Origin of the sequence: Flavivirga amylovorans, from assembly GCF_030540875.1 — a bacterium.
GTDB lineage: Bacteria > Bacteroidota > Bacteroidia > Flavobacteriales > Flavobacteriaceae > Flavivirga > Flavivirga amylovorans.
This window is the reverse complement of record NZ_JAUOEM010000004.1, coordinates 552,218-607,875: the sequence shown is the minus strand read 5'-3', so window position 1 is coordinate 607,875 and position 55,658 is coordinate 552,218. Positions and strand designations below refer to the sequence as shown.

General features: G+C 33.8%; 40 protein-coding genes and 1 pseudogene (1 of these 41 cut by a window edge). 14 read left to right on the top strand and 27 right to left on the bottom strand.

The annotated features are described in order from the left end of the window. The 18 genes and pseudogenes from Q4Q39_RS14165 to Q4Q39_RS14080 form a co-directional block, all read right to left on the bottom strand. A partial coding sequence (locus Q4Q39_RS14165; RefSeq protein WP_303283166.1) for a hypothetical protein occupies positions 1-383 on the bottom strand: 383 nt, incomplete at its 3' end. A 1,035-nt stretch (positions 384-1,418) separates the two neighbouring features. Next, positions 1,419-2,912 (bottom strand): M16 family metallopeptidase, encoded by a 1,494-nt coding sequence (locus Q4Q39_RS14160; protein WP_303283165.1) that lies wholly within the window; start codon positions 2,910-2,912, stop codon positions 1,419-1,421. A 1,312-nt stretch (positions 2,913-4,224) separates the two neighbouring features. After that, the gene (locus Q4Q39_RS14155) at positions 4,225-5,382 is read right to left on the bottom strand and encodes a FecR family protein (protein ID WP_303283164.1); all 1,158 of its coding nucleotides are present in this window, start codon (positions 5,380-5,382) and stop codon (positions 4,225-4,227) included. 67 nt (positions 5,383-5,449) lie between these two features. Continuing rightward, positions 5,450-5,977 carry an RNA polymerase sigma-70 factor gene (locus Q4Q39_RS14150; protein WP_303283163.1) on the bottom strand — a complete coding sequence of 176 codons (528 nt, stop codon included), beginning with the start codon at positions 5,975-5,977 and terminating at the stop codon, positions 5,450-5,452. A gap of 723 nt (positions 5,978-6,700) precedes the next feature. Further along, positions 6,701-7,735 (bottom strand): L-rhamnose/proton symporter RhaT, encoded by a 1,035-nt coding sequence (locus Q4Q39_RS14145; protein ID WP_303283162.1) that lies wholly within the window; start codon positions 7,733-7,735, stop codon positions 6,701-6,703. Between the two features lie 46 nt (positions 7,736-7,781). Continuing rightward, the gene (locus Q4Q39_RS14140; protein ID WP_303283161.1) at positions 7,782-7,928 is read right to left on the bottom strand and encodes a hypothetical protein; all 147 of its coding nucleotides are present in this window, start codon (positions 7,926-7,928) and stop codon (positions 7,782-7,784) included. Next, a complete protein-coding gene (locus tag Q4Q39_RS14135) occupies positions 7,925-8,971 on the bottom strand; it encodes an aldose epimerase family protein (RefSeq protein ID WP_303283160.1) in 1,047 nt (348 codons plus the stop codon). Before Q4Q39_RS14135 ends, Q4Q39_RS14140 begins: the two co-directional genes overlap by 4 nt. Positions 8,972-8,992: 21 nt before the next feature. Beyond that, a complete protein-coding gene (locus tag Q4Q39_RS14130; protein WP_303283159.1) occupies positions 8,993-10,087 on the bottom strand; it encodes a mandelate racemase/muconate lactonizing enzyme family protein in 1,095 nt (364 codons plus the stop codon). A gap of 3 nt (positions 10,088-10,090) precedes the next feature. After that, positions 10,091-11,545 carry an aldehyde dehydrogenase gene (aldA, locus tag Q4Q39_RS14125; protein WP_303283158.1) on the bottom strand — a complete coding sequence of 485 codons (1,455 nt, stop codon included), beginning with the start codon at positions 11,543-11,545 and terminating at the stop codon, positions 10,091-10,093. A gap of 60 nt (positions 11,546-11,605) precedes the next feature. Further along, positions 11,606-11,725, bottom strand: a pseudogene (locus tag Q4Q39_RS14120) (2-deoxy-D-gluconate 3-dehydrogenase); the annotation flags it as partial. Positions 11,726-11,745: 20 nt separating this feature from the next. Next, positions 11,746-12,762, bottom strand: coding sequence for a zinc-dependent alcohol dehydrogenase (locus tag Q4Q39_RS14115; RefSeq protein WP_303283157.1), 1,017 nt, complete (start codon positions 12,760-12,762; stop codon positions 11,746-11,748). Between the two features lie 174 nt (positions 12,763-12,936). Beyond that, a complete protein-coding gene (locus Q4Q39_RS14110) occupies positions 12,937-13,728 on the bottom strand; it encodes an IclR family transcriptional regulator (RefSeq protein ID WP_303283156.1) in 792 nt (263 codons plus the stop codon). A 625-nt stretch (positions 13,729-14,353) separates the two neighbouring features. Beyond that, entirely contained in the window at positions 14,354-17,416 is a 3,063-nt protein-coding gene (locus Q4Q39_RS14105) for a T9SS type A sorting domain-containing protein (RefSeq protein WP_303283155.1), read from the bottom strand. A 259-nt stretch (positions 17,417-17,675) separates the two neighbouring features. Continuing rightward, positions 17,676-18,104: a helix-turn-helix transcriptional regulator gene (locus tag Q4Q39_RS14100; protein WP_303283154.1), complete on the bottom strand. Its 429-nt coding sequence runs from the start codon at positions 18,102-18,104 to the stop codon at positions 17,676-17,678. Between the two features lie 187 nt (positions 18,105-18,291). Beyond that, positions 18,292-19,761, bottom strand: a complete 1,470-nt coding sequence (locus tag Q4Q39_RS14095) for a DUF3570 domain-containing protein (RefSeq protein WP_303283153.1) — start codon at positions 19,759-19,761, stop codon at positions 18,292-18,294. A gap of 1 nt (position 19,762) precedes the next feature. Then, entirely contained in the window at positions 19,763-19,972 is a 210-nt protein-coding gene (locus Q4Q39_RS14090; protein ID WP_303283152.1) for a DUF4266 domain-containing protein, read from the bottom strand. 23 nt (positions 19,973-19,995) lie between these two features. Then, complete coding sequence (locus Q4Q39_RS14085; protein WP_303283151.1) at positions 19,996-20,967, bottom strand: FAD:protein FMN transferase; 972 nt, start codon at positions 20,965-20,967, stop codon at positions 19,996-19,998. Between the two features lie 10 nt (positions 20,968-20,977). Then, positions 20,978-21,403 carry a thioredoxin family protein gene (locus Q4Q39_RS14080; RefSeq protein ID WP_303283150.1) on the bottom strand — a complete coding sequence of 142 codons (426 nt, stop codon included), beginning with the start codon at positions 21,401-21,403 and terminating at the stop codon, positions 20,978-20,980. A gap of 129 nt (positions 21,404-21,532) precedes the next feature. Between Q4Q39_RS14080 and Q4Q39_RS14075 the strand changes: the two genes are divergently transcribed. From Q4Q39_RS14075 to Q4Q39_RS14065, 3 genes are read left to right on the top strand one after another with little or no spacing between them, the layout of a single operon-like run. Continuing rightward, the gene (locus Q4Q39_RS14075; RefSeq protein ID WP_303283149.1) at positions 21,533-22,054 is read left to right on the top strand and encodes an RNA polymerase sigma factor; all 522 of its coding nucleotides are present in this window, start codon (positions 21,533-21,535) and stop codon (positions 22,052-22,054) included. 47 nt (positions 22,055-22,101) lie between these two features. Continuing rightward, entirely contained in the window at positions 22,102-23,019 is a 918-nt protein-coding gene (locus Q4Q39_RS14070; protein ID WP_303283148.1) for a FecR family protein, read from the top strand. A gap of 3 nt (positions 23,020-23,022) precedes the next feature. Continuing rightward, positions 23,023-25,473 carry a TonB-dependent receptor plug domain-containing protein gene (locus tag Q4Q39_RS14065; RefSeq protein WP_303283147.1) on the top strand — a complete coding sequence of 817 codons (2,451 nt, stop codon included), beginning with the start codon at positions 23,023-23,025 and terminating at the stop codon, positions 25,471-25,473. Positions 25,474-25,721: 248 nt separating this feature from the next. Here the strand turns inward: Q4Q39_RS14065 and fbp are convergent, their stop codons facing one another. The 9 genes from fbp to Q4Q39_RS14020 all read right to left on the bottom strand — a co-directional run bounded on the left by fbp (position 25,722) and on the right by Q4Q39_RS14020 (position 39,822). Continuing rightward, positions 25,722-26,741 carry a class 1 fructose-bisphosphatase gene (fbp, locus tag Q4Q39_RS14060; RefSeq protein ID WP_303283146.1) on the bottom strand — a complete coding sequence of 340 codons (1,020 nt, stop codon included), beginning with the start codon at positions 26,739-26,741 and terminating at the stop codon, positions 25,722-25,724. 27 nt (positions 26,742-26,768) lie between these two features. Continuing rightward, positions 26,769-28,175: a purine-cytosine permease family protein gene (locus tag Q4Q39_RS14055; protein WP_303283145.1), complete on the bottom strand. Its 1,407-nt coding sequence runs from the start codon at positions 28,173-28,175 to the stop codon at positions 26,769-26,771. Positions 28,176-28,214: 39 nt separating this feature from the next. Next, a complete protein-coding gene (locus tag Q4Q39_RS14050; RefSeq protein WP_303283144.1) occupies positions 28,215-29,357 on the bottom strand; it encodes an alpha-hydroxy acid oxidase in 1,143 nt (380 codons plus the stop codon). A 12-nt stretch (positions 29,358-29,369) separates the two neighbouring features. Further along, complete coding sequence (locus tag Q4Q39_RS14045; protein WP_303283143.1) at positions 29,370-30,659, bottom strand: class II aldolase/adducin family protein; 1,290 nt, start codon at positions 30,657-30,659, stop codon at positions 29,370-29,372. Positions 30,660-30,705: 46 nt separating this feature from the next. Continuing rightward, entirely contained in the window at positions 30,706-32,097 is a 1,392-nt protein-coding gene (locus Q4Q39_RS14040) for an FGGY-family carbohydrate kinase (RefSeq protein ID WP_303283175.1), read from the bottom strand. Positions 32,098-32,101: 4 nt separating this feature from the next. Next, on the bottom strand, positions 32,102-33,382 hold the full coding sequence (locus Q4Q39_RS14035) for a sugar isomerase (RefSeq protein ID WP_303283142.1): 1,281 nt from the start codon (positions 33,380-33,382) through the stop codon (positions 32,102-32,104). A 115-nt stretch (positions 33,383-33,497) separates the two neighbouring features. Continuing rightward, complete coding sequence (locus Q4Q39_RS14030; protein WP_303283141.1) at positions 33,498-35,603, bottom strand: bifunctional aldolase/short-chain dehydrogenase; 2,106 nt, start codon at positions 35,601-35,603, stop codon at positions 33,498-33,500. Positions 35,604-35,870: 267 nt separating this feature from the next. Continuing rightward, positions 35,871-38,486 carry a T9SS type A sorting domain-containing protein gene (locus Q4Q39_RS14025; RefSeq protein WP_303283140.1) on the bottom strand — a complete coding sequence of 872 codons (2,616 nt, stop codon included), beginning with the start codon at positions 38,484-38,486 and terminating at the stop codon, positions 35,871-35,873. Positions 38,487-38,496: 10 nt separating this feature from the next. Then, on the bottom strand, positions 38,497-39,822 hold the full coding sequence (locus tag Q4Q39_RS14020) for a T9SS type A sorting domain-containing protein (RefSeq protein WP_303283139.1): 1,326 nt from the start codon (positions 39,820-39,822) through the stop codon (positions 38,497-38,499). 199 nt (positions 39,823-40,021) lie between these two features. On the opposite strand from Q4Q39_RS14020, the gene Q4Q39_RS14015 reads away from it, so the two are divergent. The 11 genes from Q4Q39_RS14015 to Q4Q39_RS13965 all read left to right on the top strand — a co-directional run. Continuing rightward, the gene (locus Q4Q39_RS14015) at positions 40,022-41,068 is read left to right on the top strand and encodes a GntR family transcriptional regulator (protein WP_303283138.1); all 1,047 of its coding nucleotides are present in this window, start codon (positions 40,022-40,024) and stop codon (positions 41,066-41,068) included. Positions 41,069-41,309: 241 nt separating this feature from the next. Next, positions 41,310-44,447, top strand: a complete 3,138-nt coding sequence (locus Q4Q39_RS14010; RefSeq protein ID WP_303283137.1) for a SusC/RagA family TonB-linked outer membrane protein — start codon at positions 41,310-41,312, stop codon at positions 44,445-44,447. 12 nt (positions 44,448-44,459) lie between these two features. After that, positions 44,460-45,965, top strand: coding sequence for a RagB/SusD family nutrient uptake outer membrane protein (locus tag Q4Q39_RS14005; protein ID WP_303283136.1), 1,506 nt, complete (start codon positions 44,460-44,462; stop codon positions 45,963-45,965). 102 nt (positions 45,966-46,067) lie between these two features. Next, complete coding sequence (locus tag Q4Q39_RS14000; RefSeq protein ID WP_303283135.1) at positions 46,068-47,924, top strand: beta-L-arabinofuranosidase domain-containing protein; 1,857 nt, start codon at positions 46,068-46,070, stop codon at positions 47,922-47,924. A gap of 35 nt (positions 47,925-47,959) precedes the next feature. Next, positions 47,960-49,738 carry a hypothetical protein gene (locus Q4Q39_RS13995; RefSeq protein ID WP_303283134.1) on the top strand — a complete coding sequence of 593 codons (1,779 nt, stop codon included), beginning with the start codon at positions 47,960-47,962 and terminating at the stop codon, positions 49,736-49,738. 40 nt (positions 49,739-49,778) lie between these two features. Then, positions 49,779-50,093, top strand: a complete 315-nt coding sequence (rhaM, locus tag Q4Q39_RS13990; RefSeq protein ID WP_303283133.1) for an L-rhamnose mutarotase — start codon at positions 49,779-49,781, stop codon at positions 50,091-50,093. 83 nt (positions 50,094-50,176) lie between these two features. Beyond that, positions 50,177-51,889, top strand: coding sequence for a hypothetical protein (locus tag Q4Q39_RS13985; protein ID WP_303283132.1), 1,713 nt, complete (start codon positions 50,177-50,179; stop codon positions 51,887-51,889). A 51-nt stretch (positions 51,890-51,940) separates the two neighbouring features. Next, on the top strand, positions 51,941-53,086 hold the full coding sequence (locus Q4Q39_RS13980; protein WP_303283131.1) for an alpha-L-rhamnosidase-related protein: 1,146 nt from the start codon (positions 51,941-51,943) through the stop codon (positions 53,084-53,086). Next, on the top strand, positions 53,071-53,697 hold the full coding sequence (locus tag Q4Q39_RS13975; protein WP_303283130.1) for a hypothetical protein: 627 nt from the start codon (positions 53,071-53,073) through the stop codon (positions 53,695-53,697). Before Q4Q39_RS13980 ends, Q4Q39_RS13975 begins: the two co-directional genes overlap by 16 nt. 1,081 nt (positions 53,698-54,778) lie before the next feature. Then, a complete protein-coding gene (locus Q4Q39_RS13970; RefSeq protein WP_303283129.1) occupies positions 54,779-55,495 on the top strand; it encodes an ABC transporter ATP-binding protein in 717 nt (238 codons plus the stop codon). Beyond that, a protein-coding gene (locus Q4Q39_RS13965) for an ABC transporter permease (protein WP_303283128.1) crosses the window boundary here: on the top strand, positions 55,492-55,658 show its beginning. 1,255 nt of this gene lie beyond the right edge of the window; 167 of the gene's 1,422 nt are visible here — the first part of the coding sequence; it begins with the start codon at positions 55,492-55,494; its stop codon lies off the right edge, out of view. Before Q4Q39_RS13970 ends, Q4Q39_RS13965 begins: the two co-directional genes overlap by 4 nt.

The following is a 55,658-nucleotide window of genomic DNA, read 5'->3' as shown; positions in this document are numbered from 1 at the left end:
CCGCCAGCTAGCGTTGCTTCCACTTCCAAATTATCACCACCATCCGGAGTAAACGTAAAATCTACGGTGCCCCCTGCATTACCCTCTATTGCCAGAATTGAATTGACGACTACCGGTTGGCTAAATGTAAATGTCACTGTAGTCACTGATGCAGCCGAATTAAAAATAACATCTCCTGATGACCCTCCAAAATTCCCAAAGGGTGTCAATAACCATGAAGAACCTGCTGTATCACTTGTTACGGTAGTGGTTAAACCTCCTATCTCCTCGGTTATACTCGTTCCTGTGTCAACGGCATTAGTATCCCAATCAAAAATAGTCTGACCACTAACTGAGTTTATAACCAATGTTAACACCGTAAATAAAATTGTAATTTTTTTCATAATTTAGGATTATTTAATTGTTAGTTATTTAATTTTAGTTCTTAATTGTTTAATATCTTTTTGGAAACGATCCTTTCTATTATTTGTAAACTTTAGATTTTTCACAAAACACAACGACTCAATAGTTAGTGTTTTTTTATTAAAAATCTTAAGAGCACAACCCAGTTTGAGGTTTTATAATTAAAACAATCATACCTGTTTGTCTGCAACAGCTTAGCCTTTACCTTATTGCTCCAGCAATACTTCTTCTAAGAACAACAAGGATAAAATTTGGGACGAGAGCATCATTTGTACTTCAAATATGAGAGAGGCAAGATGAGTTCTATATAGTCCATACAACTGAAAATTAAAAGTGGGTGGGTCTGATTTAAAAAAAAATATAATTATTAGTAAATTATATTCTTTTAGCTATAAAAAATCTTGAATCGCCTAAATTACATAAAAAACTGATTACCAAAATTTAAAAGCTTTTAAACGATGGTGAATTTTAATCTTTATGACATACTAAGAAGCAAAAATGAAATGTGAAAATCTGTTAAATTAAAAACTATAAATCCATTTCAAAAACAACTTTACCTTTATTATTAAGGTTTAAAACAAAAAGAGTCTCTCGACTTAAAAAAGCCTCACAATAACAATAAATTTAGTTTCTCTATTTTTATATGGAGCATCAAAATGTGATTAGAAAATCTGTTAAATTTGGGTTATCAATAATACAGATTATTACACTTCGACTGATATCATTACAAGCTAACTAACGTCAATGAAATTCTAACAATAATTTACTAAAAGAAAACAGATTGGTTTTAAACTTTAATAAGAATGATTCTTATTTCCTTTTAAAATTATACATTTTTTTATAACATCTCTGATTTGCAAATTCCGAAAAAACAGTTAGCCACTTACCTATATATAGGCAGAAAAGCACCATGATAAACAATCACATTTTGAACAAACTATAATTATTTACTAAAAAAACTGAAGGTCTTTTAGTTTTAGTCATCTGACTCTTTTTACTAAAATGATCCCAGTGGATCATTTCTTTACTTTCAAGTCTTGGCTAAAGACTATTTTATAAGATTTAGAATCTTTTATTAATGCTTCTGTAAAGGCTTCTATATCTTTAATTGTGATTGTATTTACTAAATCTTCAGAGTTTTTAGGGTCATTCATATTATAGTCTTCACGAAAGTAATTTATGAGTACTTGTATATCGTAGCTATTATAATCCTGCTCTTGTTTTCTTTCTTTTAAATAATCTGATTTGATTTCATTCAGATCAGTTCGAGTAATAGTTCCGTTTGCTATGTTTTTTATCTCCTGATTCACCATTGCTATAAGCTGGTCTATCTTATCTGGATTACAATCAAAAGCTATTTGCAAGGACGCTTGTTCAATAGGTCGTTTTTGCACACTAACTTTTACATTCCCTCTATACCCCTCTACCTGTTCCTGTAAAATTTCCGTTAATCGAAATTCTAAAATATCACCCAAAGCCCTTGCTACTAATACGTTTTTTAAGCTATAGTTCATCATGTTCTTATAGCCAATTCTAACCTCACTTTTAGGATTTTCCATAATTAAAGGAATCTTCTTATCAATCATATCTTCCAACCATGATACCGAATTGTCCTGCCATGTTTCTTTAGTATCGTTTATTGGAATACTAGCTATATATTTTTCCAATAATGACCTTAATGCTCTCTTTTGAAGATCCCCTACTATAAAGAATTCGAAATCGGCTGCATTATTAAAACGTTCCATGTACACGACCTTTATCTTATCAAAAGACACATCTTTAATAAATTCATTATTAAATAAACGTCGTTTAGGATGGTTGTTTCCATATAGGGTCGCTGTAACACTGTCTTTAATCTTTTCATTAATGTCATGACACCTTTTGGTAATATAATTATTCAAATTCTCTATCACTACTTGATAGACATCTTTGTCAAATCGTGGATTTACAAAACGTAAATGAATCATTTGCAATAAGGTTTCCACATCCTTTGTTGTTGAAAACCCATTAATGCTCTCTGTTATATTGGAAATATGGATATCTGTTTTAGCGGTATTGTCCACTAATATTTTTGATAAATCAATAGCTGAATGATTTCCTAGTCCTGATTTAATTATGAATTTAGCCAGCAATTGTGCAGAGGGAAGATCCTGATCTTTTATTAAAGACAAGCCCCCATAACTTATCGCTCTGAGTTGTACATCATTCTTGTTTTTGTCTGTAAACTTATAATGCACTTTTATTCCATTGCTTAAAGTAAAGGTTGTTGAGCCTATGGACTGTAACATACTTTCCGATATGATCTTACCTTCTTTAATAATAACACCAGACATAAGTGCTTTTCCTATATCTACATAAGGTCTTAAGGGGTAATTTCCTTTTTTAATAGTTTTATCTACATACAAAGAATCGTTAAAATTTATGGTTTGGGCATTACTACTTACCGAGAATAGTAACAATAGAAGGTTTATGATTAATAGAGATGATATTACGGAAAGTGTATTTTGCATTTTTCTGGTTGTTTTTTTGTAAAAAGATTTAAGACCGCTTTGCTGTTAGAATTAAGAATAAAGACTTGGTTGTTATTGATTAATAGACATAAAAACTAACACGTTTAACTTGTGTAAAAACCAAGGTACTTCTCTTTTGAATCTTCTATTTATGAGGCTTATTTATGGTTAGTCTTCAGAATAAGTTTTGGCTATTTAATCAGTGATGAAAGAAACGATGTTTAAAAGTGTCGTTCAAAATGAAATGTTTGATTAATAGTGTGTCCAGATTTTTCGACTGCGCTCAAAATGACAACTTACAGGCTTTTTAGGCACCTTCAAGTTTTCAATTAAAAAATATGGACAACCGAACTATGAAAACGATTGCCCGTACTTTACTTCAAAACGTTGTCTTTGGAGTGACTAATTCAAAAAACAACTATCATAAAAAGTTTAGGTTTTATATATTAATTTTTATCTTTTTATTGTAGTATGTTTTATCACATTGAGTACTTCGTCTGCGCTCAGCATAAACTAAACTTGAAATTTTTTTAAAAATTATAGTTTAATAATATCTTCGACTGCTCTCAGACTGACTTTTCTGATCCTAATTTAAAATATTGGCTTATGCCTATGTTGATACTTTTACTTTTAATGTTCTACCTTCTATTAAAAGGGAACAGATGGTTTTTAATCTTTAACTACTCTAACCTAATTAATATTAAAACCAGTCTTATTCCCCTTTTAACATTGCATTTCTTTAAACTTCATTAAAATGTAATCAACACTATGCCAATACATCAACTGGTTTGTTCATTATAATAGTCCAATGGATTATTTCTTTACATTCTACACTCTTTTTGACATTGTCTTCTTTTCAGTTTATTTAATAAAAGGGAACAGACGGTTTTGAATTCTTAACTACTCTAACCTAATTAATCTTAAAACCACCCTTATTCCCTTTTTGACATTGCATCTTCTTTAAGTTTTATTAAATATACATTAACTCTATGTCAACACGCCAGCTGGCTTGTTCATTAAAATAGCTAGACTATTTCTTTACATTGATAAAAACCAAATGACTACATATTTTAATTATTCAAATGTGATGTCTCCTATTGTCGACATGACAATGAAACTATTTTTTATTTTGGATCATGTTAATCGGAGAGAAAAACTATAAATAGACAACTATGTCTGACTATCTATCTGCAAGTTTCAACTTAACACGCACATATATATGTAAACTTTTCTAGACAAACGCCATTATGAATAATACATTAGTCCAACAATTCTAATAAAACTGCCAACTATTTATTTCTTTACGTTTAAACTATTTAATTACTAGTGTTTTATCATTTATTTCATAGCTATTAATGAAATTAGTACTTTTAATAGCTATTAATATATCTTCTATACTATTACTTTTATTAAATGTACCTATAAAACGCTCTTCCTTTTGTAGTGTATTTTCAATAATCACATCCATGTCATACCAACGTGACAGCACTTTTAAAATCTCCGTTAGTGGTTTATTTTCAAAACTAAAAATACCGTCTCTCCATGCCGTTTCGTTATAAATATCAGCAACTGTAGTAATACTTATTGTATTAGTTTCTAGATTAAGATTTGATTGTTGGTTTGGCACTAACACATGGTTTGCAACGGCTGTAGTTACCGATACCTTACCTTCTACTAATAGGGTACTAATATTGGTTTCGTCTTTATAAGCTTTTATATTGAATTCGGTACCTAACACTTCTATTTCTTGAGACCTGTTAAACACTTTAAATTTCGCACCTTTATGTTCTGTACTTGGTGACACATCAAAATAAGCTTCACCATAAACCAATTCTACTTCACGGGTTTCTCCTTTATTAAATGCCACTGGATATTTTAATTGAGACTCAGAATTCAACCATACTTTAGTACCATCAGACAATAAAATATAGAATTGTCCACCTCTGGGAATCGTTAATGTGTTATAGTTGTTTTTTGTTTGTTTCTGGTTACTGGTTTTGTATATTAACTCTTCACCGTTACTGGCCACATGGTTTGATTCATAAACTGCTCCTTTTCCAAGAACAACGTCTGATCCATCTTCAAGCGTTAAGATTGCTTTGTCAGTTCCTATTTCAATATTATTATTTACAATAATCGGTTCGGCAAAGTCTTGTTCTTGGTTTGTTTTATTAAAAACGAAACCAATAGTAATCAATAATGCCACAGTCGCTGCTGCACCATAATACCAAAACTTGGATGATTTTCCAGATCGCTGTTGTATTTTTCTTTCTAGAATTTTCCAATCTTTTTCTGTATCGATTTCTTTTAAAAGTTCTAAATGCTTACCTGATTTTATTTCTGATAACATCTGTTCTTTTGTTTTAGCATCAAAACTCTCAGACATTTCTAAATCGTTAGGTGCTTCGTTCTTTATTAACGATGCTGCTATTTTTTCTGAAAGTGACTTTATTTTATTGGAATGACCCATTGCAATATTTTAGGCTATTATAGTTAATACAAAAAAATGAAAAAGTGGGTGGTATAATGTAACAAAATTATTTAATTGTCAAAAAACTGAGAAAATCTCTTAATTTACGATAGGCTACTTTTTTGTGATCTTTGACCGTATTGACAGATATGGACAATTCATCCGCTATCTGATTATTTGTATAGTCTTCGATACTCAACCTAATAACCTGAGCCGCTTTTTCGGGTAATTTATTGATGGCTTTTTCTATAACAGCAGTGGTTTCTATAACAACAGCATCCGATATGTAGTATTCTTCAGTTTCATAAGTTTCCACATTTGCAAGCTCATAACGCTCAGTTACTTTATACTGTTTACTTTTTAAATAATTGAGACATTTATTCTTTACGGCTTTATAAAAAAAGCCTGTGGCATGGTTTTCGTTTTGGAACGTAATTTTATCTTCCCAGACTTTTACAAAGACTTCCTGAGTGATATCTTTTGAAATATCCAGATCGTTAAGATATTTATACGCGAACACACATAGTTGCGGATATAAACTATCAAAAAGCGCCTTATATGCTTTTAGTGTAAATTCGTTGTCGCCTCCCCTCATAGACTTGTTAGAGATAATATTCGCTAAAACTAAGTAATTTTCTACTAATCTTGTAAAGATATACGCAGTTATTTATTAATTCCATAAATAAGCAAAACAATTTTAGTTCTTGAAAGCTTTATGGTTTCAGTAAAAAACAACATGTATTAAACCTGTAAAGAATCCCTTGTTTTAGAGTAAACTCATTTAAATATAATCAATTATAAAACAAAAAAAAGAAATACTATTTACATTTTACAATTTCACTTAAAATTATTTTGTTCTTTTTTTTGATTATTCTAAATTTTTCATCTAAAAAGATACTTTTAGACTAAGAACTAAATCATTAGAGCATTAGTTTAAATAAAAAGTAGTCATAATCTTACTAAGATAAAAATAATGTTCTTATTTTAAGAATTAAATAAAGGAATTCCTTGAAATTAACTAAAAACTCAAAAATTATAGTATCCTTTTTTGTCTTTGCATAGTCAAAATATCAATATTGATCAAAAAAAAGAGCTTTTATAGTAGCGTAAAAAACTTAACTTTTCATGAAAATAGAAAGGTTTCTCTATATTTTGTGATGCTTTTTCATTTTATATGGTTTCATTTATAATCAAATGCTATCAAACAAAAAGGGACGCCGAAGATGTCACTTATTGATTTCTTCAACGGATGCCTCGATTCACTATAAGTTATCTATTACACCTTTGCAGATGTTAGATTAAATATTTTTAATGTTATTTACAACTTCAAACTATTACTATAAGCTACAATTAGAATTCCCAAAACCATACAAGTTAAACCGAAATACAAAAACCCTTTTGCTTTACCAGATGCTTTAACCCATTCTTTTGTAATAATTCCACTAATAATGGCTGTAACCACACACGCCGTATTAAAAATAGCATACCCTACTGTATTTCCACTTTCTCCAAGTTTAAAAGCAGCGTAAGCAAATAATGCAGATGCCGCATAATGAAATACTGCCATAATTAATATAAGTATAAAGTTTTTACTAAAAGCAGGTGTTTTAAAATCCCCCCATGCTTTTTTCTGTGATAATTGCCATAAGAAATAAGCTGTCATAACAATTCCTCCACTTAAAAATATAGGAAACATTACTGCTACTGCCGTTACCCATTCTGGGTTTCCAGCTGCCTGACAGGCTTCATGTAAGTAAGGTCTTCCCGCAGCATTAGCATAAGAAAAACCAGTTGCCAGCAAACCACCAACTACAGCAATTAATATTCCTGCTATCATAGACCCTTTACCTTCTTCTTGTTTATCGCCAGAATTTGCTTCATCTTTTTCTCTAATTAATCCTGCTTTCCCATTAGCGATAACACCAACCAAAACAATAGCTAAACCAACTAATATGGTTGTTAATATATTAGTAGCAGGTAAGTCTTCTACGAGGTAAGGCAATAAAGACCCTACTAAAAGAATAGTCCCAATAAACAAAGAAAAACCTAGAGACAAGCCTATATGATTGATAGCTTTACCCCACATCATAACACCAATACCCCAAAGGAAACTGGTTAAGCCCATTTTAATCCAGATATCGGTTGGCATGTTGCCAAAAATATCTACAAAGCCATTTATTAAAACTAACGATGCAATAATAGGTACCACAAACATGGTGAGTAAAAAGAATAAACTCCAAGTATTTTCATACTTAAAATCTTTTGTAAACTTTTCTGGAAGGGCATATAATCCCAACATTAATCCCGCAAAAATTGCTAATAATACGCCTTGAATTGATACATCTTCAATCATAATTATTTAGTTTAGTTAGTGAACTCATTTAGACTTTTTCAATTTGCTAAAAAATGGCTGTTTTCAGCTCTGTTTTTGTTTTTTTTCCTTCCGTAGCTCTGCTATGCAACTCAAAAAACTCTTCAACATAGTCAAAAACTTCTAAGTTTCGCTTAAATCCAAAAAGTCTAAATGAGTTCAGTATAAATTTCACCAGTTAAATTTAAACTGAGTGGTACTTTTAAATGTTTCACCTGCCTTGGTTATGGACTTTGGTGAGTTCTCAATATTTGGACCGTTTGGATAACGGTGTGTTTCGCAACAAAAACCTCTATATTTCCCATACTGCTCGCCATTTTCACGCTTTATAAGATCTGAAGTATATTTTCCTGTGTATAATAACATACAAGGTTCAGTAGTTGAAACCGTTAATGAACGTCCTGAATCTGGACATGTAATTTTTGCTGCTTCAATAAAAGTAGCATTTTCATTATCTAAAACATAAAAATTCTCGAAACCATCCCCCATTCCTTTATGAGCATCACCAATTTTCTTTGGTTGCTGCATATCGTCGGGAGCTCCATCAACATTTACTATAGTTCCAGTAGCAGCTCCTGTATCATCACATTGTAATTTTTTATTTGCGTGTACTTGTGCCTTATGACATTCTACATTAGACTTAAATGCATTCAAATTAAAATATGTGTGATTTGTTAATGATAAAGGGGTATCTTGATCTGGTGTCGCAACATAATCAATATTCAATTCATTATTATTGGTTAAAGTAAAAGAAACCTCAACATCTACATTCCCAGGAAAACCTTCTTCTAAATGGCTACTTTTTAAAGTCATCTTAACACCTACAGCCTCACTTGAAGCAAATTCTTCAGCTTCCCATATTTTTTTATCAAATCCTACGATACCTCCATGTAAATTATTAGGTCCGCAGTTATCAGCAATTTTATAGTCTTGTCCGTTTAAAGAAAATTTAGCATCTTTAATTTGTGAACAATAGCGACCAATAGTACCTCCAAAATAAGGTGCATTTTCTACATAATCCTTTCCAAAATAACCATCAAGAGTATCAAATCCGCAAGCAATATTTTCAATATTACCTTTGCTATCTGGCACTTTAATTGTGGTAATAGTCGCTCCGTAGTCGGTTATTTTAATCTCAACACCATTACTATTTTTTAAAGCGTACTCTTTTACAGTTGCCCCTGCTAATGATCCAAAATCTGAAATGGTTATACTCATTTTTTAAGTTTTAAAATGCTATTATTTTTCCTCGAAAGACGCTAGTTTTTTCCAATTAAAAATAACGCCAACACCTGGGTAATCGGGTGCTACTGCTCTATAATTCTCAACCACTAAAGGTCTTGTTGTATACTCATCTATAGGGAAACTATGCACTTCTAACCAACCAGAATTTGGTTGCGAAGACACTAAACTTACATGTAACTCTTGCATACCATGAGAACATGCTGGAATTCCGTGTTTCTCTGCTAATTTTGCAGCAGCTAACCATCCCGTAACACCTCCACAATTTGAAGCATCTGGTTGTACAAAGGATAATTTAGCTTGATCCATAGCATATTCGAATTCATGAATGGTATGCAAATTTTCTCCCATTGCCAAAGGAAAACCTGTTGCATCAACAATCTCCCCAAATCCTTTGTAATTATCTGGGATAATTGGCTCTTCAAACCAAGTAATATCATATTGCTTGAAACCTTCAATAGCTTTGATAGCTTTTTCAACCGTCATAGAATAATTGGCATCTACCATAAATGTAACATCTGGACCGATATATTCACGTACAGCTTTAATGCGATCTAGATCTTCTTGTAAATTTTCTCTACCTATCTTTATTTTTACGGCATTGAACCCTCTTTCTAAATAACCTTTCATATTATTTAAAAGTTTGTTAATTGGAAACATCAAATCAATACCACCACAATATGCTTTACAAGTATTTCCATGTCCACCAGCCATTTTCCATAATGGTTGACCCGCTTTTTTACATCGAATATCCCATAATGCAATATCTACTGCCGAAATAGCAAAAGATGCTATCCCACCGCGACCTACATAATGCACATGCCATTCTAAAAAATCGTAAATACCTTCGATATCCGTGCCATCTTTACCTACTAAAACGTTAGCAAAATCATGTTCTACCATTGCTTTTATAGAAAAACCACCTTTTCCTCCGGTATAAGTGTACCCTGTACCTTCGCTACCATCTTCAAGAGTGATGGTAACAGTTACCAGCTCAAAATGATAATGGTCGCCATGTTTTGCATCAGACATAACTTCTGGTAACGGCACAGTAAAAAGTCGTGTATCAACTTTTGAAATTTTTGTACTCATTTCTTATGCTTTATGCCTTATATAAAACGTTTTCTTTTCTAAATACTGCTCAAAACCATACTTTCCATCTTCACCACCAGAACCAGATAGTTTATAACCGTTATGGAATCCTTGGTGTTGCTCACCGTGACCTCTATTCACATAGATTTCACCATATTCTAATTCATCATTACACTTCATGATGGTATTCATATTACTTGTAAATACCATTGCTGCTAATCCATATTCACAATCATTAGCATATCCGATAACTTCATCAAAAGAACTAAATTTTAATACCGGTAAAATTGGGCCGAAAGATTCCTCGTGAACAATCGTCATGTCCTGTGTAACGTTAGTTAAAACTGTAGGCTCAAACCAAAACCCTTTTTCAAATACAGTTCCTTTTGGTCGTTTACCACCTGTTGCAATTGTTGCACCTTCTTTTACAGAAACCTCTACTAAATGCTCCATATGCTCCACTTCAGTTTTATTTACTTTTGGTCCCATATCTGTATCATCTAACATGGGGTCTCCAACTTTCAATGCTTTGGTTGCAGCAATAAATTTCTCCATGAATACATCATAAATAGCTTCATGTACATACATACGTTCGTTACAGGTACATACCTGTCCACAGTTATCGAAACGTGAGTGTAATGCTGATGCTACAGCAGCATCAATATCGGCATCTTCAAAGACAATAAACGGTGCTTTACCACCTAACTCAAGTTGCACGTGTGTTAAGTTTTTTGCTGCATTTCTAGCAATTTGTTGACCAACAGGTGTAGACCCCGTCATAGTCACCATTTTAGTAATTGGACTTTCGACTAAAGCATTACCCATAGCACGACCTGGACCTGTTAAAATATTAATTACTCCAGGAGGAACACCTACTTTATTAGCTAAATTCCCTAACTCTAAAGTAGCCAAAGGCGTTTCAGACGTTGGCTTAATAACAAGTGTATTTCCAGCTACTAAAGCGGGTCCTAATTTACGGCCAGCTAACGCTAATGGAAAATTCCATGCAGTAATAGCTACAACAACACCTCTGGGTACTTTTTGAATCCAAATTTGTTCGTTTGGATTGTCAGAAGGAATAATATCGCCTTCAATTCTTCTGGCACCCTCAGCCGCATATCTAATAAAAGAACCTGTTACTGCCACTTCCATTTTTGCCACTTTAAGAAGTTTTCCCTGTTCTTGTACTAATAGTTTTGATAAATAATCTGCGCTTGCATCAATCTCGTCTGCGAACGCATACAAATACTCTGCTCTAGTTCGCGCAGGTAATTTTTTCCATTCTTTTTGAGCTCTTTCTGCTGCTTCTAAAGCTTCTATAGCCTCTTCTGCTGTTCCATTTTGCACTCTAGCAACTACTTCCTCAGTGGATGGACTAATAATATCAATCGTTTTTCCAGATGCAGATGTTTTCCATTCTCCATTTATAAACAATTGATATTCTTTTATTTCTGCCATTTTACTTATTTTTTTAATTGATTATCTTCCCATCCAACCACCGTCAACAAGAACGATAGCACCATTCATATATCCAGCTGCTTCTGCTAAACCAATAGCCATAGCCTTTCCAACCCCTCTCTTACAACCCGTTACTAAGGCCGTTTTTCCTTCTAAACTAAATGTGTTTAAAATACTCATTCTTTAAGTTTTTGGGTGTTTTATAACGAACAATCCATAAGCACTTTCATACCATCAGGATTATTGTCTATATTTTCAAATACGTTTTGGATATTGCTTAATGGCTGAACATCTGTAATCATATCTTCAAATGGCAATTCGTTTGCTGTGATAAGTTGAATTGATTTTTCGTAATCTTCTTTTTCATATACACGCGCACCAATTAGTTTCAATTCTTTCCAGAAGAATTTAAATAAATTTACTGGTTTTGGTTCACCATGAATGGCTACCATCAGGATTCTACCTCTTATACCGGCTACTTCGGTCATCACATCCAATGCAGGCTGCACACCAGCAACTTCAAAAACAACATCAGCTAAACGTCCTTCAGTTTGTTCACGAACGTATTCAACTAAATCTACTCTTAAGGGGCTTACAGCATTTAATCCCATAGATTTTGCTTTAGCAATGCGTTTTTCATTCACTTCAGATATAATAACATTTGCACCTACTTCTTTAGAAACCATAGCTACTAAAAGACCAATTGGGCCTCCACCTAAAACTACAGCGGTCTCTCCTGCAACCAGTCCACTTAAACGTACATCATGTGTTGCTACTGACAAAGGCTCTATTAATGCTGCTAATTTTAAATCGGTATCTTCTTTTAATTTATGAAGTGTGAATGCTGGAACGTTCCAGTATTCCTGCATAGCTCCAGGACTATCAATTCCTATAAACTTTAGCTCTTCACAAATATGATTAAATCCTTTATCAGAAGGTTTTACTTTTCTATCATCTAACGGGCGAACCACAACTTTATCGCCTACAGCATAGCCTGAAACGCCCTTGCCAATCGCATGAATTATACCAGACATTTCATGACCAATAGTTTCAGGAATATTAACACGCTTATCCATCATACCGTGATAAATATGCACATCTGTTCCGCACACACCTACATAGGCTACTTTAATTCTAACTTCTCCATTAGCTGGTTCTGGAATCTCTTTTTCTAATACATTAAAGGTTTTATCTCCTTGGTATTGTGTTGCTCTCATTATATTTTAATGTTTTCAAATAACAAACTTGTTTCTTATTTGAATCGAATATACAAATATTTTATATTTAATTTTCAAAAAAGCTATTAATTACTTGCACTAAACGATTTGCTCATAACTTAAAATAATATATGATGTAAATTGGAAAGAATAAAACCTCCTTAAAAAAGGAGATTAAGTTTTTAAATACCCTAATTTAGATGAAATCTCTGAAGCGTATTGAGCTACTATTTTACCTTTTTTATCAAATTCACTATGCGGTAATCTACCATGGGGAGCAGTAATCCATAAAGCTGCAACAGGATAACCATATTCGTTAAAAATAGGGGCACCAATACAATGTATCCCTTGTATATCCTCACCATTATCTATTGCAAACCCTTTAGCTTTAACCTGTTTTAGTTCTTCTCTAAATTCTTTTTTTGATATTATTGTATTTGAAGTTAAGCGCTTCAAAGAAAGATTATTTAAAATAGTATTTAATTTTTCTATATCGAGATATGCCAATATAGATTTTCCGCCAACAGAGCTATGTAAATTGAAATGCGTACCCTGTTCTACATATAGCTTCACTGGGTAAGATGATGATACTTGTTCTAAAATAACTCCTTTATTATTTATAAGCACCCCAAGCATTACAGATTCTTTCAACTCATCTCTTAAAGCCCTCATAACATCTATTGAAAGCTCAACAATACTTTGCTCGTTCATTGATGAAATACCTAAAGTTAAAAGCTTTCTAGATAACGTAATTTTCTTAGTAGTTTCGTTTTTTTGAAGATAATTTTTAAAAATCAACGTACTAGTAATTCTAAATGCACTTGATTTAGAGATATCTAAAGACTCTATTATTTGAGAAAGTGTTAAGCCTTGTTTATGGTCTGCAAGCAGCTCTATAATTAAAAGAGCTCGTTCAAGATTAGGAACATTATAGTTCGATTTTAAGTCTCCGTTTTCTTTAGTCATTGGTTAGATGTTGTTAACAAAAGTAACATTATTTACTTAAGAGTAAATATTACCTCATCAAATCTAAAATATTAAGACCACTTTTCTAAAAGCCCTATATTAAATTTTAAATTAAGATTAACTAAGAGTTACCCTCATAGCAAGAATAATCTTTTTAGCAGCACTTCTTTTTATAATTGCTTTTCATGTCTGCTGTAATATATTATTAACCAAAAAATATCTTAGCACATCAATTATCTCGTTTTACCCATAACTTTGGATAAAAGGCTATTATCCTAAGTACAAATTGATAATCTCGCATACATCTAGAAGAAGCTTTACGACAAATTCATAAAGTCATATTCTATTTTTGTCTTATATAATCTAATGAAATACAGCTGTTTGTCATCGACGGAGCGAAACATGAGCCCTTCGACTGCGCTCCTTTAGTATAAACTTTCGAAACATCTCATCATGATGAGATACCTCATCGATCCTCGTCCTTTAAAACCTTTTAAGTATTTGATTATAAACGAAATATAATTAATTCTAATTTTTAGCTGATTATTTTGAAGTAAACTAGATTTTAAAAAGCCTCCTTATAAAATAAGAAGGCTTTAAAACTATAAATCTATTAATGAACACTTTATTCTTTTATAATTCGTTTCACAGCTTGATTACCTTCAGAAATTATTTGTAAAAAATAAACCCCTTTAGAAATATTAGATAAATCCATTTGATAGATAACTCCTACTTCATTCGTTGTCTTTTTAATCACACGACCGCTTATATCTACAATTTTTATTTGATCCATTATGCTTTGTTCAGATCGAATGATAATTATTTCATTAGCAGGATTAGGATATACACGAATACCTCTAGCAAATATAGAGTCTTCTAAACTTAATGAAGCCACTACATTGACTGTTCTAACCACATCTACAGCATCATTACAAGATGAGTCGCTAGCGTTATAGGTTACGCTATAACTTCCCACTTGATTTGTATTTACAGCGGCATCATTAATCACCACTATAGAACCATCATCGGTTGTTGCTCCTAATTCTACATAAGAATCTCCTTGTATGATTTCTTGAGGATTACCTCCTGTCAAGGTAATCACTGGTGCTGTAGTATCTGTGGTAGTAATCGTAACTGTTGCATTTTTCATAGACACATTACCATTAACGTCTGTTGCAGTAAGTGTTACAATATTTGCTCCTAAATGCGTGCAATCAAAATCTGTTTGAGAAGCTACTAGTGTATCTACACCACATACATCTAATATTCCTGACATAGGTACAAAAGTAACCACATCGTTGGTAGTTGACCATTGTGCAGCATTACGACCTGGAACAATAATTGCGGCAGTACCATCTATATTTTCTATTCCTTGTATTTTATCATTTCCCGAATCAAAAGTACTTGTACCGTGAATTTCTATACGATTTGTACTTTCAAATAGTTTAATCTGGGTTGTGGTTCCATCAGGAGTTGTGTCATAGTAGTGTACCTCATCAAAATCAATAATCGCAATTCGATTAGGAGCTGTTCCTATAGTAGTATATCTTATAATACCACCATCCTCAGGATTCATATCTGTCATATCAAAGGCAATTAAGTTGTTAGGGGGAGAGGTATTAGGAAGTGCGTCCCAACCACAACACCCATCATCTCCTTCATCTGAAAAAGTAATAAATCCGTTAGAAGAAATGTAAAACTCCGTATAAAAGTTACCATAGAATCCAAAACTAAACCCAATAGGTAAAGCTGCGGATACCTCATCATCTTCCAATGTTACTTCGGTTCCAGTGCTACTAATGTCAACTCTATCTATAGTTACTGTTGTATCTAAAGTATAACCACTAGCTAACGGGTCTGGACCTAAGAGATCATTAGCTATTAATGAGGCTGTACCAGCCGCATCCAAAACCAAGGTCTGATCCTGAGTGATAAAAGTAGGTCCTTCTTCATCTACCACAGTCACATCATAATTACAAGACACTGTAGCACCTGTATTGTCTAAGGTATCATAGGTAAATGTTGTTGTAGATCCTACTGGTAAAAAGGTTCCGCTTGCTGGACCAGCAGTAATATTACTTGCACAAGGATAGTTATAAGTCACACCACAGGCATCTGTTTCCGCTTGTAAAGTTAAATTTCCCGGACATAATGGTACGGTTACCGTAACTGTGGTAGTACATGTCGCTTCATTACCACCACTATCTACAGCAGTTAATGTCACTAGATTATCTCCAATATCTGCACATGTAAATACAGATTTATCTAAAGTAACACCTCCTGATGAACAGTTATCTGTAAAACTCTCTAATAGACTATTTGGATCTAACGTCACACTGCCTGTTTCATCTAATTCTACAGAAAAAGGTGCTACACATTGTATTACTGGTGGTACTGGGTCTACAAGATTAAAAAATACGCCAGCATTTGTTACATTTCCATTTACATCTGTTACAGAAATGTTTACCGTATTAAATCCAGTATCACTACAGTTAAATTCGGTTTTACTAATAGTCGTACTCACAATACCACAATCATCTGAAACCGTTGTGTTTAATGTTGCTAAGTCTAATGTTACCTCTCCATTACTGTCTAACTCTATATTGAGAAAAGGTGCTGGTGGAGGTGTATTAATTATTGGTGGAGATTCTACGATGGTTACAGTAACATCTATTGCTACACTATTATTTTGCTCATCTGTAGCTGTGAATTGTATAATATTATCTCCTACATCTGCACAGGTAAAATCTGTTTGACTTAGACTTAAGTTTATATTCGCTTCAGCACTACAATTGTCTGTAAGTGTAAACCCAAAGTCTGTTGGACTTACGCTTACATTTCCTGTGTTATCTAAAGTGGCACTTAGTGTTGGTGTTGCTGATGGAGAGAGGTCACCACGAACCCAAACACGATGAATCGTACTTTGAGTATTCACTGCATTATCGTCAACTTCCCAACGATTTCCTGTTACACCTCCTCCACGAATTCCCCAGTGAAATTGTCCGCTACGCCAAAATGGAAACTCTGTTAAGGCATTATCGCCTTGACTTGAAAATACATTTATAGCCTGAGCGGGGATATTTGCGGTATGACCTGGCAACGCCGTAAAATTAATAGCATTATTAATGCCTGCGAAGTTACCTAGACCTGTTTTAAGGTAAGTTAATATATTAGTGTAAGACGTTTTAAAGTTAATAATACGGTTGTGCCCTGTAGTTTCTCCATAAAAACGCACTTCTTCAAAATCGATTGACGCTGCAAGCGCATTACCCATATGCCCCCAATTGACAGTACCAGCTTCATTGTCTCCAACAGTTGAAGAGCCTAATAATGGGAGATCTGTGTTTCTTACTGTAAGCGCTGTGTTATCTCCAGCTAAATGTACATAGTTGAGTATCATGAGCCAACCACCACCATCAGTGTCATTGTCTAGTACTCCTTGAAAAGTGCTGCCATTAAAATTAAAATAGTAGGTACCACTAGACACACCTCCTACTGTAGATTGCAATAAGTTTTTAAATGGATTTACCATGGTTCCGTCTCCAGCGTTTCCAAATACTGGTGCTGTAGTATCTTCTCCTGGATCACATTGGGCATTGGTTTTAATTTGAAAAAATAAAAATAAGATTATAAATAGAGTAAAATGTTCAAAACTAGCTATTTTAGTTTTAGGGTAAAATTGTTTCATAATTTGGGGTTTTAAGAGATTAGGTTAATTTGAATAAGGCTGTCTTTTTAAATAGGACAGGTTTTATTATTTCAGTAATTCATCGTAAAAAAACATCGTTTCATCGATTTTTTACACTTTTTTAGGTATACAAAAAAGTATACAAAAAGTATTTTCAACTGATTACCAGTGGTTTATATATTTATTAGCTTTATGATAAAGCATTGAAGTAACTAATGTGAATTGTTGACGTAGGTGAAATTTCATGGATTGGGCCTTATTATCTTAAATTTAAATATTCAAGTATTGGGGTTCCTTTTGGGGCTTTTGTTTTTTTTCTTAATCTATATCGGCTTACAATAACACTGCGATCAGAAACACCTAATTTACCTGCAATCTCATGAGTGCTTAGATTTAAGTATTCTAGGGCTAACAGGCGTTCTTCAGATTTTGTTAATTGAATGTTTTTAAGTTTTAAGTTTATAAAAAACAGAGGATACAATTTTGTAAACTCCTTTTTGAAATTTTTCCAATCTTCTTGGGTTAAAATTCTTGCATTAATAAGAGATTCTATTCGCTGCAAGTCTGGAATGTTAGAGTTACCTTCATTAAATTCATATAATGGATTTGTAATTTGTACTTTTTCTTCTGTTTCCATTAATGAATTTGATATAAAATCTATGGCAGTCCTTATATGTTTTTTTAGCATTATGATTGTTAGAGATTAAATAAGAGATGAATTAAAACCAATAATGCATGCGTTAGAGATAAGAATATCACAATTGGCGTTAGTGTCTTACAAAATTTGTGAGACATAATTCTTTTTATGTTAGTAGGTTTCACAATTAATTTGGTTTATATGATATAAGACAGGTAACCTATAAAGCACCCTATTTTTAATCGAGTATAAATTTAAATCCAGTAGAAATAATGCCTGCCTTTAATCCATCGCTTCTGTTGTAGCTACTATATTTCAAATCAAATGACTTAAGACCAAGATTAAAAATTTTAAACTTTGTGAATATGTCAGTATATCTCAATCCTAAGCCATATTGATTACTATTAAACTTGGATAAATCATAATCTGAGGTATAAAACTCTGAAGCAGATATATGAGTTTCATACGGTGCAAAATAATCGGCTGCTGTTTGATTATAAAAACGATACGTTGGGTATAATGTAAACTTACCTTGAGATAGCTTTATAGGTAATTCCAGACTTAACGTATGCGAATTAACACCCCAATCATCAAAATAATAACGATAATAGGTTCTAAGGGAAACCACTTCGTTTATGTAATAATTAAATCGTGCGCCAATCGGTATCTTAAAACGAGAATCTGGCAATCGTTCTATATCATCAGCCAAATGAAAAACATCCTTATTATTTCGAGACGTATAGCTAGGAATACTTGAAGCATTACCTACATAATAATTAGCTCTATCTGCAAAGTAAACACGCTGCATAGGGTTCGCCAACCAGCCTTTTTGTTGCACGACATCTAAAAATATGGAAAATTGAGCATGCTTACTGAGTATCTGTGAGAATCCTAACGATAAAGTATATGAATTACGAGCTTTATCAGTGATTAACGCTGTATTAAATGGAGACCATACATTGACCCCATTCTTGTTAATGACACTTCCATTTTGATCTAAAATGTCTACACCATTAAAGAAGCCGTTATTTAAACTTTCACCTGCTTCTATATAAGAGTCTATTTCGGTTGGATATCTGGGTTGCCATGCATCTAGATATACTTGTCCTTTGATACTCAGTTCTGTGTTTTTTTCATTGAACAATTTTGTATAACCTCCACCAAAACCTGTAGAGATATAATCGTATTCTGTAGCGAATGCGGCATTAACACTCCAGATAGAATTTCTATCATCAGAACTATGGCTATAACTCACATTAACACCACCCCATATATCTTGTGCAGAAGCTCCTGAGGACGCTACCCATGGACTACCCATTGGGTTAACTGTATTATTATTACCTCCATTACCTTCATCATCGTCATCATCATAACCTCCAGCAGAAGCTCCTGAAGCATCAAAGGGGTCTAAGTTACTAGAGGAAGCTGAGGTATAGGCAGATATCCCCGCATCTACTGTTAACACATCATCGGCATTCATAGGAATCGCTACAACAATAGTTGGTGTAATGTCAGTAAGATGTTCATCTCCAATACCTCCGGTAACCGAAGCATGGTTTCCATCCTGAGTATAATAACTTACAAGAAAGTCTAATTCTGTCGATTCCAGGACACGCTTTTTATAAGTGTCCATGGAATCTTTAGACTTTACTTGTGAAAACCCAAAAACGGAAAACAAAAATGTAACTATAATAAATCCCTTTCTCATATTAGTTACATCCACAGCCTCCCCCTGTTTTACCTCCATTAGCACCAGATGCGGCTTCTCTGTATACTTGAAAGTTAGTTTCGAAACGATGTATTGTTAATGACGACAACTTCATGTCTGGATCATTGATATTAACTTTTTCATACTCCTTGACTGCTATGCAAGAAGACAAACTCATTAAAGCCAATACGATAAAAAGACCTCTGCTCATATATAATTGATTTTCTTTTTTAATTAATTCTTAATATTATTTGAATAATATATTTTCCCTTTATCATCTACTATAATGCATTCTATAGATTGCATTTGATTGATGCGGTTTAGCCCAACATCTTTCCCCATTACAAAAATTGAAGTTGCTAATGCATCTGCCAGTTCTGCACTGGGAGCTAATACACTTACACTAACAATTCCGCTACTTGGATAACCAGTACGGGGGTCTATAATATGTGTGTATGTTTTACCATTAAAAGTCACTTGCTTCTCGTAATTACCCGAAGTAACAACTGCTTTTTCGTGAATTGGTAATAATGCGAATACGTTATTTTTATTCAAGGGGTTTTTTATAGCAACCTTCCAATCGTCTCCATTTGTTTGTCTTCCCCATGAATTTAAATCTCCGGAAGCATTGATAATTCCAGCCTTAACACCTTTTTGTTTTAATAATGCCTTTGCCTTATCGGCAGCATACCCTTTACCGATGGCACCAAAACCGATTTTCATTCCTTTTAGCTTTAGAAATACGGTTTGCGCTTCATTATTTAAAATGATATGCCTGTACCCTACTTTGGCTACAGATTGCGTAATAGCCTCTTTTGTAGGCATGATTTTCATACTACCATCAAACGTCCATATTCTGTCCATAGAAGCATAGCTAATATCAAAAGCCCCATCTGTGAGTTTAGAAATCTTTATAGCACGTTGAATAAGTTCGAATAATTCCTTATCCACCTTAACAGGTTTAATTCCAGCATTGCTATTAATCAAAGAGGTTTGAGAATTTGTGTCCCAGGACGAGATTAGACGTTCTATCCTTGAAATTTCCTGTATCGCAATATCTATATACGTATTAGCCTCTTTTTTGGTATCTGCTACAACTGTAATGTCAAACCCACTGCCCATTAAAAGAACGGCTCGTTTACAGGTTACCTGGGCAGTGGTCAAATTAAAACTTAAAAATATGATTATGTAAAATCGTTTTAGCATGTGCTTTTAGTTAAAATGAATTAAGGACGTTAATGTAGTCTTCTGGTTTCATTTTATTGTATCCTACCTGACCTAATACATCGCCGTTTTTATTGAGAACAACAACTAGCGGGAAATATCCATTTTTGTTGTAGCGCTCTGCTAATTGATTGTTTTGTTTTTGAATGTCTTTATGTAATGCATTTTTTTTACGCCTTGGAAAATCAGCTTTCAGTAATACATAATGTTCTTTAGCATAATTTTTAAATACCTGGGAACTCCAAACCTCTTTTTCCAATTTTATACAAGGTGCACACCAATCGGAACCAGAAAAAACCAGAATGACGTTTTGTTCTTTTTTTTCCGCCATTTTCTTTGCATCCTCAAAATTTGTATTCCAATTTTGGCTAAAGCTAAGGGATGCTATAAATAACATCAGTATGTTTATATATTTCATGATTAAGGGGTCATTTGTGACGTAATTTTCTACGCCATTTCAATTGTAAGACAGGTAAAACTGAAGTCACCCTATTTTTTTAGGATTCTTTTTTGGAGTTTGACTATTTTTACCTCGATTTTATATAAAATGTTAGAAAAGGAACCATCTGTTTGTGAGGAGCATAATTACAATAAGCTATTTCGTAAGTTTTACGAACCTGCTACAAAATATATTTATTATAAATGTGGTAATTTTCAACAAGCAGAAGACATTGTACAAAATGTATTTATAAAATTGTGGAAACTTTGTAACACGATTACTTACTCTAAAGCCAAATCATATATTTATACTGCTTGTAATAACCTGTTTTTAAATGATGTTGCACACCAAAAAGTAAAACTTAAACATCAAAAAACGCTCACAGACACTATAGATTATGAAAGTCCGGATTTCATAATTGAAATTGATGAATTTAGGAAAAAGCTTAAAGCCGCAATTAATACATTATCTGTAAAGGAACGTGAAGTATTCTTATTAAGTAGAGTTGAAAAAAAGACTTATAAAGAAATTGCAGAAATTACTGGGTTAACGGTGAAAGCTATAGAACGTAGAATGAGTATTGCGTTAAGGGAGTTAAGAGACATCCTAGGTAAAGACATTAAAGTATAAATAGGGTAATTTGTTTTTTTACTGTCTAATAAATAAGACAAAAGCTTATGGCAAAAAATTACATTGACGACGATACTTTTTTAGGAAGATGGATTGCAGGAGCGCTTTCTAAAGATGAGCTTAAAGCATTTGAGCAATCTGAAACTTTTAAGCAATTTGAAATTATTAACAGAGAGTCCCAACTTCTAGCTGGTCCTAATATTGATACAGAAACCGCGTTACAGATAGTAAAGCAAAAACTGCAAACCGGTGCAAAAACATCAAAAGTTAAGCAATTGTGGTACGCTATAGCAGTTGCAGCTGTTTTAATACTAAGTTTAGGAACGTTCTTAACTTCAAACAAAACGTATACCACAGCTATTGGAGAAAAACAGACTATAAGATTGGCCGATGGCTCTGTAATTAACCTGAATGCTAACTCTAGCTTATCTCATAAACGCTTTTTTTGGTTACATAATAAAGTCGTTAAATTAACTGGCGAAGCCTATTTTAAAATTGTAAAGGAAGGCCCCTTTGTTGTAAACACTTCAAAAGGCGCTATTAATGTTTTAGGTACAGAATTTAATATTAAAGACAGAACCCAGTTTGAAATAAAATGTTACGAGGGTAAAATACGCTTTACAAAGCTAGATAATACAGATACCACTAAGGATTTTACACTAACTAAAGGCTCGCAAATTCTTTTAGATCATAGTATGATAAAAGAACAAACTTTTAAAGAAGATACGCCTGACTGGAAAACTGGTATTTCTAAATTTACAGATCAACCACTTTCTATCGTTCTGGAAGAATTAACGTGTCTTTACCCCATCACTTTCGATATAAATACCATAGACACTACACGTTTATTTTCGGGTAGTTTTACACATAATAATCTTGAAAATGCATTGCAAACAACTTTAATTCCTATGGGCATAACCTATCAAAAACCAGAAGGCAGTCCTATTATTATTTTATCTAAATAAAGAATGAAGTACATTTTTACCTGTATAGCATTTTTCTTTATTTTTATTATAAAGGCACAAGAAAAGCAAAATTACAACTATAACAATACACCACTTTCCACTATTATTAGAGATTTAGAGGATAGACATAAACTTATTTTTTCCTTTGCAAATGATCTTATTAAAGAGAAAACAGTTACTATTACAAATAAAGAGGCATTAAGCTTAGATGCCTTATTATTCATCTTAGAAACCGAAACAAATTTAAGTTTTAAGAAGGTCTCCAACTCACAGATAATTATTACGCAATCAAAAGCATTTATACGTAATCGTATTTTAGATGAAGTCATCATTTCCGGTTATGTAACTACCGGTATAGATAGAAATAAAGATGGCTCTATTGATGTTACAACAAAACGTTTGGGTATTTTACCCGGTTTGGTAAGTCGCGACATAGCCCAAAGCATCCAGTTAATTCCTGGTATTTCTACTTTAGACGAGTCTGCAACCGGTATCCAGATTCGAGGCGGTTCTCCAGATCAAAATTTAATTTTATATGATGGTATTAAATTATATAATACAGGATACTTCTATGGTATGTTCTCTATGTTCAATCCTTTTGCTATTCAAAAAGCTACTATTTTTAGATCTGGTACAAGCGCTGCTTATGGTGATCGTATTTCCGGAATTATTGATATTACCAGTGGAGACCAGATTCCCAAAAAAAATGAAGGTGGATTTGAAATTGATGGTGTATCAGTAAATGGATATGTTAAAACCCCTATATCTGAAAAATCAGCTTTGTATGTTTTTGCCAGACGGTCTTATTCTAATATTTGGGAAACACCAACTTATACAAGCTATGCCGATAAAATCTTCACCAACTTTGGAATTGCTAAAGATATTAATGGAAATATTCTGGAATTAGAAACCGATGATGATTATAGCCCTGAAACAAGTCATAATAGGTTTTCTTTTGCTGACATTAATGCTAAAGCAATTATAAAACCTAATTCAAAAAATAGTATTTCTATTAGTGGTTTATATACCAGAAATCGTTTAGATTTTGATTTTGATGGCGATGGAGAATTTGTTGTAGATTCACTTATAACTAAAAATAAAGGCTTAAGCGTTAATTGGAAACATCAAGCAAATGAGAAACAGCATCAAGAAATTACTGCCTATTTTTCTCAATACAAGTCCTTTTATCAAAATAATGAACTAAAAGATGAAACCGGTAATGGTATTTTAGACTTATCTGAAATTAATATTCGTAAAAATGATATTTCAGATATAGGTATAAATTTATCTTCAATAACTCAAATTAAGGAAACACATAAATTGACGTTAGGGTTTCAACTTTCATATACCGATGTAAATGTGATAATAAGTAAGGAAGAGCCTTTTGACAATGACATGGAAAGTTCAATACAGGAAGACTACAACCTTAAAAACGCAGTATTTGGAGAATTCACCTTTAACTTAAAAAACAAAGGCTTTATAAATACAGGACTTAGATTAACGCATTACAGTTCTTTAGACAAGTTTCTATTGGAACCTCGTATAAACTTCGAATACCCCTTAGGGGATCAATTAAGGTTTAAAACAGCTATTGAAAGACGAAATCAGCCCATTTCCCAATTGATAGAATTCAATCATACAGAACTCCGCTTAGAAAATGAATTATGGCGTTTGTCTGATGACGAACAATTCCCTTTATTAACCAGTAATCAAATTTCTGGTGGAGTATTATATCATCATAAACATTTAAATATTGATGTTGACACTTATTATAAAGAGCTTAGTGGTCTAACTACATTTACTAACGGCTTTAGTAATCCTTTAGAAAATTTAGAAGAAGGGAAAAGTATCATAAAAGGATTAGATCTTTTGTTAAAATACCGGTGGAACAATTATAAAATATGGGCTGGGTATACATATAATAACATTACATTTCAATTTCCTAATTTAGAAGACACGCCTTTTAAGTTCCCGGGTAATAATGATATTACACATGCTTTCAGAATATCCAATACTTTAAAACTTGATACATGGCAATTCTCATTAGGGTGGCAATATAGAACAGGAAAGCCTTTTACCCCCGTAAATAGTTATGAAATTAAAATAGATGCTGATGGTGAAAATGCCGGTGTAGTTAATTTTGGATCTGTTAATAATGATAGGTTACCTGATTTTCACAGATTAGATGCTTCTGTATTATATGACTTTAATATTGAATCTGGAAATAAAAAGCTAAAAGCACAATTAGGCTTATCTGCCTTAAATATTTATAATAGAATTAAGCCTGTAAATTTAACTTACAGAGCAGAAGTTAAACCTTTAGACGATGGCGGAATTCCCAAACCAGGAACTTCTGGGGCTACACGCGAAGAGCGTGAGTTAATATTGGAACAAGTTGTTCAAAGATTCTCTCTGGGGTTTACTCCAAATATCTCATTTAAGGTATTTTTTTAATCTTATTAAATTTTAGGTTTAAAATGGAAACTTAAATATGGACTTACAACAAAAAGTTAGACAAATTTTCTAAGACCTCATTGAAGTAAAAATTAATAATTCAAAAAAAACTGTAAGAATCCTTGAATTTATAACACAAAAAAGAGAATCTAGAAATAGATTCTCTTTGCTAGTAGAGCGTACAGCAAAAATGTCGAACCAAATTCTATTTGATTTGGAAAAATTTAACTTTATGAAAACATAAATGATTATTCGTTAGCTATAGTATTAGATGTGATGAAATCAACCAGTTTATCTATCATATTCTTGCTACCACAAAATATTGGAGCCCTTTGATGCAATTCTTTTGGCTCTAGATCTAATATTCTTTTAAATCCGTCTGTTGCTTTTCCTCCTGCTTGTTCTGCTAAAAAAGCAATAGGGTTACATTCATATAACAGCCTTAATTTTCCTTCAGGATACTTGGAACTTGTTGGATATAAATAAATACCTCCATTAATCATATTTCTATGAAAATCTGAAACCAAAGAACCTATATATCTGGATGTGTAAGGTCTATCGTCTTTTTCTTCTTGACAATATTTTATATACTTTTTTACACCATCAGGAAAATGAGAATAATACCCTTCGTTGACTGAATAAATTGAACCTTTGTATGGGATTTTTATATCTGGATGCGATAGGTAAAAAGTACCGATGGCAGGATTGAGCGTAAATCCATTCACACCCTGCCCAACACTATAAACTAGCATTGTAGAAGTGCCGTATATAATGTATCCTGCTGCAACTTGCATATCTCCCTTTTGGAGAAAATCCTCTTTTTGAACGGGAGTGCCTACTGGTGTTATTCTTCTGAAAACAGAAAAAATTGTTCCAACTGATACATTTACATCTATGTTTGATGATCCATCTAAGGGATCCATTAATACAACGTATTTGTTAGTATTGGTTTTCTTTTTTCCTTCCACAGCAATGAATTCAACCTCTTCTTCGCTTACAATACCGCACACAATTTCTCTATTTATGAGTGCCTTTTTAAAAGCATCATTTGCAAAAACATCTAATCTTTGTTGATCTTCACCTTGAATATTTGTATCCCCTACAGCTCCAATAATATCGACAAGTCCAGCTTTGTTTACTTTATGACTAACTGTTTTCGCTGCTAACCGAATGGAATTTATCAACTTTGATAATTCTCCAGACGAATATTCAAAATGCGATTGGTTCTCAATAATGTATTCTCCCAGTGTTAAACGATTTTCACTCATTGCATTCCGTTTATGAAGTTTTACGGTTTAGTTTTTTTGAGTATATCTAGAGAAAATAAGAAATAAAACACCACAAAGCAACCAAGCGGGAAGTGTTACAAAAGACAGAAAGACATCAAATTGTACAGAGATAAAGTAGAACAAGCCAAAACTTATTGCCCAAGCCCAAAAAACGGATTTGTTGAATGACAAATTAGTTTTCTCCGCATAATTTTTTACTATCCCAGCCTTTTTATGGAAAAAGTGTTCAAATACAATAACTGCACCAAATGGTGCTAAAATAAAACCGTATAAGGCAACAAAGCCTAAAAGTTTCATGGCAAATGCAGGAAACAATCCTGCTATGGTAGCTACAGTACCTGCTATAATAGTAACTTTTGCTGTTGACAATTTGGGTAAAATAGCTTGAAATGCTAAACCTGCTCTATAAATAGTTGGGTTAGCGGTTGTCCAACCTGCCAATACTACTGCAATAATTCCAAATACACCAATAGCATTATTAGCTAAAGGCCCTGGAGCAACTGGAGGCGCATCCCCATTATTTAAAAAAGCCAGTGCTTCAGGAGATTTTAAATAAACAGCATATAACAATGCAGCTGCTATCCACGCCATATAGTGCCCTACATACATACCCGCAGCACTTGCCCAACCTGCTCTTGCTCTTTTTGCAAATCTAAAAACTGATAAATCGGACATACCAACATGCATAGCACCGTTAGCAAACCAAGACCAAATTACAACATGCCAAAATGTAAATTTGGTTTGCCCTGGAAAAGGTTCAGAGCCTTCACCCCATATATTCCAAAAATCCGAAAAACTGTTTACGCCTAATTGATTTAATGCTACGATACCAGATGCTATAAAAGCTATAACGATAAACGGGGACATCCAATTTGCTGCTTTTGTTACGGTATCATAACCTTTAGCTGCAATAATTGAAATTACTGCACCTATTAAAATAACGATGATAATCCATGTTAGTCCATTAGGCATAGTATCCGTTAATTTTGGCATGGGCATATCAAAAGGAATCCCAACAGCAGTAGCGGAAACTGTTATCATTGACCCTGCCAAAAAGCAGAATAAAATACCATTAGCTAAATTATAACCTGTTACCAACTTTTTACCACATATTTTTTCTAATTGAAAATAGAGTGTCAATCTATTCTTTACAGCTATTTCAGCAGTTAAAAAACGCCAACTCAAAATAGCTAAAAGGTTGCCGATTAGCAAACCAACAATCAAATCAAAAGCACTAACCCCTGCAGTTAAAAATAATGGGCCAATCATAAATTCAGTACCAGCAGCATGCTCACCAGCATACATTCCTATAAAGCTTTTCCAACTTTTGAGTTTTGATTGTGGCACGGGAGTTCTTTCAAACTCACCTCCAGAGGCATTCTCAACCTGATGTTCTATAGTATTTTGGCTCATGTTTACCTAAATTGGTTAGTATTTTTATTTTTAAATAATTTATTTGATTAAGTGGTATGGAAAATCCTTAGTATTTTCACAGCATAGTTGCTCCATAACCTGTTGTAATTCGGTTTTGAGTAAAGATATGGTATGATTTCCTCCTTTTTTACCAAGAGCAGAAACTCCATACATAAAAGAACGTCCCATAAAAGTAAATTTGGCACCACTTGCCATTGCGCGTGCCACATCAGGACCAGAACGAATACCGCTATCCATCATGACTTCAATTTGGTCACCGTATTTTTCAGCTATTGAGATTAATGGTTTTATAGTGGATTCTCCAGCGTCTAACTGACGTCCACCATGATTTGAAACTATAATACCGTCTAAACCCAATCTTATGGCTTCCTCGGTATCATATTCTGATGCCACTCCTTTTAAAACTAGTTTCCCTTTCCACATATCGCGAATAGGCTTTATTTTTTCTTCATTTAATCTACCACTAAAAGTGTCATCCATAAATTTTCCTAGTTGCTTTAAATCCAAATCTTTTGGCATATATGGTTTTAAAACCTCAAAATTAGGTATACCATGTTTTAATGTCTCTATACCCCAATGTGGTCTTCCAAAAACCTGTAAAATATTACTTAAATTCATCTTTGGTGGCATCGCTAATCCATTCCTGATATCTCTTGGTCTAAACCCGAAAGTAGGAACATCGCAAAGAATTACTAAAACAGGACATTCAGCATCAGCCGCTCTTTTAATAATATCGTCGCGCAGCCTATTTTCCGTTGGATGGTATAATTGAAACCAAGCCTTCCCTTCTGTTAACTCACTAGCTCTTTCTATGCTTGTAGTGGTTACCGTACTGAGAACAAACGGGATATTATGTTGAAAAGCGGCTTTTGCCAAAATTTCGGGTGCATTAGGCCACATTAGCCCTTGTAAACCAACTGGAGCAATACCAAATGGGGCATCGTACTCTACTCCAAATAATTTTGTTTTCAACGATGAGCCATGATGTTTTCTTAAATAATTTGGCTTCAACTGTACCTCCCTGAGTTCTGAGGTGTTTCTAATTAAATTGACATCTTCATTACAGCCTCCATCTAGATATTCAAAAGCAAACTTTGGTATTTTCTTTTTAGCCTTTACTCTTAAATCATCAATCGAAGGATATCTTGTATCAAAACTCATAGGTTTATGTTTTTAGGTTAAGAATTTCTCTCTTAAATCTTCTACCTGATTATCATTTATAGGCACCATTTCTCCTAACGAATTCCCCAAAACAATAGATTTTGCACTAAACTCAGCTACTTCTAAATAATCAAAAGTCTGCAATAATTTATCACCAGTAATTATTACAGAATCGTTTTCAATAATTGAAGCTGTTGGACAATTATTAACTATTTCAGAATTATTATTTTTTCTGAAATGGACACCATATTTTACCGTATTTATGTCTTGAAGAAAAATCCAACTCTCAGGAATAGTTCGCACGTTTAAATAAGAACCCGTAACCCCAAACGCCATTAGATAAGGTGACTGAGTCATTATAATTGAGTTTACTTCTGGATTGCGATTGTAAATTTCCTGATGCATCCAAGTGGCTCTACTAGGTGTTTTTCCTACTTCTCTTTTACCGCCTTTAATTTGAACAATATCGTCCAACTCCATATCCCATCTGTTAACATCTGTAGGAGTAATAAGGAAGTCATTATTTCTCCACCGCATAGATACCGTTCCATAGGAACTTATCATTAAACCTTGTTGACAGGAACGCTGCACAATTTTGCATATTTCCAAACGTTTTTCAACTTCATCTGATGGATAATCCACAACTCCCACTTCCGGCAATACACCTGTTGCTTGCGCTTCAAATTCATCAATATCAGCATCAGATAAATACTTTGGGGTACCTATCTGCGAGCCATATAGAATAGTCCTTGCACAAAATTCTAAGGCCTCAAAACGTTCAAAAGCATCTGTTAAATCACTTCCACCGAGCACAGTACCGTGATTTTCCATAATTATGGCTTTATAACCTTTTTTAAATTCCTCAGCAATTACATCACCCAAATCATCACTTCCAGGTAATCTATAATTGGCATAACCAATGGGGCCACATATATGTTTTGCTTGCGAAATGATATTTGTATTTGGTATCTGGCGTACAATACTAAATGAAACTAGAGCTGGTGGATGTGCATGAATTACTGATTTTATATCTGGCCGTTCTTCATAAATTGCCTTATGGAAAGGAAATTCTGATGAAGGTTTATGTTTGCCTATTATAGTACCATCTTTCTTAACGCATACTATATCTGATGCTCGTAAAGAGCCTTTGTCTATTGCAGATGGTGTTACCCAAATATCACCTTGTTCATCAATAATAGAAATATTTCCTCCAGAGGTAGTTGTCATGCCTCTTTGGTAAATTCTATCAATAATCTTCCTGATCTGGTTTCTAGGATGTACTAATTTATTTTTTTTCGACATTTCTATCTGTGATTTAAAGAACCATTTTTAAATAAGCAATAATGCTTTATGAAATTTGGTCACGAATAATGAATGGCACATGCTTTTTTAAAGCATAGCTTTTCTTTAAAAACTTAGAATTTAATTTTGTATCAGAAATAGAGATGGCCGCTCCAAGGGCAGAGCCCAGAGAAGCATCTGTAGTTCTTAATTTTTTCTCTCTAAAATAATGAGATAGCAACTTTATATATACATCGTTATCACTAAATCCACCATCTACATAAATTTGTCTAATGTCATCATTCATTACGGCTTCCTTAATACATTTGGTTTGGAGTATTACTAACTCCACCATTAACTGGTGATATGCATGTTCAAACTTATTAAAGGGTATTTTTGTCATTTCGGGCATATCGTCAGTCACGATACTTTCCCATTTGAAATAATTTTGAAAGTCTTTTGTGATTTCAAAGAAGGTGTCATAGTCAAATTTTACCGATTTATGATGGTCCTCATCCACGTTAAAATGTTCAGTTAACTTCTTTATTTGAATCTTATACTCATTGCCCAAAAACAACCGTGTAGCCTTAACGGGCTTCCCATTAATACGCATATAATTTATTTGGTCTTTATAATTAGAATCTGTTGCAATAGGGGTTTTGGCAAAAGGATTAAATACAATGCTCCATGTTCCTGTAGAAACTAAAACAAATCTTTTCTTGATACTTCTTACATAAGGCAATAATGCAGCAGAACTGTCATGTATACCTACACCTATCTTTATGCGTTTGCCATTATAATTCATATTAGTGCTGGTCTCTGTGGAAACGATAGGCGCTAGGATTTGATTAATATTCTCTTTGTATACCCATTCATGGTAATCCCGTTTTTCATAATCCCAAAGTGCAGTATGGCAACCTATACTTGTATATTCGCTTATTGGAATGCCTGTAAAAATATAGCTTAAATATTGCGGCAGATGCAGTGTATATTTGATTTTATTGTAAATCTCTGGTTTCTTATACTTTAGCCAATACAATTGCATTCCGGAATTTAAAAAACTTAAACCTGAACACCCTGTGGTTTTAAGGAACTCATCTTCTGGCCCGTATTTTTCAAAGAATGAAGTTCTTAATTCTTTATCAATTGACTTTAAATAATTATAAAGGGGTGTTAAGGGTTCCCCTTTTTCGTCTAGATGCACAAAACTAGCGCCATAGGTAGAAAAATTTATGGCGATAACATCAAATACTTCTGATTCAATAACACGATAAAACACGTCTTTTAGCCATTTTTGCAATGCACTTAAATCTTCAGTAGGGAAACCTTCCTCGTCTTTTATTTCATCAAAGTGAATGTATTCTTTATGAACGACGTTAAAACCTTTATCAAAAAGAAAAAATTTCTTATTGGTTTTTCCAATATCAAATACAGCTGTAACTTTTTGCCTTTTCTTCATATTCTTAAAGCCCTGTAGCTGTTGTATGTTTTCCTCTTTCTTTAATAAGTTCATTTCTAACATTTAAGTATCTATAAGTATCAATTGGGCTTATTGCGCCACCTATATCAAAACGAGTTTTTTCCACTAAAGGTCTTACATCTGTTCTGTAAGCTTCTTGGAGTATTTCTTGACACTTTACAACATCGTGTTCTTGTTGTGCCACTTTAAGTGCTTTTTGGTCAACCAAAAGTGCCTTTGCGTAGGCTTGTTGTATGGCTTCTATAGATTGTATTAAATCTTCCAGAGGGTCTTTAATATTGTGACTAGCATCTATCATCCACGCTAAATCTGGATTTTGTGGATTGTTTTGCATACCATATACCAATTCGTTAAAAATCAAGAATAAAGCATAAGGTTTAATGCTTCCTACAGTTAAATCGTCATCACCATATTTACTATCATTAAAATGAAAACCACCTAATTTACCTTTTAGCATAAGCATGGAAATAATTTGCTCAATATTGCAATTTGGTAAATGATGCCCTAAATCCACTAAAGTGAATGCTTTATCCCCACATTCATTAGCTAACATAAACGATGTTCCCCAGTCTTGAATTACCGTGCTATAAAAATTGGGTTCGTAAGGTTTATACTCAATTAACAGGCTCCAATCGTTTGGCAATCCTTTGTAGATGTCTTTTAAACTATCTTGAGTATTTTGTAATGCTGTTTGAAAATTATTCTGACCAGGAAAGCAAGACCCATCGGCTAACCACACGGTTAAACTTTTTGAGCCTAATTTATCGCCTATTTTAATTACCTCTAGATTATGAGCAATAGCTTGATCTCTAACAGCTTTGCTTATATTACTAAGTGAACCATATTTATAACTCTCTTTGGCTCCTTCTTGGTCTTGAAAGGTATTAGAATTTACAGAATCGAATTTAATGTTTAACTTCTCTGCTTGCTCTTTAATAGCACTATAATCCGATGGAATATCCCAAGGGATATGTAATGATACCGAACCAGCTGTTTGAGTTAGGCTATGGATAATACCTACATCATCCAATTTTTGCTCAAGGCTAGAAGGTTCTCCGTAGAATGAAAAACGCCCAAAACGTGTGCCGCCAGCCCCTAAAGCCCAACTTGGTATAGCGACTTGAAATTTTGATAATTTTGAAATTATATTGGAAACATCATGGCCTTTTTTCGATAATTGCTCAGAAAGAAAACTAAAATTTTCATTATGAGAGTCGATTGTCTTGGTATTTGCATCCTGTATTTGGTCTTTACTTATTTTCATATTCTTTACTTAAATTGAGCAATAGTTAGTAATAATACTTCCATAAATCATTTAAATTCATGGAAGTACCTTTCAACTAAAATAAACTAAAACTACTTAAATATTTTTATTTTGACTATCGTACAAACGCATTAGCCATTCCGCCATCTACATTTATGATGTTCCCTGTGGTCTTATCCAAAACACCTACCAAAGAGAATACACCGTTAGCAATATCTTCAGGATAGATAATTTCATTTAAAAGGTTGCGTTTTGCATAGTGTGTCGGAAGCTCTTCAACACTAATACCATATGCTTTTGCACGGCCTTCGGCCCAATCGCCCTCCCATATTTTGCTACCTACAATAACGCCATCTGGATTAACAGTATTAACACGTATTTTATCTTTACCCAATTCTGCGGCCAATAATCTAACCATGTGCTGTTGAGAAGCTTTTGCTGTACCATAGGCTACATTGTTTGGTCCAGAAACCAATCCGTTTTTGCTGGCTATAGAAATAAAATCACCACCTAAACCTTGTTTTCTCATAATTTCAACGGATTGCTTTACCAGTTCAAACTGACCTTTTACTAGAATATTTTGAAGGGTATCCCAATCTTTCTCAGTCGTTTCTTCTAAAGGTTTGGAAATAGCTAATCCTGCACTATGTACTACAATATCGACTCCCCCAAATTCCACACATGCCTTTTTGTAGGCATCCGCAATAGATTTATTTTTCGTTACATCACATATAGCATAGGTAGAAATATCACGCTTATAAGTTTTGTTCGCTTCTATCAATCTATCTTCTACAATATCTGTTAATACCACATTTGCCCCTTGCAAAGCTAGTTTATCTGCAATAGCTTTACCAATGCCCCCTCCAGCTCCTGTTACCAAGGCTACTTTTCTTGATAGCGGTAATTCCTTTGGCATACGTTGTAATTTTGCTTCTTCTAAAAGCCAATACTCTATATCAAATGCTTCTTGCCTTGGCAAAGAGGTATAAGATGTTATAGCTTCTGCACCTCGCATCACATTAATAGCATTGATATAAAACTCGTTGGCTACTCTTGCAGTTTGCTTATTTTTAGCAAAACTAAACATACCAACTCCTGGATATATAATTATTACCGGGTTTGGATCGCGCATTGCTGGACTATTATCCCTTTTACAGAGATTATAATAATCTACATATTCTTGACGGTAAGCCTCAAATGCAGGTTCTAACTTATTTAGAATCTCATCAGAATTTGATAAATCTTCATCTTTATCCAATTCCAAAATCAATGGTTGTATTTTAGTTCTTAAGAAATGGTCTGGACATGAAGTTCCCATTGGTGCCAACCTTTTCAAATCATTACTATTGATATATTCCATAACCACGTCTGTATCAGAAAAGTGACCAATCATCCTATTTTCCGATGAGCATAATCCTCGTAGCAATGGCATAATTTGGGACGCTTTTTCAAAACGTTCTTTCTTTGGCAAGCTTGCTATTTTTTGCCCTCCAAACACATTACCATTTTCTTTTATTTTTTCTTCAATATATTCCGAAGCCATTTCAATAACCTCTAAACTGTTCATATAGCATTCATAAGATGTTTGCCCCCAAGTAAACAGACCATGGCTTCCCAATACGATTCCTCTTATCCCTGGGTTTTCTGCTAAACACTTTTCTAGTTGTAAACCTAAATCAAAACCTGGTCTTTGCCAAGGCACCCAACCCATAGTGTCTCCCCAAATTTCTTTAGTAACTTGTTCACTGTTTTCAGCAGCAGCAACTGCAATTAATGCATCTGGGTGTAAATGATCTATGTGTGGAAATGGTAATAAACCGTGAAGCGGTGTATCTATTGAGGGAGCTTTACTATCCAAATCATAGATGCAATGGTTAAAAAGCCCTACCATTCTATCTTCATCTTCTAAACCTCCATAAACGTTTTTAAGGTCTCGTAATCTGTTTGTATATAAACCTGCAATTCCTCTTCTGGTTAGCGTACCAATATCACCTCCTGAACCCTTAACCCACATTACCTCAACATCTTCATTTGTTAATGGGTCTTTCTCTATAGTTTTACAACTAGTGTTTCCTCCTCCATAGTTTGTAATTCTTAAATCAGATCCTAAGATATTAGAACGGTATAAAAATAATTCCACTTGATTGTCACCTATTTCATCTGCTTTTTTTTCATCCCACAGGTAATCAACGTGTTTAAAGTTTGTAACTATATTCTCCATTTTTTTGTATTGTTATAGTTTAATGTTTGTTATTTCAAAAGTAAATTACATGTAGTTCTTTTCTATCCTGTACTGTGCCGTTATTTTAAAAGTAATTCTAAAATTACAATTTAAATACATTGAAAATGAAACAATTACACTCATTAATAAAAATTCCAAACAACACAAAGGCACTTCTTTAATTTAAAAACCACTGAATAGTCCAGTGGTTTTCTAAATCTTAAATAAATTATATGTGCTTTCTAAATTATTATTACAGATTGAATTTTATTTAGAAACGATCATCTTCCCTGAAACGGTATTACCGTCAAGATTCAAAGTGTAGAGATAAAGCCCTGAGGACAGGTTATTAGCATCAAACTTGATAGTATGACTACCTTTGCTTTGAAATTCATCAATCATGAGATTTGACATGCAAACTCCACTGAGATCATAGACCTTTAATGACACTTTACCACCTATGGGCAATGAATACATGAATGTTGTTTCAGTTTCTACAGGATTGGGGTAATTACGAATCTGCATTTCACCTTTTTTCTCCAAATCAAAACTATTGTTACTCAGTGTAGCTAATTGTGATTCAGGTATAAACCTAATCATATCATAAACAAGTCTTTTTCCTGCATATTGGGTATTATTGTATACACCACTAACGATAATAGGATTCGCTGTAGTATGGGTATGTTTTCCATCCAGTCTAAAAAAGCCAGACCACGAGCCTATTGAGTTTCCGCTCACAAAACCGCCTCCTTGATTTGTAGTTTCTCTATTTTGATTGACAACGTCACTAGTTTCAACGCCCATAACCCTGTATTTGGCATTAGTAACATTTATGCCATCTGTATCCAAATAATCCCAAGACACTTCAACATAATAATCTTCCTCTAATAAATCTGAAAAAACGTTAGGGTCTAATTTTGTAGCAAAAGAATTACCATCAGTAACTGTATATTGGTAACCAAGCCCTTGCATTCCCCAATGATGTCCTACACCTTGCTCTCCACTACTTGAAACAGATAAATTTGGGAAAGATTCAAAATTTGACGCCGAACCTAAAGATGTATTATCTACAATGGGATAGTCGGTAAGAAGTACTGCATCACTTTGCATAAACTCTTGCCCTCCAATGACAGGTGCATCTTGAGACATTCTAATTCTTGTACTTGGGGTTATATTAATCTTTTTGTTATCCAAAAGGTACCAACCTGAAAAGGTGTCGTCTTGTCGATTTACATTATCTGCATGCACCCATTGATTTACAGTACCATTATATTTATCTTCCGTATAATCATAAACTCTATATCTGGCCGCATCCGCTCTAAACGAACCATTTTTGTGCCACATAACATAAATGTATTTTGAAGTTCCAGAAAAAGCTCCAAGGTCTTTTTCTGCCCATGCTGTCTCATTAGGTATTGACATGACTGCACCATTATTTAACCACGTTTGCCCAGTTACATTCCAAGGCACTCCTGTATATATCCAACCTGGACCGCTTCCTGTCATTATTGTCATGGTATCATCAGTATCTCTATATGATGGAAGCGCTATCGTTCCAATGCGATCTGCTGTACTCCAAGAAAAATAAATTAAGTATCCTGTTGGTTCCTCACTGAAACCTACTGCTGGGCTTTCATTACAAGTACCTGGATTTTGCATTGGCCACCGTTGGCCAATCTGATCTCTTACCACAACTGCTGATATTAAACAAGAACCTGTTCCTACAGAATATGTAACCTTTGGCAATTTAAAAATACCTGGTGTAGGGTTTTCAGAAGTGTAACATGGTAAATATAATTCATTCGTATCTACAGATAACAAACTTTCAGGTATTCTTATCCAGCCTTGTACGGTGCCATCTGTTACATCTGCTGAAATATTACCCGTAAACGTTAAAGTATTGTCTACTTCAATGGTCAATGGTGTTCCATTACCGCCAGAAGTCCAATCACCTTCACTTAAACCTATTTTAACACTGGAATTATCACTCCAATCGCTAACATCAGTAATCGTAGATGGGTCATACATAGCTAACCAACTATCACGAGTAAGTGTAAAATAAACATTACCATCAGCTCCAATAGATGGAAACTGAGGGTAGTCTATACCTTGCAAAGCATTAGTTGCCAAACCATTAGATAGTCTTATTTTTACCAAAAGCCCTGTATTTCCATGATCTGATTGATCTGCTTCGGTACATAAATATAAAAACTCATCAGCATTGTCTATAGCTAGTCCTCTACTTCTCCATATACCACTACTTAGAACCGTGCTAATCGTTCCATTTGTTGCTCTTTTTTTTACACTACCTGATACCCCAGATTCTGGATTACCATATTCACTAAAGTATAGCGTTCCATCTGATGCGACTGCAACTCCTTCTGCAGGCGATAACAGGTTATCTACCAGTATATCTACAGAACCATTACTTTGGTTCCATCTGCTAATACGAGATGGTGATTCCGTGGCAAAATAGACGTTTCCGCTTGCGTCTGTAGCTATACCTCTTGGTCTGGTAATTCCAGTAACAATATTTGTTTCTGTGCCATTTGACTCAATTCTAGTTATTATTGCTGCGTTACCTACATCACCCAAATCACGTCCAACAAAAAGGTTTCCCGAATCATCAAATGCAGCGGCAAACATTCCTGTTAGCCCTATTCTTTTTATCGCTACTCCTCCATCGGCTCCAACCTGCCTTAACATTTGTCTGTTAAATTCAGTAAAATAAACCGAACCATCAGGAGCTGCGGCACATCCAAATGAGTAGTGCACTGGTGTAATCAACCTCATTCCTCTTGGAACATCAATTAATGGTTGACTTTGTGCTAAAAAAAAATAAAAAAAACTAATGTAAAAAAAATAAAAAGTTTTCTTTTTCATATATCAACATTTAATTTACTATTAGCTTGTTTGTAGTTGCTTTTCCGTTAAATTTTAGTACACAATAGTATACTCCAGTAACTAGGTTTTGGTTTTTGTAGTTTATTGTATGAGACCCTTTTGCCTGAGTCTCGTTCAAAATTTCTGAAACGGAAACACCAATACTATTATAAATTCTTATTGAAACTTTTCCACTATTAGGTAATGAATAGGAAAAAGTTGTTTCATTATTAAATGGATTTGGATAATTTCTTAGGCCAACATCACCTTTTTTCTCAAAATTAAAATTATCGGTACTAAGTGTACCTAATTGCGATACCGGAACAAATCTTATCATGTCATATAAAAGCCTCTTGGTTCCTTGTAGAGCACTATTATACGTACTGCTAACATTAACGGGGCTAACAGTGGTATGAGCATGTTGTCCAGCCAAACTATAAAATCCAGACCAACTTCCGTAGGAGTTTCCTGAAACAAAACTACCGCCTTGATTTGACGCTTCTCTGTTCTGATTAACAGTATCACTTGTTTCAACACTATTAACGCTGTATTTGGCATTGGTAACATTTATATCATCAGTATTCAAATAATCCCAAGAAACTTGCACAACATAATCTTCTTCCAATAAATCAGTGAATACGCTAGGCGATAACGTAGTTGTAAATGAATTTCCATTAGTAACCGTATATTGATAGCCCAAACCTTGCATGCCCCAATGATGTCCTACGCCTTGTTCTCCATCACTATCTCCCGATAAAGAAGGAAATACTTCAAAGTTTGAAGTAGCTCCCAAGGAAGTATTATCAATAATTGGAAAATCAGATAATAATATGGCATCGTTTTGCATAAACTCTTGCCCACCAATTACAGGAGCATCTTGAGACACTCTAAGTTTTGTACTTGCAGTGATATTAATCTTTTTATTATCTAGAAGCAACCAACCAGAAAAGGTATCATCTTGACGGCTTATACCGTCTGCATGCGCCCATTGATTTGCAGTACCACTGTAAATGTCGCCAGAACCATCATAAACTCTATATCTAGCAGCATCTGCTCTAAACCCACCATTTTTATGCCACATAACATAAACGTATTTTGAGGTTCCTGCAAAATCACTTAAATCTCTTTCAGCCCATGCTGTATCGCTTGGAGGGTTCATAACTTGACCGCTATTTAACCATGTTTGCGAAGCCCCGCCCCATGCACCATTGAAAGTCCATCCATCTCCGCTTCCTATTAAAATAGCAATTGTACCATTGGCATCTGAATAGGCTGGTTGACCTTGCAGAAAGGCAAAAGGGAGAATAATAAATGTAAAAAGTAAAAGATGTTTCATACGTATAAATATTTTAGTTAGTAAAATTCTTGTTAAACAAAAGACAGTTTTAGGATAATTATTACATCTACTTAAAAGTATCGTTGTTCAGGTATAAAACTATGGCTTGTCTTTCTGAATTCTATCCTGCACTGTACTGCTTAAGTTTTGAGAACGTTATTTTTTTTGTTTTCTTTACAAAGCACTTTTTTAACAAACAATGAGCACATTACAGGAAATATCTATTGATGAAAATTCGCGAATTCCCAAATACAAACAAATTGTAGATTCAGTAATCTATAATATTGCTAATGGTAATTTTTCTATGGATCAAAAAATGCCATCCATAAATGAGTTAAGTGAAGAATTCTATTTATCAAGAGATACAGTAGAAAAAGCATATAACATTCTAAAAGAACGAAAAATTATAGTTTCCATAAGAGGAAAAGGCTACTATGTATCACGAACAAAACTACTCTCTAAAACCAATATTCTTTTTTTGGTTAATAAGTTAAGTTCTTACAAGCTATCAACGTATAACGCCTTCATAAATGCTATTGGAGCAACTGCGCACACAGATTTGCATGTCTATCATTGTGATGAATCACTTTTTCTAAATTTGATGGAAAAAAATAAATCTGCGTATGATTTTTATGTAATAATGCCACACTTTAAGACCGAAGATTTAAGACACGTAAGTTTTACAGATGCTGTTATAAATTCGATAAAAAAAATCCCAAAACAAAAATTAGTTATACTAGACAATATCAAATTTAAAATTGAAGGAAAAATTGTTGAAATTTTTCAAGATTTTGAGAATGATATATACAATGCGCTAAAAGAAGGGTTCCAAAAAATATCAAAGTATAAAAGAATAATTTTAATTTATCCGAATAAAGCTGTTTACCCATATCCTAGAAGAATTTTACATGGCTTTAGGAAATTTTGTGTAGAAAAATCCATAAACTTTGAAATACTTGATGAAGTATATGATGATATGATTCTAAAAAGAGGAGATCTATTTATAACAATTGAAGAGCCAGATCTTGTAAACCTTGTTAAACAAATTAGGGATGAGGAATTTATTTTAGGACAAGACATAGGGATTATTTCTTATAATGAAACACCTTTAAAAGATTTATTAGGCATTACAGTTATTTCTACCGACTTTAAAACAATGGGAGAAACTGCAGCAAAAATGATTATGAATAAAGAAAAGGGTAAATTCAAAGTCCCATTTCATTTTATAGATAGAACTTCTTTATAAAAAACTATTATAGGCTAAATAAACACTAACAAAAAATCTCTATTTTATTGTTTTTGAAATTACCCTATAACCGTAAACTTTTTCAATGCAATTAAATTCTTGCTAATTTAATTGAAAAGAACAACCATCTATATACCTTTTTTCTTTTTTACAGCATTGTGCAGGATACTTTATAGATCATTACCCTATAAATTTGAAGCAACCTTAATATTAAGGTGTAAAACAACTTAAACTAAATTTTATGAAAATTATTGGTAAATTTAAAGAGAAGAAAAGCCATATTCTCTTTTATTTTCTATTCTTATTAAGCTTTATTGCATCTGCACAAAATACAATATCTGGAACAGTAAAAAGTAAAGGGTTACCACTACCTGGAACCTCAATCATAGTGAAAGGCACAAATGCTGGTACCGTTTCAGATTTTGACGGTAATTATGAAATTAAAGCAAATTCTGATGATATTCTGGTAATTTCTTTTTTAGGGTATAAAACAATTGAAGAAAATATTAATGGAAGACGTGAGATTAACTTTAATCTTGAGCAAAGTCAAGAGGAACTATCAGAGGTAGTATTAGTTGGTTATGGTACTGTTAAAAAAAGTGATTTTACTGGATCTTCTTCAAAAGTCACTAGTTCTGAGTTGCAGGAATTCCCTACTACAAACCTTGAAAACGCCATACAAGGACGTATGGCAGGGGTAAATATAACCAGCACGTCATCAGAACCAGGTGGAGGTATTAACATTCAAGTTAGAGGAGCTACCTCATTATCAGGAGGAAACCAACCGCTTTATGTAATTGATGGCGTACCTCAATTTAATGATGCTTCGCGTTCGGCTGAAGAGATAAATGGATTTGCTCCAACGAACGCATTGGCTTCCTTGAACCCTAACGACATAGAGTCTGTTGAAGTTTTAAAAGACGCTTCCTCAGCTGCAATATATGGTTCAAGAGGTGCTAATGGCGTAATCATTATCAAAACAAAAAAAGGAAAAGCAGGAGAAAGCAATATTACTTTCAATACATTTACTACGTTTGCCGAAAGACCAAAATCTATACCACTTGCAACTGCAAGAGAGTTTGCAACACATATAAATTTAGCTAACACTAATCTTGGTGGAGAACCTTATTATAATGGTGATGAAAGGTTTACCGTTGATGGCTTACAAAGTGTTGTCTTTCCTAGCCCAGAGGAGTTAGGTGAAGGTACAGATTGGCAAAGAGAAATTTTCAGGCCCGCTGTTACTTCCAATTATCAGTTAACTGCAAGTGGCGGTAATAGTTCAGTAAGGTATTTAATATCAGGAAATTATTTAACAGACGAAGGTGTCGTTAAATTTTCAAAATACAGAAAAGGGGCATTTAGATTAAATCTAGATGCTAACTTGAATAAAAGATTCAAAGCAGTTGTTAACCTTAACTATTCAGCAGATTTAAATGATAGGGCGGAAAGTACAAATCAGAGCACAACACCTGGAGGTCTATCTCCCAGTGGTTCTATTCTAAAATCATTAATAACAAGTCCAGCACTATCTACGGATAATCAACTTTATCAAGTCTTTCTTCTTCTTCCTGACAGAGGTTCATCCTCAGGATTATTAAACCCACTATTAGATTTAGAGAATACTATTAACCAAAGGCGTTATAATATTTTTCAGGGTAGTATGGATTTGATTTACAAATTTAATGACAACTTAAACTTTACAGTAAGAACAGCATACAACAGAACATTTAGTGCCAATGATAGTTATTGGAATAACTTAACGGCTTTTGGTTTTGATGCTAGACAAAGAACATTTCAAAGTGATTGGAGAACAAATTCATACATCAATGAAAACTTCCTTACGTATAATAAAAACACAGAAGATTTCAATGTAAACGTAGTTGTTGGTAATACATTTCAAAAGGAAAACGCCAGAGGCGCAGTACTTAATGCTGAAAATTTAAGTATTCCAACAGATAATGGTCTTTACCTCATTCCTCTGTACCAAAATATTTCTATACCTCAAAGAAATTTTGTTGAATCTACTTTAATTTCAGGATTTGCAAGAGGCTCATTTAGCTACAAGGGTAGATATTTATTGACATTAACAGGTAGAGCAGATGCTTCTAGTAAGTTTGCTGAAAATAAAAAATGGGCGTTCTTCCCTTCTGTTGGTTTGGGTTGGACATTTTCAAGTGAATCATTTTTTGAGAAATTACGTAAGGTAGTTTCAACTGGAAAATTCAGGTTTAGTTACGGAACAAGTGGAAATCAAGCGATAAGCCCATTTCAATCTTTATCTACCCTAGCCCCTTTAAACTTCGGGTTTAGAAATGGTCAAGCAACTGGTATTGTTACTAACACTTCCGAAAATAAGGATTTAACTTGGGAAACAACAACACAGATAGATTATGGGCTAGATCTGTCATTCTTAAGTAACAGATTTAATCTTACTATGGATCTATACGAAAAAGAAACCGAGGATTTATTACAAGCTAAAGACATTCCTTCTGAATCTGGATTCAATTCTATCCTGTCAAATTTTGGTACAATTAAAAATACAGGTTTTGAAATTTCTTTGTCTGGTAAAATTATAAACAAAGATAACTTTGGGTGGGATTTTGCATTTAACTATGCCAGAAATGAAAATGAAATAGTAGATTTAGGTGAGGGCGTAGAATTTTATAATGCACAAAATGGTCAAGCAGATTACACACATAGACTAAGAGTTGGTGGACAGTTAGGAGATTTTTGGGGCTATGAAACAGATGGTCTATTAACTGCTGAGGATATAACAAATGGAGCACCAACTTTTGGAGGGTCAACATTTGAGGGAGACTTAAAATTTAAGGATACCGATGGAGATGGAGCCATTACTGATGATGACAAAGTCCTTCTTGGAAATGCGTTTCCTGAGTTTACAATAGGTATTTCCAATAATTTTAGATTCAAAAATTGGGAACTAAATTCATTATTAGTAGGAAATTTTGGAAATGAAATTTTAAATCAAAATTTATTGTATGGTACTTATGGATCATTCTTCGGAGTGCCTACTCAAGAATACTTAAGTGATTTTTGGACACCAGAAAACACAGATGCTTTTTATCCTCGTCCTTCAGCAGGAGCTGTTAACAATGTCACTTCAGATAGGTTAATTGAGGATGGATCTTTCCTAAGGATTAAAACATTATCGCTTATATATAATTATAAACTACCTAATTCCAAAACTAAGTTTAGATTTAGTTTAACGGCGCAAAACCTGTATACATTTAGCAATTATAGCGGATATGACCCTGAGGTTAGTGGTTACGGACAAAGCGTTCTTACTCCTGGTATTGATGTAGGTAGTTATCCACGAACCAGATTGTGGACTATTGGAGCTGAAGTACAATTTTAAAAAACAAAAACTATGAAGAATATAATTTATTTAACCCTAACTTTATTCTTATTTTGTCTTACTTCATGTGAAGACGAATTAAATGAAGTACCACTTACAACAATCTCTCCTAACAATTTTTATCAATCACAATCTGATTTAGAACTTGCAACTTTAGGAGCTATAGGATTACATAGTAGTTTAGATTTGTATTCCTGGGGTATACACTATGCCCAAACATGGCCTGCAGGTGATTACAAAAGAGGGCCTGGTGACCCTTGGGAGAACCTATCATTCGAATCTAATTGGTTTTTTTCTTCTCTGTTATGGGACGCCAACTATAAACTAATTAATAACGTAAACTTGGCTTTAGATAGGATTGATGGTATTGAATTTGAAAGCGAAGAGAAAAAAGATGCACTAAAGGGAGAGCTTTTATTTCTAAGGGCTGTATCTTATTTTGATTTGGTAAGATTGTTTGGTAAAGTACCATTACATTTAAGCCCAACAGTTGATTTGGCTGGCTCTTCTTTGCCAGAATCTGAAATTGCCGAAGTTTACGAAGCCATTGTAGATGATTTAAAAATGGCTGAAACTATATTAGGATTAGAGAATCCCTATGGAAATGGCTATGCAACAAAAGGTTCAGCCACTGGTCTTTTGGCTAAGATATATATTTTTATGGCTGGTCATCCGCTTAAAGACACCTCTAAATGGGCATTAGCCTTAGAGCAAGTGAAGAAAATTGTAGATTCAAATAACCCTTCTATTTCCGCTTCACCATATAATTATTCTTTAGAGCCAGACTTTCAAAATTTATTTTATTTAGTTGTTTCTCCTGCTTTTTCTGGTTCTGGAGGTACAGGAAGTGTAACTATAGGTCAACCAGCTAACGAGAACGGTCCGGAAGCTGTATACGAAATTAATTTTGACCAAACTCCTGGGCTTATTTCATCTGCATTTCCAACATCAGTTAGTGGGCTGCTTATTAACGACTGGTTGAGAACCTATTTTGAAGATGATGACTATAGAAAACAAGTAACAATGGTTACTACCAATACAGATCCACTTGGTTCCTTGTTTCTTGAAAAAAAATTCCAAAGTACCGGTAGTACTTGGAATGACAATTCAAATAACTGGACCTATTTAAGGTTTGCTAATCTAATATTATATCTTGCTGAAGCTGAAAATGAGGTCAACGGCCCTACTCAAATAGCTTTCGATGCTCTTAATGCTGTTCGAGAAAGAGCAAGAAAAGGAAAGAATGGTGAGCCAGAAAGAGCTACTCCAGCAGATTATACAACTACAGATGCCAGCACAAAAGAAGAATTTAGGCAATTGTTGTACAGAGAGCGTGTTTTAGAATTTGCATGTGAAGGAGAAAATTGGTTTGACTGGATAAGAACTGAAAGATTGGAAGAAATGATTAATTTTCAAGGGAGACCTCAGTATTACAAACCAAGACTGGAATTCTTTCCAAAACCACAAGCCCAAATTACTCTAGGCAACGGAAATTTAACTCAAAATACAGGTTATTAATCTAAAATTTATAAACATGGGTATTGCAAATCAATGCATACCCATGCTTTTAATTTTTCAATCAATTAATATTGGCAATAGTCACTATCAAATAGAACGTTAATGAAATACAAAAGTCTTTATATAATTGTAGTTGTAATATTACTATGCAACACAATAGTGGCACAAGTAAAAGATAGTTTCTCTGCTCTTCCTGCAAATTCTGTTCATTTTGAGCATGTTTTCGAAGAGGCTATTCAAAGGTCTATAGATAAATGGATTAAAGAAAGTGTACCTTATCCAGCTCTTGTAAATAAATTTCGTGACGGAAGAGATTTCTTTGCGCAGGGTGAAATGTGGGGTAAAGCAGTAAGGTCTGGATGCATGTTTTACAGGTATACTCAAGACCCTAAACTAAAGGATATTCTTGATAAAACTGTAAAAGATATGATGAGTGCTTCTAGATCTAATGGAAGCATTAGTTGTTCAACTGTTGAAAATCAACCAGACGGCCCTGGAGGCGATCTTTGGGAGCGTAAATATGTTTTATTGGCAATGCACCAATATTACACCAATGTAGAAGAAGATCCAGCAGTTTTAAATTCTATGATTGCTCAATTGGATTGTATTGTTAATCAAATAGGTTTACCTCCAAAAACAAGTATATTAGATTTGGGGTGGAGTCCTAATCATATTGAATCTAGTACATTACTTGAGCCTACAATGCGCCTCTACAACATTACAAAAGATAGAAAGTATTTAGATTTTGCAACTTATATTGTGAATGAAGGTGGAGCCAAAGGCCATAACATTATTGAAGGAGCATTAAACAATATTGATCCATATAAAATTGGCGGAGTCTATCCAAAAGCCTATGAAATGATGTCTTTATTTGAAGGGCTTGTGGAGTACTATAGAGTTACTAAGGAAGAAAAGTGGAAAAAAGCCACTTTAAACCTTTTTCACAATATTATTGAAAAGGAAATTACACTTATTGGAAATGGTGGTGGCGATCAGCCCTATCATCCAAAAGTTTTGGGTGAAGCATGGGATAATACAGCAGTTGAGCAAACAAATCCCGATATGGAAAGGATGATGGAGACTTGTGTTGGTGTAACCTGGCTAAAATTATGTTCTCAATTATTAAGACTTACAGGCGCCCCATTAACAGTAGATATGATTGAAAAATATGCTTACAACGGTCTATTAGGAGCAATGAAACCAGAAGGAGATGGTTTTAGCTATGTAAATTTACTTAATGGTGTAAAAACCAACAAAAAAGGTTGGGGTGGTATAGTAGATGGTACTTACATGACATGTTGTAACTTAAATGGCCCTATGGGTTTGACATACTTACCTTATGTTGCAGTAATGAAATCAGATTCTGGACCAGTTATAAATTTATATGAAAAAGGTCAAGCTTCTGTTGCTATTTCTGAAAAGCATACAGTTGATTTTACAATCGAAACAGATTATCCTAAATCTGGAAATATTACAATTAAAGTTTCACAAAAGGGTGATACTTCTTTTAATTTGAAGTTACGCATTCCTAAATGGAGTACAGTTACCAGTTTAAAAGTTAATGGAAAAACGTATCCAGCAAGTGCTGGTACTTATGCTGAGATTAATAGAACTTGGTCAAATGGAGATTCAATAGAATTAGAATTAGATATGAGATGTCGAATCATTGATGCACCAAAAGGTAGTAATAGAAAAGGAGATCATTTTAAAGCTTTAGAAAGAGGACCAATTGTGCTAACAAGAGATGAAAATATGGATGAAAACTATAACCATCCTGAGCATATTATTTCACAAAATGGATATGTAAAAGTAAAGGAAGTTCAACCTATTCATAAACATATAAAACTACAATTCAAAGTTCCTGTAGAAAATGGTTATATAGATATGATAGATTATGCATCCGCTAACAGTTGGACAGGAAAAAAGGTTTTTACCTGGATACCTTATGAACCAAAATAAAAACGAATTTATACAATAGCATTAAGGCAAACAATATGAAAATTACAATATACACATTAGTCCTTTCATTAATAATAGTGTCCTGCAACACAAAAAATAACACACCAAAATCATTTTTGAGTCAAGATGTTGAATACAAAGTTGGGCTTTTGGGAGCTCCATCTTATCCTGATGTTGAGTGGACTGATGAAAACATGGAAATTATGAAAAATCTTGGCTTTAACACCATGCAATTAAATATTGCTTGGGGTTACAGACCAGGAGGTAATCCATTAAACTTAGAAGATGTTTTAGAATTGCCTGAACAATTCAAACTTCCAATAGACATTGATAGTACTTTGAACAAAAACGTTGGATCTAGTAAAACCTTTATACGAACATCAGATAAAATTTCAGCTCGTGCAAAAGAATTAACTCATAGAATCGAGATGTGTAAAAAACATGGATTTAGGAGTATATTTCATTTTGGTGCGCCCTTTGTAGCTTACCCAGCAAATGAGCCCTTATCACAATGTATTTCAAGTGAACACACAATTAATAGGTACACAACTTTAATAAAAAACTTTCATAAAGAATTTTCTGGAGTAGATGATTTATTAATTTATACGTACGATCAAAATGCTTGGTTATGTAGTGAATATGGCCCATGTGAAAGATGCCATGGCGTACCATTGGATGAGAGGGTTTCAAAATTCGTAAATACATTGGCAAAAACGTGGAAGTCCTTAAATAACGATGGTCGATTATGGTGGGAGCCTTGGGAAATTTCAGCAGGACAAACGTTTAGTACAGTAGAAAAGTTAGATTCGGAATCAGTTGGCCTGTCTTTACACTCAAGTATTGCTGAAGTTCAAATTGCTATACCCGCAGACAGGTGGTTTAGAAATTTAGTAAATCTCGCAAATGAAAATAATTTACCTGTATTAGGCGAAGTTTGGATGGGTGGAGCAACCGAAGAAGTTGAACCTTATATAAATATTCCAACGCCTTTGGCTACATTAAAAGCTATAAGAGCTGTAAATAACTCCGGGAAATTAAAAGGAATAAAAGAATACTACGGCAACATACCGAATAGAGAAGACCCAAACTTACGAATGACATCCATATTTTTTTCAAACCCCGATATTTCGAATGAGGATGCTTTGAAAAAGTTAGTAAAACCTTATGGAGCCATTTCAAATAAAGTTTCTGAATATTGGGAATTATCATCTGAAGCAATTGAGCTTTACCCTTGGGACATTTCCTGGAATTCAAGGGAAATAGGCAGAATTGACCCTATACACCTAATGTCTGCGGCCACTCTAAAAGGAGTTAGCTGGGAAACCCCGTCTTGGCAGTCTAACCGTAGAGCTGGATTTATGAGGACTAGTGAAACTGAAGACCCTCATTTCTGGATGTTGGAAGATGCACAACTTCGTTTTCAAAAAAGTGCTGAAAAAATTGATAAAGCACTAACGATTGCCAATGAAATAAAGGACAACGTTCCAAATGAATTTAAGGACAGCTTTAATGCTGGCATAAGTGAATTAACAAGTTTACACAAAGCTTTACTATCATATACTTATCACATAAGAGAAACAAATTTATCAGCTTTAATGAGAAGTTCATTAGAGCAAACTGGAAAAGTTAAAGACGCAAATTTAAACGAATTAAAATCCTTACTCCAAAAGGATATTGAAAATCAAGGCACTTCAGAATTTGTAGGGCCTGCATTAGAGCTTCTAGAATCCGATATAAATCAATTTCTAGGAACATACTTTCAACCTGGGCCATTTACTGGAAAAAGACAAGTTTGGAGTGTTACTTCTAAGTAAGTGCGCTTAGAAATAAATACGTCATTAAAATCAAAAAACAATGGTCAGAAAAGCATTTAAAATGAAAGTTTTTCCAGATAAGACGGAAGAATACATCAAGAGGCATACCCCTATTTGGAAAGAATTAGAAGTAGTTTTAAAAGCGCATGGCGTAAGTAATTATAATATTTTTCTTGAAGAAGAAACTAGTTTTTTGTTCGCTTTTGCAGAAGTCGCATCAGAGGAAAAATGGAGTGAAATTGCCAATACAGATGTTTGTAAAAAATGGTGGAAGTATATGTCTGATTTAATGGAAACCAACGATGATAATAGCCCTGTTTCAATAGAACTCAAGCAAGTTTTTTATTTACCATAATCTACCTTTTAAAAGCTATTTTGAAAATTGAGCTTAGTTTAAGGATTATTAACTCTAATTATAAAATTTAAAACATATTCACAGTGAAAAAATTTATTAGTGTAACATTATGTTTAATGTTATGCGCTACAGTAAACGCACAAAAAAAATTAAATCATTCAAACAAAGAAAGAGGTGGATATGAAATTTTCGTAGGCTTAGTTGGTAACCCCATGGTTATTGAAGATATAAAATGGGATGATGAACAAATGGAAGATCTCAAAGAATTGGGTGTAAATATGGTGCAATTGAGTTTGGCTTGGGGAGGTAAGCCAGGTGGGGAAGTTATAAATATTGAAGATTTAGACGAAGACTCTACCCAAATGGATAAGTGGAAATTTCGTGTAAAACAATGTGTAAAACACGGCATGAAACCTCTTGCCCATTTTGGAATACCACGTATGTTAAATATGGCAACCTACAAACCTGCTTGTATTACGAACAAAGTTGTAATTGCCAAATATGATGGGCTTATCAGGAAATTTATGAAAAACTTTCCTGAAGTCAATGACATTTTAGTATATACCTACGATCAACAAGCTTGGTTATGTAGTGAATTTGGTCCATGTCCCCGTTGTACCGGAATTCCGCTTCATGACAGGTTACCTGGTTTCTTAAACATGATTAATACGGCTATGAAAGAATCCCGTTCTAAAGACACCAAAACAACTCTTTGGTGGAAACCTTGGGAAATTTCAAAAGGGCAAACCATTAATATCATGAAACGATTAAACCATGAAAATTTTGGATTAATGCTAAACTCTTCTACTAGTAATGAAGTGTATCCGTTCAATGACGGGTCTTTTAGCTCTGATTTGGGTTTGAGACGTTTGGTACAATATGCCTATGAAAATAACATCCCAGTTGTTGGTGAGTTTGACCATACCCTATATAAACCTCTATATCAAATTGATGATTATTTCCCACGCTTAATTTACGAACAAATGAAAGGCTGGAAGGATATGAAAGGCGTAGTTGGAATTAAAGAATATTATGGTTTTGCGCCCTCTACATATTCTGTAAATTTTGCTATGCTTGAGGCTTGGTTAAAAAATCCAGATGCATCTGTTGATACTTTGCTAAAGCAAATTGCTAAACCTTATGGTAAAAAAAGTTCAGAATATATGATAGAAGCTTGGGATTATATAGCTCAAGGAGTGGTAGCTTATCCTTGGGATGTAACCTATCTTATTGGTCCATTAGGACTTCAACGAGGAGGCGGAGTTTCCCATCCTTGGAATTATGTAAAAATTATGAACGGCACCTGGGATACCCCGATATGGGAAGCCAATCGTAGAGCAAACTTTATGATGACAGATACTAAAGTTGCCCATCCTTGGATATTTGAAGATGCCGGTCTACGATTAGAAGACGCAGCAGAATTGAACTTTAAGGCTGTTAAAACTTTTGATAAGGCCATTGTCCAAAACGAAGGAATGACTCAAGAAATAAAAAAACAAAGAGATTTTATTGAAGTTACGGCAAAAGCTTTAAAAGCTAAAGGCTTGCATTTTGCACTTACTATTGCATCACAAAATGCAAGAACTGTTAGTGCTGATAAAGAGCAATTCGAGAAAGTTTGTAAACGTATAAAGTTTTTATTGCAAGAAGATATAAATAATGGGTTTACTGAAGCTAAGGAAAAATTGAGGCAGTTTGAGCAAAATCCATCTAAATGGCTTAATGAAAATTTTGCAACACATACTTGGCAATCTTTTGCTGAGCCTAACTGGAGTAAATGGATAACTCCCGAATAAAGTACTAAGCAAATAATCTTTTAAAGCATACATGAATATAACAAAATTTTCATGAAAAACAGTCCGTTGGTTTTAGTAATGATTTTTTTTGCCTGTAAGTCGTTTTATGCGCAGTTACCTCCTGTCTTTGAAGATGTTTATCATAGTAGGGCAACATCATCTCCAATGGTAAGGACTTTACTTACTCCAAAACGCATAGTCTGGCAAACAGATACTACCAATGTTTTCATAAAAAATGAAGAAACCCTTTTAGCAAGTGGAAGTAATCAGGTAGCTGTGAACGATAAAAACTTGTTTACACTGATAAGTACGGAAGACCAAAAACCAGGTATCCTTTTAGATTATGGAAAGGAATTGTATGGAGGTGTGAAAATCTCAATGGGCATGCGAAAAGATAAAACACCCTTAAAACTAAGATTACGCTTTGGTGAATCTGTTGGGGAAGCAATGTCTGAAATAGGTTATGAAGACAATGCAACTAACGAACATTCACTCAGAGATTTTATTATTGAGGTGCCTTGGCTAGGAAGCATAGAAGTTGGAAAAACAGGTTTTAGGTTTTTAAGAATTGATGTTGTTGAAAAAAAGCAAATAGCTCCCATTAAATCAGTTGAAGCTGTTTTTGTTTACCGAGATATTCCTTATCTGGGCAGCTTCGAATGTAGTGATGAAAGGCTTAATACTATCTGGTTGACGGGAGCATATACTGTTCATCTTAACATGCAAGACTACTTATGGGACGGAATTAAAAGGGACCGATTAGTTTGGGTAGGCGATCTACATCCAGAAGTAATGACAGTATCAACCGTTTTTGGAATGAATGAAGTGGTAACCAAAAGTCTAGATATAGCCAGAGACCAATATCCCTTGCCTCAATGGATGAATGGTATTAGCTCTTACTCTATGTGGTGGTTATTAATTCACAAAGAGTGGTACAGACACTATGGAGACCTTACATACTTGAAAGAACAGAAGGTTTACATGAAGCAATTGCTAAAACAGCTTGAAACTTTTATTGATAAAGATAACGCAGAAAAACTTGATGGACATCGTTTTTTAGACTGGCCAACAAGTGAAGATCCAAAGGCAACTCATGCAGGACTACAGGCCATGATGATTATGACTTTTGAGGCTGGAGCATATCTTATGAAGGAATTGAATGATCAGAAATTTAGCAAAGAATGTATGGAGGTTTAAAAAGGCTAAAATCTCATTACCCTGAAGGAAATACGACTAAACAAGCAGCTGCTTTATTAGGATTAGCTGGTTTAGAAAATGTGCAACATATCAATGAAAAAATTCTTAAAAAGGACGGAGTACAGGGAATGTCAACATTTTACGGATACTATATTTTGGAAGCTATGGCCAAAGCAAAAGATTACAACGGTGCATTAAATATAATACGTAACTATTGGGGTGCAATGTTAGATTTGGGAGCTACAACGTTTTGGGAAGATTTTAATATTATGGATATTAAAAATTCTAGCAGAATTGATGAGTTAATCCCTAAGGACAAAGATGATATTCATGGAGGTTTTGGAGGATATTGCTATGTTGGATATCGAAAAAGTCTATGCCATGGATGGGCAAGTGGGCCAACACCGTGGCTTTCACAATATGTTTTAGGCATTACCTTACTCAATGGTGGTAACGCCGTGAAAATAGACCCTCATTTGGGAAATCTTAGTTATGCAAAAGGTACGTTCCCCACAAAGTATGGGCTAATTAAAGTCCATCATACTAAGTCTACATCACGGGAAATAATATCTCAGATAGATGTTCCTAAAGAAATAGAAATAATTCCATAATAAATCTATTTGAGAAATAAGCAGATTCCCAAAGATTAGCTACTCTATTCCAAAAGTTAGATATAAAGTTTTCAAAACTTATTTTCCAAACAACTTGAAAAATTATTCAATCAGTATTATCATCAACTGGAAACAAAAAGCGACAGTTATATTCTGAAATAAATAAACTTCAAGTTAGGTATACTACAGACGAAATATGGGTTAAAGTTGAAAGATCAAATTAATAGGAAAAAGCAATTATAGCTAAATCTGCCTTCAAAAATGTCGAAATATAAAAAAGTGATGAAATATTTTTTAAAATTTCTAACACAATAACAATAAAAAAGAAAAGACTCAAGCACAAAATGTACTTGAGTCTCACTTAGTAGCGGGAACTGGATTCGAACTAGCGACTTTCGGGTTATGAGAAAATGTCATATTTTACTTGTCTATATTTTCCATTTTGATTCCATAAGTTTTTTATAAAATTAGGGCTATAGTTTCAATTTATATTTCGTAACACGACATTAACATAATTTTCACAAGATTTTGTTTAACTTTGGGCTGTGAGTCAAACTACATCTCATAGAGTAAAAAGTATTTTACTTCTCTTAGTCTTTACTTTGTTAAAGATAGGAGTTGCACACTCGCTTTCTCATGCTTTCTCACATGACGATCTTGATGATTGTGAGCAATGTATCTTAATTGTTGACTCAAACAAGATTAAAGCTTTCGGTGGTCATTCATATTCCTATTCGAGTGATGTAATTAATATAGTGGTCTTACCAAAGCCTTATAACTTACATTATAAAAATCCTCAATTTAGAGAACATCATTACGTTTTCTTTTTTAATAAGCCACCACCTTCTTTATAATTTAGATGACTTTTTTTTATTCTTAATGGAATATGGTCAAATTTAAATGGCCATTTACTTCATTATGGCTATTCGTATTTCCTACAATTTATCTGTTAGCAAATAAATTCAAGCGCTTATTGCAAGCTGATCTGAGTCATCATTACATTCCAAAATTCATTTAAAAGGCATTCCGTTTGTACATTTTCAGTACATAGATATGCTTAATCAATTAATATAAAAACAGTATGATATTTACTAATAACCTTACCAAATCCTATGGTAATTTAACCGCATTGGACAATCTTAATTTAGAAGTCAAAGAAGGCGAAATCTATTGCCTATTAGGGGCTAACGGAGCAGGCAAAACAACAACAATTAATCTTTTATTAGGCTTTATGAAACCAACTTCAGGGAATGCCTTTATTAATCAGTTAGATGTTGTTGAGCATTCTAAGCAGACCAAACAATACTTAGCTTATATACCTGAAAATTTAATGCTCTATCCTAGTCTTAATGCTATTGAAAACCTGGATTACTTTTCAGGAATAGCAAACAAAAATTTCAATAAAAAAACCTTAGAATCGATATTAACTGAAGCTGGACTTCAAGCATCTGCCTTTTACAAACCTGTATCTAAATACTCTAAAGGAATGCGACAAAAAGTAGGTGTTGCCATTGCTCTAGCAAAAGATGCTAAGGTTTTACTCTTGGATGAACCTACATCTGGATTAGACCCTAAAGCAAGTTTTGAGTTTGGTAGACTATTGCAAAAATTAAGACAAAAAGGTGTCGCTACACTCATGGCCACACATGATTTATTTAGAGCTAAAGAGGTTGCAACAACTATCGGTATTATGAAAGATGGTCAATTAAAACAGCAATGGTCTGTTGATGATATTACACTATCTGATTTGGAAAAAAATTATTTGGAAACCATGTCTTACAATACCATTGAACTATGATACGCAATACCCTTAAGAAAGAAACCAAAGAATTGCTTAGGGATGGTCGCATTAGAATGGCGTTCATCCTTGTTATCATACTTACAATCGTAGCTGTTGTTATAAGTGCATGGCACTATAAAGACATCAATGAGGAATATGTATCTGCAAAACAATCAGAACG

Coding starts and splice junctions, on each gene's coding strand:
- Q4Q39_RS14160 (WP_303283165.1), bottom strand. CDS start 2,912: ATGCAAAATACACTTTCCGTAATATCATCTCTATTAATCATAAACCTT.
- Q4Q39_RS14155 (WP_303283164.1), bottom strand. CDS start 5,382: ATGGGTCATTCCAATAAAATAAAGTCACTTTCAGAAAAAATAGCAGCA.
- Q4Q39_RS14150 (WP_303283163.1), bottom strand. CDS start 5,977: ATGAGGGGAGGCGACAACGAATTTACACTAAAAGCATATAAGGCGCTT.
- Q4Q39_RS14145 (WP_303283162.1), bottom strand. CDS start 7,735: ATGATTGAAGATGTATCAATTCAAGGCGTATTATTAGCAATTTTTGCG.
- Q4Q39_RS14135 (WP_303283160.1), bottom strand. CDS start 8,971: ATGAGTATAACCATTTCAGATTTTGGATCATTAGCAGGGGCAACTGTA.
- Q4Q39_RS14130 (WP_303283159.1), bottom strand. CDS start 10,087: ATGAGTACAAAAATTTCAAAAGTTGATACACGACTTTTTACTGTGCCG.
- aldA (WP_303283158.1), bottom strand. CDS start 11,545: ATGGCAGAAATAAAAGAATATCAATTGTTTATAAATGGAGAATGGAAA.
- Q4Q39_RS14115 (WP_303283157.1), bottom strand. CDS start 12,762: ATGAGAGCAACACAATACCAAGGAGATAAAACCTTTAATGTATTAGAA.
- Q4Q39_RS14110 (WP_303283156.1), bottom strand. CDS start 13,728: ATGACTAAAGAAAACGGAGACTTAAAATCGAACTATAATGTTCCTAAT.
- Q4Q39_RS14105 (WP_303283155.1), bottom strand. CDS start 17,416: ATGAAACAATTTTACCCTAAAACTAAAATAGCTAGTTTTGAACATTTT.
- Q4Q39_RS14100 (WP_303283154.1), bottom strand. CDS start 18,104: ATGCTAAAAAAACATATAAGGACTGCCATAGATTTTATATCAAATTCA.
- Q4Q39_RS14095 (WP_303283153.1), bottom strand. CDS start 19,761: ATGAGAAAGGGATTTATTATAGTTACATTTTTGTTTTCCGTTTTTGGG.
- Q4Q39_RS14090 (WP_303283152.1), bottom strand. CDS start 19,972: ATGAGCAGAGGTCTTTTTATCGTATTGGCTTTAATGAGTTTGTCTTCT.
- Q4Q39_RS14085 (WP_303283151.1), bottom strand. CDS start 20,967: ATGCTAAAACGATTTTACATAATCATATTTTTAAGTTTTAATTTGACC.
- Q4Q39_RS14080 (WP_303283150.1), bottom strand. CDS start 21,403: ATGAAATATATAAACATACTGATGTTATTTATAGCATCCCTTAGCTTT.
- Q4Q39_RS14075 (WP_303283149.1), top strand. CDS start 21,533: ATGTTAGAAAAGGAACCATCTGTTTGTGAGGAGCATAATTACAATAAG.
- Q4Q39_RS14070 (WP_303283148.1), top strand. CDS start 22,102: ATGGCAAAAAATTACATTGACGACGATACTTTTTTAGGAAGATGGATT.
- Q4Q39_RS14065 (WP_303283147.1), top strand. CDS start 23,023: ATGAAGTACATTTTTACCTGTATAGCATTTTTCTTTATTTTTATTATA.
- fbp (WP_303283146.1), bottom strand. CDS start 26,741: ATGAGTGAAAATCGTTTAACACTGGGAGAATACATTATTGAGAACCAA.
- Q4Q39_RS14055 (WP_303283145.1), bottom strand. CDS start 28,175: ATGAGCCAAAATACTATAGAACATCAGGTTGAGAATGCCTCTGGAGGT.
- Q4Q39_RS14050 (WP_303283144.1), bottom strand. CDS start 29,357: ATGAGTTTTGATACAAGATATCCTTCGATTGATGATTTAAGAGTAAAG.
- Q4Q39_RS14045 (WP_303283143.1), bottom strand. CDS start 30,659: ATGTCGAAAAAAAATAAATTAGTACATCCTAGAAACCAGATCAGGAAG.
- Q4Q39_RS14040 (WP_303283175.1), bottom strand. CDS start 32,097: ATGAAGAAAAGGCAAAAAGTTACAGCTGTATTTGATATTGGAAAAACC.
- Q4Q39_RS14035 (WP_303283142.1), bottom strand. CDS start 33,382: ATGAAAATAAGTAAAGACCAAATACAGGATGCAAATACCAAGACAATC.
- Q4Q39_RS14030 (WP_303283141.1), bottom strand. CDS start 35,603: ATGGAGAATATAGTTACAAACTTTAAACACGTTGATTACCTGTGGGAT.
- Q4Q39_RS14025 (WP_303283140.1), bottom strand. CDS start 38,486: ATGAAAAAGAAAACTTTTTATTTTTTTTACATTAGTTTTTTTTATTTT.
- Q4Q39_RS14020 (WP_303283139.1), bottom strand. CDS start 39,822: ATGAAACATCTTTTACTTTTTACATTTATTATTCTCCCTTTTGCCTTT.
- Q4Q39_RS14015 (WP_303283138.1), top strand. CDS start 40,022: ATGAGCACATTACAGGAAATATCTATTGATGAAAATTCGCGAATTCCC.
- Q4Q39_RS14010 (WP_303283137.1), top strand. CDS start 41,310: ATGAAAATTATTGGTAAATTTAAAGAGAAGAAAAGCCATATTCTCTTT.
- Q4Q39_RS14005 (WP_303283136.1), top strand. CDS start 44,460: ATGAAGAATATAATTTATTTAACCCTAACTTTATTCTTATTTTGTCTT.
- Q4Q39_RS14000 (WP_303283135.1), top strand. CDS start 46,068: ATGAAATACAAAAGTCTTTATATAATTGTAGTTGTAATATTACTATGC.
- Q4Q39_RS13995 (WP_303283134.1), top strand. CDS start 47,960: ATGAAAATTACAATATACACATTAGTCCTTTCATTAATAATAGTGTCC.
- rhaM (WP_303283133.1), top strand. CDS start 49,779: ATGGTCAGAAAAGCATTTAAAATGAAAGTTTTTCCAGATAAGACGGAA.
- Q4Q39_RS13980 (WP_303283131.1), top strand. CDS start 51,941: ATGAAAAACAGTCCGTTGGTTTTAGTAATGATTTTTTTTGCCTGTAAG.
- Q4Q39_RS13975 (WP_303283130.1), top strand. CDS start 53,071: ATGTATGGAGGTTTAAAAAGGCTAAAATCTCATTACCCTGAAGGAAAT.
- Q4Q39_RS13970 (WP_303283129.1), top strand. CDS start 54,779: ATGATATTTACTAATAACCTTACCAAATCCTATGGTAATTTAACCGCA.